Source organism: Conexibacter stalactiti (assembly GCF_033542075.1).
In the GTDB taxonomy this organism is placed as follows: domain Bacteria; phylum Actinomycetota; class Thermoleophilia; order Solirubrobacterales; family Solirubrobacteraceae; genus Conexibacter; species Conexibacter stalactiti.
The window spans coordinates 1-56,176 of record NZ_JAWSTH010000035.1 but is presented as its reverse complement, the minus strand read 5'-3'; the positions used below and the strand labels follow the sequence as shown (position 1 = coordinate 56,176).

General features: G+C 73.5%; 45 protein-coding genes, 1 pseudogene and 1 riboswitch. Of the genes and pseudogenes, 22 read left to right on the top strand and 24 right to left on the bottom strand.

Going from position 1 to position 56,176, the window contains the following annotated elements; translation table 11 throughout:
• Both R7226_RS14580 and R7226_RS14575 read left to right on the top strand, forming a co-directional pair.
• Positions 1-968: pseudogene (locus R7226_RS14580) on the top strand (hypothetical protein); the annotation flags it as partial.
• A gap of 16 nt (positions 969-984) precedes the next feature.
• Positions 985-2,037: a TlpA family protein disulfide reductase gene (locus R7226_RS14575; RefSeq protein WP_318597906.1), complete on the top strand. Its 1,053-nt coding sequence runs from the start codon at positions 985-987 to the stop codon at positions 2,035-2,037.
• Between the two features lie 15 nt (positions 2,038-2,052).
• Here the strand turns inward: R7226_RS14575 and narI are convergent, their stop codons facing one another.
• Genes narI through R7226_RS14555 form a run of 4 tightly spaced genes read right to left on the bottom strand, consistent with a single transcriptional unit; the run spans position 2,053 to position 9,719 of the window.
• Positions 2,053-3,795 carry a respiratory nitrate reductase subunit gamma gene (gene narI / locus R7226_RS14570; RefSeq protein WP_318597905.1) on the bottom strand — a complete coding sequence of 581 codons (1,743 nt, stop codon included), beginning with the start codon at positions 3,793-3,795 and terminating at the stop codon, positions 2,053-2,055.
• Positions 3,792-4,421 (bottom strand): nitrate reductase molybdenum cofactor assembly chaperone, encoded by a 630-nt coding sequence (narJ, locus tag R7226_RS14565; protein ID WP_318597904.1) that lies wholly within the window; start codon positions 4,419-4,421, stop codon positions 3,792-3,794. Before narJ ends, narI begins: the two co-directional genes overlap by 4 nt.
• On the bottom strand, positions 4,418-5,980 hold the full coding sequence (gene narH, locus R7226_RS14560) for a nitrate reductase subunit beta (RefSeq protein ID WP_318597903.1): 1,563 nt from the start codon (positions 5,978-5,980) through the stop codon (positions 4,418-4,420). Before narH ends, narJ begins: the two co-directional genes overlap by 4 nt.
• Before the next feature lie 4 nt (positions 5,981-5,984).
• Positions 5,985-9,719 (bottom strand): nitrate reductase subunit alpha, encoded by a 3,735-nt coding sequence (locus R7226_RS14555; RefSeq protein ID WP_318597902.1) that lies wholly within the window; start codon positions 9,717-9,719, stop codon positions 5,985-5,987.
• A 57-nt stretch (positions 9,720-9,776) separates the two neighbouring features.
• Here R7226_RS14555 and R7226_RS14550 point away from each other — a divergent pair, with 57 nt between their 5' ends.
• The gene (locus tag R7226_RS14550) at positions 9,777-12,203 is read left to right on the top strand and encodes a choice-of-anchor A family protein (RefSeq protein ID WP_318597901.1); all 2,427 of its coding nucleotides are present in this window, start codon (positions 9,777-9,779) and stop codon (positions 12,201-12,203) included.
• A 3-nt stretch (positions 12,204-12,206) separates the two neighbouring features.
• Here the strand turns inward: R7226_RS14550 and R7226_RS14545 are convergent, their stop codons facing one another.
• Positions 12,207-12,605: a PIN domain-containing protein gene (locus R7226_RS14545; RefSeq protein ID WP_318597900.1), complete on the bottom strand. Its 399-nt coding sequence runs from the start codon at positions 12,603-12,605 to the stop codon at positions 12,207-12,209.
• Positions 12,605-12,784 carry a hypothetical protein gene (locus R7226_RS14540; RefSeq protein WP_318597899.1) on the bottom strand — a complete coding sequence of 60 codons (180 nt, stop codon included), beginning with the start codon at positions 12,782-12,784 and terminating at the stop codon, positions 12,605-12,607. Before R7226_RS14540 ends, R7226_RS14545 begins: the two co-directional genes overlap by 1 nt.
• Before the next feature lie 81 nt (positions 12,785-12,865).
• On the opposite strand from R7226_RS14540, the gene R7226_RS14535 reads away from it, so the two are divergent.
• On the top strand, positions 12,866-14,044 hold the full coding sequence (locus R7226_RS14535) for an aminotransferase class I/II-fold pyridoxal phosphate-dependent enzyme (RefSeq protein WP_318597898.1): 1,179 nt from the start codon (positions 12,866-12,868) through the stop codon (positions 14,042-14,044).
• Here R7226_RS14535 and R7226_RS14530 read toward each other — a convergent pair.
• On the bottom strand, positions 14,041-15,492 hold the full coding sequence (locus R7226_RS14530) for a pyridoxal phosphate-dependent decarboxylase family protein (protein ID WP_318597897.1): 1,452 nt from the start codon (positions 15,490-15,492) through the stop codon (positions 14,041-14,043). The two genes, R7226_RS14535 and R7226_RS14530, sit on opposite strands and share 4 nt — an antisense overlap.
• 89 nt (positions 15,493-15,581) lie before the next feature.
• On the opposite strand from R7226_RS14530, the gene R7226_RS14525 reads away from it, so the two are divergent.
• Positions 15,582-16,040 (top strand): Lrp/AsnC family transcriptional regulator, encoded by a 459-nt coding sequence (locus tag R7226_RS14525; RefSeq protein WP_318597896.1) that lies wholly within the window; start codon positions 15,582-15,584, stop codon positions 16,038-16,040.
• Here the strand turns inward: R7226_RS14525 and R7226_RS14520 are convergent.
• Positions 16,037-16,519: an Lrp/AsnC family transcriptional regulator gene (locus R7226_RS14520; protein WP_318597895.1), complete on the bottom strand. Its 483-nt coding sequence runs from the start codon at positions 16,517-16,519 to the stop codon at positions 16,037-16,039. The genes R7226_RS14525 and R7226_RS14520 overlap by 4 nt on opposite strands.
• A 111-nt stretch (positions 16,520-16,630) precedes the next feature.
• On the opposite strand from R7226_RS14520, the gene R7226_RS14515 reads away from it, so the two are divergent.
• Positions 16,631-18,046, top strand: a complete 1,416-nt coding sequence (locus R7226_RS14515) for a cystathionine beta-synthase (RefSeq protein ID WP_318597894.1) — start codon at positions 16,631-16,633, stop codon at positions 18,044-18,046.
• The gene (locus R7226_RS14510; protein WP_318597893.1) at positions 18,043-19,125 is read left to right on the top strand and encodes an aminotransferase class I/II-fold pyridoxal phosphate-dependent enzyme; all 1,083 of its coding nucleotides are present in this window, start codon (positions 18,043-18,045) and stop codon (positions 19,123-19,125) included. The genes R7226_RS14515 and R7226_RS14510 overlap by 4 nt, the downstream gene beginning before the upstream one ends.
• Here the strand turns inward: R7226_RS14510 and R7226_RS14505 are convergent.
• Entirely contained in the window at positions 19,122-21,482 is a 2,361-nt protein-coding gene (locus tag R7226_RS14505) for a glycoside hydrolase family 65 protein (protein ID WP_318597892.1), read from the bottom strand. The genes R7226_RS14510 and R7226_RS14505 overlap by 4 nt on opposite strands.
• Positions 21,479-22,210 carry an HAD family hydrolase gene (locus R7226_RS14500; protein ID WP_318597891.1) on the bottom strand — a complete coding sequence of 244 codons (732 nt, stop codon included), beginning with the start codon at positions 22,208-22,210 and terminating at the stop codon, positions 21,479-21,481. The genes R7226_RS14505 and R7226_RS14500 overlap by 4 nt, the downstream gene beginning before the upstream one ends.
• 36 nt (positions 22,211-22,246) lie before the next feature.
• Between R7226_RS14500 and R7226_RS14495 the strand changes: the two genes are divergently transcribed.
• Entirely contained in the window at positions 22,247-23,863 is a 1,617-nt protein-coding gene (locus R7226_RS14495; RefSeq protein ID WP_318597890.1) for a Na+/H+ antiporter, read from the top strand.
• Positions 23,864-23,884: 21 nt separating this feature from the next.
• Positions 23,885-24,529: an NADPH-dependent F420 reductase gene (locus R7226_RS14490; protein ID WP_318597889.1), complete on the top strand. Its 645-nt coding sequence runs from the start codon at positions 23,885-23,887 to the stop codon at positions 24,527-24,529.
• Here the strand turns inward: R7226_RS14490 and R7226_RS14485 are convergent.
• From R7226_RS14485 to R7226_RS14430, 12 genes are all read right to left on the bottom strand, one after another.
• Entirely contained in the window at positions 24,526-26,103 is a 1,578-nt protein-coding gene (locus R7226_RS14485; protein ID WP_318597888.1) for a hypothetical protein, read from the bottom strand. The genes R7226_RS14490 and R7226_RS14485 overlap by 4 nt on opposite strands.
• A 120-nt stretch (positions 26,104-26,223) precedes the next feature.
• Positions 26,224-27,843 carry a peptide chain release factor 3 gene (locus R7226_RS14480; protein WP_318597887.1) on the bottom strand — a complete coding sequence of 540 codons (1,620 nt, stop codon included), beginning with the start codon at positions 27,841-27,843 and terminating at the stop codon, positions 26,224-26,226.
• 4 nt (positions 27,844-27,847) lie between these two features.
• Positions 27,848-29,065 carry a low temperature requirement protein A gene (locus R7226_RS14475; RefSeq protein WP_318597886.1) on the bottom strand — a complete coding sequence of 406 codons (1,218 nt, stop codon included), beginning with the start codon at positions 29,063-29,065 and terminating at the stop codon, positions 27,848-27,850.
• A gap of 29 nt (positions 29,066-29,094) precedes the next feature.
• The gene (locus R7226_RS14470; RefSeq protein ID WP_318597885.1) at positions 29,095-29,862 is read right to left on the bottom strand and encodes an ABC transporter ATP-binding protein; all 768 of its coding nucleotides are present in this window, start codon (positions 29,860-29,862) and stop codon (positions 29,095-29,097) included.
• 34 nt (positions 29,863-29,896) lie between these two features.
• Positions 29,897-30,904, bottom strand: a complete 1,008-nt coding sequence (locus tag R7226_RS14465; protein WP_318597884.1) for a FecCD family ABC transporter permease — start codon at positions 30,902-30,904, stop codon at positions 29,897-29,899.
• A 4-nt stretch (positions 30,905-30,908) separates the two neighbouring features.
• On the bottom strand, positions 30,909-31,769 hold the full coding sequence (locus tag R7226_RS14460) for a class I SAM-dependent methyltransferase (RefSeq protein WP_318597883.1): 861 nt from the start codon (positions 31,767-31,769) through the stop codon (positions 30,909-30,911).
• A complete protein-coding gene (locus R7226_RS14455; protein WP_318597882.1) occupies positions 31,766-32,827 on the bottom strand; it encodes an ABC transporter substrate-binding protein in 1,062 nt (353 codons plus the stop codon). Before R7226_RS14455 ends, R7226_RS14460 begins: the two co-directional genes overlap by 4 nt.
• 82 nt (positions 32,828-32,909) lie before the next feature.
• Positions 32,910-33,068, bottom strand: a riboswitch (cobalamin riboswitch).
• 10 nt (positions 33,069-33,078) lie between these two features.
• Positions 33,079-33,684 (bottom strand): hypothetical protein, encoded by a 606-nt coding sequence (locus R7226_RS14450; protein ID WP_318597881.1) that lies wholly within the window; start codon positions 33,682-33,684, stop codon positions 33,079-33,081.
• A 112-nt stretch (positions 33,685-33,796) separates the two neighbouring features.
• Positions 33,797-35,026 (bottom strand): N-acetylglucosamine-6-phosphate deacetylase, encoded by a 1,230-nt coding sequence (gene nagA, locus R7226_RS14445; protein ID WP_318597880.1) that lies wholly within the window; start codon positions 35,024-35,026, stop codon positions 33,797-33,799.
• Positions 35,027-35,096: 70 nt separating this feature from the next.
• Positions 35,097-36,029, bottom strand: coding sequence for an ROK family protein (locus R7226_RS14440; protein WP_318597879.1), 933 nt, complete (start codon positions 36,027-36,029; stop codon positions 35,097-35,099).
• Positions 36,029-37,051: an SIS domain-containing protein gene (locus tag R7226_RS14435; protein WP_318597878.1), complete on the bottom strand. Its 1,023-nt coding sequence runs from the start codon at positions 37,049-37,051 to the stop codon at positions 36,029-36,031. The genes R7226_RS14440 and R7226_RS14435 overlap by 1 nt, the downstream gene beginning before the upstream one ends.
• Positions 37,052-37,053: 2 nt before the next feature.
• Positions 37,054-38,172, bottom strand: a complete 1,119-nt coding sequence (locus R7226_RS14430; RefSeq protein ID WP_318597877.1) for a substrate-binding domain-containing protein — start codon at positions 38,170-38,172, stop codon at positions 37,054-37,056.
• 166 nt (positions 38,173-38,338) lie between these two features.
• On the opposite strand from R7226_RS14430, the gene R7226_RS14425 reads away from it, so the two are divergent.
• The 3 genes from R7226_RS14425 to R7226_RS14415 all read left to right on the top strand — a co-directional run bounded on the left by R7226_RS14425 (position 38,339) and on the right by R7226_RS14415 (position 41,322).
• Positions 38,339-39,103 (top strand): GntR family transcriptional regulator, encoded by a 765-nt coding sequence (locus R7226_RS14425; protein WP_318597876.1) that lies wholly within the window; start codon positions 38,339-38,341, stop codon positions 39,101-39,103.
• 273 nt (positions 39,104-39,376) lie between these two features.
• Complete coding sequence (locus R7226_RS14420) at positions 39,377-41,041, top strand: hypothetical protein (protein ID WP_318597875.1); 1,665 nt, start codon at positions 39,377-39,379, stop codon at positions 41,039-41,041.
• Positions 41,042-41,109: 68 nt separating this feature from the next.
• The gene (locus tag R7226_RS14415; RefSeq protein WP_318597874.1) at positions 41,110-41,322 is read left to right on the top strand and encodes a flagellar biosynthesis anti-sigma factor FlgM; all 213 of its coding nucleotides are present in this window, start codon (positions 41,110-41,112) and stop codon (positions 41,320-41,322) included.
• A 95-nt stretch (positions 41,323-41,417) separates the two neighbouring features.
• Here R7226_RS14415 and R7226_RS14410 read toward each other — a convergent pair whose 3' ends face one another.
• Positions 41,418-41,888: a pyridoxamine 5'-phosphate oxidase family protein gene (locus tag R7226_RS14410; RefSeq protein WP_318597873.1), complete on the bottom strand. Its 471-nt coding sequence runs from the start codon at positions 41,886-41,888 to the stop codon at positions 41,418-41,420.
• A 102-nt stretch (positions 41,889-41,990) separates the two neighbouring features.
• On the opposite strand from R7226_RS14410, the gene R7226_RS14405 reads away from it, so the two are divergent.
• From R7226_RS14405 to R7226_RS14395, 3 genes are all read left to right on the top strand, one after another.
• A complete protein-coding gene (locus R7226_RS14405; protein ID WP_318597872.1) occupies positions 41,991-42,923 on the top strand; it encodes an AraC family transcriptional regulator in 933 nt (310 codons plus the stop codon).
• A gap of 125 nt (positions 42,924-43,048) precedes the next feature.
• On the top strand, positions 43,049-44,209 hold the full coding sequence (locus R7226_RS14400; protein WP_318597871.1) for a sialidase family protein: 1,161 nt from the start codon (positions 43,049-43,051) through the stop codon (positions 44,207-44,209).
• Positions 44,210-44,254: 45 nt separating this feature from the next.
• A complete protein-coding gene (locus R7226_RS14395; protein WP_318597870.1) occupies positions 44,255-46,210 on the top strand; it encodes a sialidase family protein in 1,956 nt (651 codons plus the stop codon).
• An 8-nt stretch (positions 46,211-46,218) separates the two neighbouring features.
• Here the strand turns inward: R7226_RS14395 and R7226_RS14390 are convergent, their stop codons facing one another.
• Positions 46,219-47,916, bottom strand: a complete 1,698-nt coding sequence (locus tag R7226_RS14390) for a CocE/NonD family hydrolase (protein WP_318597869.1) — start codon at positions 47,914-47,916, stop codon at positions 46,219-46,221.
• A gap of 179 nt (positions 47,917-48,095) precedes the next feature.
• Here R7226_RS14390 and R7226_RS14385 point away from each other — a divergent pair, with 179 nt between their 5' ends.
• The 7 genes from R7226_RS14385 to R7226_RS14355 form a co-directional block, all read left to right on the top strand.
• Positions 48,096-49,709, top strand: a complete 1,614-nt coding sequence (locus R7226_RS14385; protein ID WP_318597868.1) for an ABC transporter substrate-binding protein — start codon at positions 48,096-48,098, stop codon at positions 49,707-49,709.
• A gap of 2 nt (positions 49,710-49,711) precedes the next feature.
• Positions 49,712-50,671, top strand: coding sequence for a dihydrodipicolinate synthase family protein (locus R7226_RS14380; protein ID WP_318597867.1), 960 nt, complete (start codon positions 49,712-49,714; stop codon positions 50,669-50,671).
• Positions 50,668-51,618, top strand: coding sequence for an ABC transporter permease (locus R7226_RS14375; protein ID WP_318597866.1), 951 nt, complete (start codon positions 50,668-50,670; stop codon positions 51,616-51,618). The genes R7226_RS14380 and R7226_RS14375 overlap by 4 nt, the downstream gene beginning before the upstream one ends.
• Positions 51,618-53,537 carry a dipeptide/oligopeptide/nickel ABC transporter permease/ATP-binding protein gene (locus tag R7226_RS14370; RefSeq protein WP_318597865.1) on the top strand — a complete coding sequence of 640 codons (1,920 nt, stop codon included), beginning with the start codon at positions 51,618-51,620 and terminating at the stop codon, positions 53,535-53,537. Before R7226_RS14375 ends, R7226_RS14370 begins: the two co-directional genes overlap by 1 nt.
• Positions 53,534-54,508 carry an ABC transporter ATP-binding protein gene (locus R7226_RS14365; protein WP_318597864.1) on the top strand — a complete coding sequence of 325 codons (975 nt, stop codon included), beginning with the start codon at positions 53,534-53,536 and terminating at the stop codon, positions 54,506-54,508. Before R7226_RS14370 ends, R7226_RS14365 begins: the two co-directional genes overlap by 4 nt.
• Positions 54,509-54,522: 14 nt before the next feature.
• Positions 54,523-55,326 carry an IclR family transcriptional regulator gene (locus R7226_RS14360; RefSeq protein ID WP_318597863.1) on the top strand — a complete coding sequence of 268 codons (804 nt, stop codon included), beginning with the start codon at positions 54,523-54,525 and terminating at the stop codon, positions 55,324-55,326.
• Positions 55,323-56,176: SDR family NAD(P)-dependent oxidoreductase (locus R7226_RS14355; protein ID WP_318597862.1), on the top strand; the 854-nt coding region annotated here is incomplete at its 3' end. The genes R7226_RS14360 and R7226_RS14355, both read left to right, overlap by 4 nt.

Genomic DNA, 56,176 nt, shown 5'->3' with positions numbered 1-56,176 from the left:
CCGCCGCGGCGGCGCTGCCGGCCGCCGCCTGGCCGGCCGCCGCACCCGCCGCGAAGACGCGCGGCATCTGCCCGACGCGGCCGCGCGGCACCTGCCCGCCCGGTCTCACGCCCGGCCGCTGGAGAAGAGGCGCCGCGCCCGCGATCGAGTCAGGGCTCCCGTCGACCTTCAACGGCTGCGGCCCGGAGTCGGGCATCAGACTGCCGGTCTTCGGCAGAACCGACCCGGTCCCCGACCGGCCGCTCTTCATCGCCGACTTCTTCAGCTCCTGCCAGGCGCACGACTGCTGCTACGGCGGCTGCGGCAGCGACCAGGTCGCCTGCGACGCCGCCTTCCTCGATGACGCGCTGAAGGCGTGCGCGAAGGCCCATCCCGGCAACGACGAGATCTCGCGCGGGCTGCGGATCGCCTGCAACAAGGTGGCAGCGCTCTACCACTTCGCGGTCGCCTCCGGCGGACGCGCGGCGTGGGAGGCGGCGCAGGAGACCGGCTGCTTCGCGTGCGAGAGATGCGACGCCGACCTGCTCACCGACCCGCGCAACTGCGGCACCTGCGGCCACGTCTGCCCGCCCGGTCAGGCCTGCTGCCTGGGCGAGTGCAAGGACACGAGAGTCGACATGCAGAACTGCGGCGCCTGCGGCAACGTCTGCGCGTCGCACCAGCGCTGCATCGGCGGCCAATGCATCGGGTGCAAGAGACCCGAGATCACGTGCGGCACGCAATGCTGCAACCCGAAGACGCACACCTGCCGCAACGGCGTCTGCGAGAAGAAGTGCCCGCGCGGCCAGCAGCCCTGCAACGGCGAATGCCTCGGCCCCGGCGAGCACTGCTGCGAGGGCCAGGCCTGCGGCGCCGAGCAGGAGTGCTGCTTCCGCACGCGTCAGTCGCCCGACAGAGCCGTCTGCTGCCCGCCTGGGACGACCTGTTACGGCCACCCGGACGGCTTCACCTCATGCAAGCCGATCTGACGACGGAGCTGACGAGATGACCACGATCCTGACCGTCGCGCGGGCGCTGCTCGTCGCCGTCTTCGCCGTCGCCGGCACGGCGAAGCTCGCCGATCGCGACGGCGCGCGCGAGGCCGCGCGCGGTTTCGGCCTCCCACCGCGGCTCGCCGGGCCGCTCGCGCTGGCGCTGCCGCTCGCCGAGCTGGCGATCGCCGGCGCGCTCGTGCCGCTGGCGAGCGCGCCGTGGGCGGCGCTGGCGGCACTGGCGCTGCTGCTCGCCTTCGTCGCGCTGATCGTGCGCGCGCTGCGCGCCGGCAGCGCGCCCGACTGTCACTGCTTCGGCCAGCTGCATTCGGCGCCGGCCGGCCGCGCGACGCTCGTGCGCAACGGCCTGCTGGCGGGGCTGGCAGCGCTCGTCGCGGTCGACGGTCTCGCCACCGGCAGCGGCGGCGCGCCGTCGCTGACCGGCTGGCTCGGCGAGCTGTCGGGCGCCGCGCTCGGCGGGCTTGCGGCGGGCGCCGCCCTGATCGCGCTGTTCGGCGCCGGCAGCTGGTTCGCGCTCGAGCTGCTGCGCCAGAACGGCCGCATGCTGGAGCGGATCGACCGGCTCGAAGAGCTGCGCGGCGGCGACGAGGTCGGCGCAGGGGAGCTGCTCGAAGGGCTGCTCGGCGGCAACGCCGCGCCCGCCCCGCTCGCGGTGGTCCGGCCCGCCCCGCGCGCCGTGCCCGACGTGCCGTTGACCGACCTCGCCGGCGAGCCGATGCCGCTCGGTGACCTGCTGCGCCGCGACCTGCCGCTGCTGCTCGTCTTCTCCGATCCGACGTGCGGGCCGTGCAGAGCGCTGGCGCCGGAGGTCGCGGCGTGGCAGCGCGAGCTGGACGAGGTGCTGACGGTCGCGGTCGTCGGCCGCGGCGACGATGGTGCCGCCGGCGACGCCTACGGCGTCGCCGGAACCCCGAGCGCCGTGCTGATCGCGCCTGACGGACTGATCGAAGGCGGGCCGGTCGGCGGCGCGGGCGCGATCCGCGCGCTGATGCGCAGAGCGGTCGACGTCACCGACTCGGCGGCGCGACCGGCGGCGTCCGCGTAGGGGAATGGCGCGGCGTTACGTCGCCGCGCCCGGCGGCGCGACGGCGACGGCGCTCCGCCGCGTCCCCGCGATCGCGACGCCGCGCACGATCGTGCCGGCGGCGACCACGGCCCAGACGGCGAGCGCGACCCACACCCACGCCTGCGCGAAGTCGGTCATCCAGCCGTGGTCGTCGGCGGCGCCGACGGTGAAGCTGGAGGCGGCGTACATGCCGACGGGGAAGACGGTCGCCCAGCGCAGCGCGCTGAACTGCAGCCGCGGTCGCAGCAGCTCGCCGCCGACCAGCAGCGGCAGCCAGATCAGCTCGACGACGATCAGCGCGACGGCGAGCCCGGCGAGCAGCTCGCGCAGGTCGCTCAGCGCGCCGGTCGCGTCGATCGCCTGCACGACTCTGCCGGCGGCGAGCGCGCTGATCGCGACGGCGCCGCCCGCGATCCAGTGGTCGCCCTTGCCCGTCAGCAGCTGGCGCATGTCGAAGTCGTGCAGCACCCACAGGTAGAAGGCGATCCCGACGATCAGCAGCACGAGCGCGAGCGCGGCGAGCCCCTTGCGCTGCTCGCTGACGGCGAGCGTCGCGCTCAGCACCGCGATCGACTGGGTCGAGACGGTCAGCAGGAAGCTGGCGCCGACGGTCGGCCGTCTCCAAGCGCCGAGCACGGTCGGCAGCAGCGCCAGCAGGAAGAGCGCGGCGATCACGAGCGCGACGATCCCCGCCCACGACCAGCCGTAGAGCGTCAGCCGCGCGCCGAGCACGCCGGTCCCGGCGACCCCGGTCAGCGACGCCGGCAGTGCGGCCTCGGCGAGGAAGCGCGCGCGGTGCACGAGGAAGCGCGCGAGCAGCAGCAGCGCCAGCACGGCCCAGATCCCCAGCCCGATCCACATCAGCGCCTCTGAGAGCCCGTCGCGGCCGTCGAGCGCGAGCGCGACGGAGACGATCGCCGTCCCCATCACCGCGCCGCCGGAGGCCGGCGGCAGCGCCTCCAGCACCCGCCGCAAAGGGCGCGCGAGCGGGCCGGCGCGATGCAGCGGCCGCGCCGCGATCGGCGCCGCGAGGCCGGCGCCCGGCAGCGTGCCGCCGAGCCGGCTGCGGTAGAGGATCGGCGGCCGCCCGAGGTACTGGACCGGCGCCGACCAGACGTGCACGAGGCGGCTGAACGGCCACAGCATGTAGAGCCCCCACGCCAGCACGGCGTGCACCTGATAGCTGGCGTCGACGCCGCGCATCAGCTCCGGGTCGGGGTTGAGCCGCAGCACGCCGCGGAACCACGGCGCGACGTCCTCGCGGTAGTTGTAGCCGCCGCCGATCAGGTTGATCCCGATCGTCTGGAAGGAGCCGAGCACGATCAGCGCGGTCAGCAGCCCGTACGTCAGCATGTCGACGCGCGTCGTCGTCACGCGCACGCGCTTGACGGTCGCGCGGCGGTAGAGCAGCAGCGCGAAGCCGATCACCGTCGCCAGCGCCGCGAGCGTGCCGGCACCGGTCGAGAAGTCCTTGTAGGTCGTCTCCGAGATCCCGAGCGACTCGGTGAACGACTCCGGGATCAGTATCCCGATCACGTGACCGGCGATCGCGGCGAGCGCGCCGTAGTGGAACAGCGGCGCGCCGATCCCCAGCAGTCTGCGCTCGAACAGCTGCGTCGAGCGCGCCGTCCAGCCGAACTGGTCGGCTCTGTAGCGCCAGACGTGGCCGACGACGAAGGTCGCGATCGCGAGGTAGGGCAGGATCACCCACCAGAAGATCCCGGCGCCGTCGCTCACGCCGCCCCCGGCAGCTCGACCCCCACGCGCTCCTGCGGCGGACCTTCTCGCAGCAGCTTCTCGACGCGTGCGACCGCACCCTCGTCGGGCGCGCCGAGCGCGATCGCGACGGCGTCGACGACGTCCGCATACGGGCTCTCGGCGTCGCGCAGCGCGATCCGCAGCAGCTCGAGCCCGGCGCGGTGCTCGCGCAGCAGCGCCTCCCCATAGCCGTCGGGCGCGCTGCCGGCGAACTCCAGCATCACGGGCAGGAAGTCGGGCAGCTCGCCGCTCTCCATCGGAAGCCCGGCAGCGCGGTAGAGCTTGCGCAGCCGCAGCAGCGCGACGCCCCGCTCGCGCGTGTCGCCGTGGCTGAAGTACGTCAGATAGAGGCCGGTGCGCCGTCTCACCTCGAACGTCTCGATCCAGCGCTCCTGCAACGCGCGGCCGTCGGGCGCGGCGGCGAAGGCGGCGGCGAAGCGCGCCAACGGCTCGCGCACGCGGCGGTGGCGCAGCCGCGCGGCGGCGTCGGCCAGCTCGTCGCGGCCGGCGAGCAGACGCGCGTCGGGATAGCGCAGCAGCCACGAGGCGACCGCGAAGGCGCGCGGCTCCGGACCGCGCCCGCGCAAGCGCGCGACGCGGCTCACGGCGCGGCCTCCCCACCGCTGCCCCGCACCTGCGTCACGTTCAACATGAAGCTGTCGATCGGCGTCTGCTCGGGGTCCTCACGCGGGCCGCCGCCGCTCGCCCCGCACGAGCCCGGACCGCCGGCGAAGTCGAGCCCGCACGAGCCCTGCTGCTCGGTCAGCCGCTCGGCCAGCTCGGTGTGCGCGAGCGGGATCACGTAGCGGTCGTGGTACTTGGCGATCGCGAGCAGGCGGTAGAGCGTCTCCAGGTCGCTCCCCTCCAGGCCGACTGCGCTCGCGATCGCAGGCTCCTCGACGCCGAGCACCTCGCGCTTGCGCATGTAGGCGCGCATCGCGGCGAGGCGGTGGAGCACGTCGCGCACGACGCCGGTGTCCCCCGCGCTCAGCAGTCCCGCGATGTACTCGACCGGGATCCGCATGTGGTCGATCGCGGGGAAGACGTCGTCGGGGTCGGCCTCGTAGCCGTCGTGCTCCAGCGTCGAGACGATCGGCGACAGCGGCGGCACGTACCAGACCATCGGCAGCGTGCGGTACTCGGGATGGAGCGGCAGCGCGACGCCGTAGCGGACCGCGAGGGTGTAGACCGGCGAGCGCGACGCCGCCTCCAGCCAGTCGTCGGGGATCCCGTCGCGGCGCGCCTGCTCCCGCACCGAAGGGTCGTCGGGGTCGAGCATGATCGAGCGCTGCGCGTGCAGCAGCTCGCGCTCGTCGGGCACCGACGCCGCCTCCTGCACGCGATCGGCGTCGTAGAGCACGAGGCCGAGGTAGCGGATCCGCCCGACGCAGGTCTCCGAGCAGACGGTCGGCTGGCCCTGCTCGATGCGCGGGTAACAGAGCGTGCACTTCTCGGCCTTGCCGGTGCCGTGGTTGAAGTAGACCTTCTTGTACGGGCAGCCGGAGACGCAGTAGCGCCAGCCGCGGCAGCGCTCCTGGTCGACGAGCACGATCCCGTCCTCCTCGCGCTTGTACATCGCGCCCGACGGGCACGAGGCGACGCACGACGGGTTCATGCAGTGCTCGCAGATGCGCGGCAGGAAGAAGTAGAACGCCTCCTCGTACTGCATCCGCACCTGCTCCTGCATCGTGGCGAGCTGCGGATCGGTGGCGGCGTCGGCGCCGGCGAGGCCGTCGTCCCAGTTCGGCCCCCATCTCGGCGCGAGTCTGTCGCCGGTCAGCTGCGAGCGGGGCGTCGCGACCGGGTCGGCGTCGCTCAGCGGCGCGTCGATCAACGTGCGGAAGTCGTAGCTCCACGGCTCGTAGTAGTCGTCGATCTGCGGCATGTCGGGGTTCGCGAAGATCCCCAGCAGCTTCTTCACCTGGCCGCCGGCCTTGAGCTTCAGGCGCCCGCGGCGGTCGAGCGTCCAGCCGCCGTTCCAGCGCTCCTGATCGGACCATTGGCGCGGGTAGCCGGCGCCCGGCTTCGTCTCGACGTTGTTGAACCAGACGTACTCCGTCCCCGGGCGGTTGGTCCAGACCTGCTTGCACGTGACCGAGCAGGTGTGGCAGCCGATGCACTTGTCGAGGTTCATCACCATCGCGACCTGTGCCTTGACGTGCATCGCCCTAGAACTCCACCGGCGCGCGCCGCTTGCGCACGACCGTCAATTCATCGCGGTTGGAGCCGGTCGGGCCGTAGTAGTTGAAGCCCCACGAGAGGTGGGCGTAACCGCCGATCAGGTGCGTCGGCTTCATCGTGATCCGCGTCAGCGAGTTCTCGGTCCCGCCGCGGTTGCCGCGCAGCTCGGTCCGCGGCGTGTTCACGTGGCGGTCCTTCGCGTGGTAGAGCATGCAGGTGCCCTGCGGCAGCCGGTGCGAGACGACGGCGCGGCAGGCGACGATCCCGTTGCGGTTGTACGCCTCGACCCAGTCGTCGTCGGAGATCTCCAGCGCCCCGGCGTCCTCGCGGGCGAGCCACAGCACCGGCCCGCCGCGGAAGAGCGTGAGCATGTGCAGGTTGTCCTGGAACTCGGAGTGGATCGACCACTTCGAGTGCGGCGTCAGGTACTTCAGCGTCAGCTCGCGCTCGCCGTTGGCGGCGAGCGGCTCGCCGGCGTCGATCTGCCCGCCGAAGTTGAGCGGCGGCCGGTAGGCCGGCAGCGCCTCGCCCAGCTCCAGCATCCACTCGTGGTCCTGGTAGAGGTGCATGCGGCCGCTGAACGTGTGCCACGGCTTCGCGCGCTCGGTGTTGATCGTGAAGGCGCTGTAGCGGCGGTTCTTCGCGTCGATCCCCGACCACTCCGGAGAGGTCGTGACCGCGCGCGGCTGCGTCTGCGTGTCGGCGAAGACGATCCGCGCCTCCGCGGTCGCCTCGGCGAGGTCCGCGAGTCTCAGCCCCGTGCGCGGTTCGAGCGATCTGAACCCCTCCAGCGCGAGCCGTCCGTTGGAGACGCCCGAGAGCGCGAGCATCGTCTCGGCGACCTCGACGTCGCGGTCCAGCCGTGGCCGGTTCGCGGCGACGCCGTCGCGGTGGGGCGGCCCGTTCTGGCGCCGCAGCCACTCGACCTCCTCGCCGGCTCTCCACGACGCGCCCTTGACCGCGCAGCCGGCCGTCTCCACCAGCGGCCCGAGCGCCGCCCACTTCGCCGCGAGCGCGCCGTAGTCACGTTCGACGACGGTGAACGCGGGCATCGTCACGCCCGGCAGCGGCTCGCACTCGCCGGCCGCCCAGTCGCGCACGCGCCCGTGCGGCTGCGCCAGCTCGCCCGGCGTGTCGTGCTGGATCGGCAGCGCGACGAGGTCGTGGCGGACGCCGAGGTGCCGCTGCGCGAGCGGCTCGAAGGCGCGCACGACGGCGCCCCACGCGTCCCAGTCGGTGCGCGCCTCCCACGGCGGCGCGATCGCCGGGTTGAACGAGTGCACGAACGGGTGCATGTCGGTCATCGACAGGTCGTGCTTCTCGTACCAGGTGGCGGCGGGCAGCACGACGTCGGCATGCAGCGCCGTCGAGGTCATGCGGAAGTCGACGTTGACGAGCAGGTCGAGCTTGCCGCGCGGCGCCTCGTCGTGCCAGACGACGGTTCTCGGCCGCTGCTCGGGGCCGTTCTCGTTCGCGGTGACGGTGTCGTCGGTGACGCCGAGCAGGTGGCGCAGGAAGTACTCGTGGCCCTTCGCCGAGGAGCCGAGGATGTTGGAGCGCCAGACGCTCATGACCCGCGGCCAGTTGCGCGGCGCGTCGGGGTCGTCGACGGCGAAGCCGAGTCGTCTCGCGCGCAGCTCCTGCACCACGTGCGCGGCGGGGTCGGCGGCCGTGCCGGCCGCGACCGCGGCGCGCGCCTCGTCGGCGAGGTCGAGCGGGTTGCGGTCGAGCGTCGGCGCGGCCGGCAGCCAGCCCATCCGCACCGCCTGCGCGTACGTGTCGAGCGTGTGCAGCCCGTCGAAGCGGCCCGTGCCGAGCGGCGAGGCGAAGTCGGCCGGGCGCAGCCGCTCGTAGCGCCACTGGTCGACGGCGGTGTAGAAGAACGAGGTGCCCTGCGCCAGCCGCGCCGGTCGCTGCCAGTCGAGCCCCATCGCGAGCTGTTGCCAGCCGACGAAGGTGCGGATCTTCTCCTGCCCGACGTAGTGAGCCCAGCCGCCGCCGTTGCGCCCGACGCAGCCGCAGGCGAGCAGCAGCGTCAGGAACGAGCGATAGGTCTGGTCGGAGTGAAACCAGTGGTTGGTGCCGGCGCCCATCGCGATCATCGAGCGGCCGTCGTTCAGCTCTGCGTTGCGCGCGAACTCGCGCGCGACCTTCGCGGCGGCGTGGCGGTCGACGGAGGTGATCGCCTCCTGCCAGGCCGGCGTGTACGGCGTCTCGGCGTCGTCGTAGTCGCGCGGCCAGTCGCCGGGCAGGCCCGCGCGCGCGACGCCGTAGTTGGCGAGCAGCAGGTCGAGCACGGTCGTCACGAGCTGGTCCCCGATCCGCTTGACCGGGACGCCGCGGCGCATCGCGCTGCCGCCGTCGGACGGTCCGCCCTGCTCGCCGACGTCGAAGCGCGCGAGCTGCACGAGCACCGCGTCGTCGCGCGTCGCGTGGACGCTCAGCAGCGGGTCGATCCCCTCCAGCTTCAGGTTCCAGCGGCCCTCGCCGCCGGCGCCGTAGCGGAAGCCGGCGGCGCCGTTGGGGATCGCGGCCGCGCCCGTGTTCGCGTCGATCAGCGCTGGCTTCCAGGCGGCGTGCGCGTCGTCGTCGCCGAGGTCGTCGGCGCAGAGGAAGCGGCTGGGGAGGTAGGTGCCGTCGTCGCGCGCATCGAGCGTGACGAGCAGCGGCAGGTCGGTGAAGCGCTTCGCGTAGTCGGCGAAGGCGGGCGTCTCGCGGTCGACCCAGAACTCTCTCAGCACGACGTGACCCATCGCCATCGCGAGCGCGCCGTCGGTGCCCGGCTGCGCCGGCAGCCAGTCGTCGGCGAAGGTCGTGTGGTCGCTGTAGTCGGGCGAGACGACGACGACCTTCTGGCCCTTGTAGCGCGCCTCGGTCATGAAGTGGGCGTCGGGCGTGCGCGTGATCGGGATGTTGGTCCCCCACACGATCAGGTAGCTGCTGTTCCACCAGTCGGCTGACTCGGGCACGTCGGTCTGGTCGCCGAAGGTCTGCGGCGAGGCCGGCGGCAGGTCGGCGTACCAGTCGTAGAAGCTCACCATCGAGCCGCCCAGCAGCGAGACGAAGCGGCTGCCGGAGGCGAACGAGACCGGCGACATCGCCGGCAGCGGCGTGAAGCCGACGATCCGGTCGGGGCCGTGCTCCGCGATCGTGTGGACGTGCGCGGCGGCGATCAGCTCGGCCGACTCCTCCCACGTGGCGCGCACGAAGCCGCCCTTGCCGCGCTGGCGCTGGTAGGTGGCGCGCAGCTCCGCGTCGGCCTGGATCGACGCCCACGCCTCGACGGGGTCGCGGCCGGCCTCCTTCGCGGCGCGGTACGCCTCCAGCAGGGAGCCGCGCACGAGCGGGTGCTTGAGCCGCAGCGGCGAGTACGTGTACCAGGAGAAGGAGGCGCCGCGGGGGCAGCCGCGCGGCTCGTGGTCGGGCATGTCGGGCCCGGTCGAGGGGTAGTCGGTCGCCTGGTTCTCCCACGTGATGATCCCCTCCTTCACGTAGACGTTCCAGGAGCAGGAGCCGGTGCAGTTGACGCCGTGGGTCGAGCGCACGACCTTGTCGTGCGCCCAGCGCTCGCGGTAGCTGTGCTCCCAGCGGCGGTCGCGGCCGATCAGCAGCGACCATGCGTCGGCGTCGAGCGTGCCTCTGCGGAGGAACTCGTGGGCGTCGAGCAGCAGCGAACGGCGGCTTTCGTCGCGCGCTCCGCCCCGCTCCCCCGTGTCGGCCATGAAAGCGGTTCTTCCCCTCGGTGACTGGCGCGGAACACGGTCGGGAAGAACCGCCGGATGAAGGCGTTCCGGATCGCCATCGCCGCCGCGGCGCTCGTCGCGCTGCTCGCCACCGCCGCCGTCGTGACCGCCCAGTCGGGCGGCCAGAGCGTCAGATTCGTCCGCGGCGCCTGCGCGCCGACGCTCGCCGACCGCAACGTCTCCGTCTTCACGATCGGCGACTACGTCGGCATCAACCACGAGGTCGCCGGCCGCGTCGTCGCTGCCGGCGACGTCTCGGTCGAGCAGATGCGCGTCGGGACCGCCCTGGAGCCCAACCCCGACCGCTTCGACCTGATCGCCGGCGGCTCGATCACCGCCAACGGCACGACGGTCGCCGGCGGCAGCGCCAGCTATGGCACGACGCTGACCGGTCAGCTGCTGGCGCCGAACGGGACGATCGAGAGAGCGGCGCCGGCGGCCGACCTGGCGGGGATCTACGCCAGCGAGGCGGAGGCGTCGCGGGCGTGGACGCAGCTGCCGGCCAACGGCACGATCAGCGGCCCGACCTACGGCCAGCTGCAGTTCGTCGGGAGCGATCCCGAGCGCAACGTCTTCCGCATCTCGGCGGCCGACCTCCACCAGGCCCAGCGGATCCAGGTCAGAGTCCCGGCCGGCTCGACGACGCTGATCGACGTGACCGGCGACGCCTACTCCTCGGCGACGCTGCCGAGCGTCAGCGTCGAGCTGTGGAACGGCTCCGACTACGTCCAGGTCGGCGGTGAGGACGGCACCGACCTCGACCAGATCCGGCGCAAGCTGCTGTGGAACTTCGCCGACGCGAGATCGCTCCAGATTGGCCCGGGGATCACCTGGCAGGGCTCGATCATCGCGCCGAACGCCGACGCGAGACTGTCTGGCAGCACCCAGATCTACGGCTCGGTCGTGGCGGCGAACGTCGACGACCAGGCGACCTTCTTCCTGCGTCCGTTCGACGGCTGCCTGCCGCCGCCCGAGCCCGACCCGGCCGACGACCTGACGCTGCTGGCCGAGTGCGTCGACCCGGTCACCGGTCAGGTGGAGATGCTGCTGCGCAACAGCGGCCTCGCCGACGTCGACGTGACGTGGGCGGACCGGCTGAGCGCGCAACAGGGCGCCTTCACCGCGCCGGCGCTGAAGGACACGTGGTTCGAGGTCGAGGACGGCGACCAGCCGCACGTGATCGACGTGCACGCCGGCCGCACGACGCTGACGGCGAGAACGTCGCCGTCGGACGGCTGCGTCGGCGAGATCTTCATCACCAAGCGCGTGACCGGCGACGGCACGCCGCCGGGCGGCCGCTGGAGCATCACGGTCAGCGGCGACAACGGCCACGAGAGGAGGATCGCGCTCGGCGACGGCCAGAGCCGGCTGCTCGTCGTGCCCGGCTCGATCGCGCCCGGCTCGGTGACGATCGGCGAGCTGCCGCAGGGGACCCGCTACGTGGTGACCGAGCCCGATCCGCGCGGCGCGGTCGTCTCGACCAGTCGCAACCCGGTCACGATCACCGAGGAGAACCGCGAGGAGGTCGTCGTCGGCAACGACTACAGCGCGGATCCGACGGTGCCGCCGCCCGTTGAGCCGCCGGTCGAGCCCGTCCTGCCGCCGGTCACCCCGCCGGTCCAGCCGACGCTGCCGCCCGACGTGAACGACAGCGGCCGCGGGCCGGGCCTGTCACTGGCCGTCGACACGCCGACCTCGGCCGACGTCGCGATCACCGAGACGATCGCGCCGCGACGGCTGCTCGTCGGCGGGACGACGACGCTGCGCGTACGCGTCGTCAACAACGGGCCGCAGGCGGCCGCCGGCGTCGTCGCGCGCGAGCTGCCGCAGGTCGACCCGCAGCGGCCGAACCGGATCGCGCGCGTGCTGTCGGTCAGAGCCTCGAACGGGACCGCGAGATGCAACGACGTGCGCCCGGTCCGCTGCCAGCTCGGCACGCTCGCGGCGGGCGAGTCGCGCACGATCGTCGTGCGCGCGCGGGTGCTGCGCGTCGGGACGCTCGAGAGCGTCGTCTACGTCTCTTCCACGACGCCCGATCGCAACACCTCCAACAACGCCGACGCCGCCGGCCTCGTCGTGCGCGCGCCGACCCCGGCGTTGCGCGCCGCGATCAGCTCGCCGCCGCGCGTGACCGTCGGCGACCACGTGCGCTATCGCGTCAGCGCGATCGGCGGCGCGCCGCGCGGCGCCCGCCACGTGCGCGTCTGCCACCGCCCGCCGGCCGGTCTGCTCGTGCGCTCGGCGCCCGGTGCGAGACGGATCGGCGGTCGGCTCTGCCGCGACGTCCCGCGCCTCGCGCGCGGCCAGCGCACGAGCTTCGTCGTCAACGCCGTCGCGCGCGCCAGCGCCGCCGGCCGCACGCTCCCGCTGCTCGCCCGCGCGACTGCCACCGACCTCGCGCGCGCCGCCCGAGCCGACACGACCGTCGACGTGATCGCGGTGCTGCCGACGGGGCGGGGGTAGGGGTCAGGCTGCCGCTGGCGCAAGCACAGAAAGCTCGTGATGAGAACAGCCGGCCTGGAGCTGACGGTCGTACGTCATCACGGCGGTGATCGAGCCTCGCTTCCTGAGCCGGACCGCGGCATCGAGATGAATCGCGTCGAGCGAGCGAACCGTCACCGGCTCGATCCGTGATGCACGCAGTAGGGAAGCAGAACCAACGGGAAGCAACTGCACGCCGCTGAGCAGGCGCTCGGCGGCCGTGAGGAGCCGCTCGCGCGCCGCCAGTCGCCGCAGCTCGACGACGATCAGCTCGCTCGACCAGCGCGGTACGTGCACCGCGATCTGCTCGCGGATGAGGGCGGCGTCAGGTTCGTCGAGCAGCACTCGCCCGAGGGCAGAGGTATCCAGGTAGATCCCGTTCATCAGACGCCACGGCTTCGATCCTGGGCGAGCAGGCGGTCGGTGGTCCCGGCCGGATGCGGTTGCGCGGTGGCGAGATGAGCGTCGATCAGTGCGAGGAGGTCCGGCGTCTCCGCCGCCACTTCGTTGGCGGTAGCGCGAAGCGCTGTGTTCGCCGTCGCTGTTCTCGGGCGCTCGCTCATCGTCGAATGAGCCTCGCAGGCGATCCACGAGATCTCAACAGTCTCGATATGGGACTTCCCGCTCCGCTACCGTCCCGCCGCATGAGCGTCCCCGTCGCGCGCCGGCTGCGTCCGTTCGGCACCACGATCTTCACCGAGATGTCGGCGCTGGCGCAGCGGACCGGCGCGATCAACCTCGGGCAGGGCTTCCCCGACGAGGATGGGCCGGCAGAGCTGGTCGAGGCCGCCGCGGAGGCGCTGCGGAGCGGGCACAACCAGTACGCGCCGCTGGGCGGCGTGCCGGAGCTGCGGGTCGCGATCGCTGGCCATCAGCGGCGGCGCTATGGACTGGAGGTCGACCCCGATGACGGGGTGCAGGTGACCTTCGGCGCGACGGAGGCGATTGCGGCGGCGTTGCTGGGACTGCTGGAGCCGGGCGAGGCGGTCGTCGCGCTGGATCCGACCTACGACTCCTACGGCGCCGCGGTCGCGCTCGCCGGCGGGGAGCTGCGACGCGTCACGCTGCGGGCGCCGGCGTTCGCGCTCGACCTCGGCGCGCTGGAGGCGGCGGTGCGCGGCGTCGGCGCGGCCGGTGCGCGTCAAGAGGCCCGCGTCCTCCTGCTCAACTCGCCGCACAACCCGACCGGCCGCGTGCTGAGCCGCACCGAGCTGGAGGGGGTCGCGCGCATCTGCGTCGAGCACGACCTGATCGCGATCACCGACGAGGTCTACGAGCACCTCGTCTTCGACGGCGCCGAGCACATCCCGCTCGCGACCCTGCCGGGGATGGCCGATCGCACGCTGACAATCTCCAGCGCCGGCAAGGCCTTCTCATTCACCGGCTGGAAGATCGGCTGGTGCAGCGGCCCGCCGGAGCTGGTCGCGGCGGCGCGCGCGGCGAAGCAGTTCCTCACCTTCGCCGGCGGCACGCCGCTGCAGCACGCGGTCGCGCGCGGGCTCGACGACGCCGAGCGCCACACCGCCCCGCTCGCCGCCCGCCTGCAGGCCAACCGCGACCGCCTCGCCGCCGGCCTCCGAGCGGCCGGCTTCGCCGTCGCGCACAGCGAGGGCACGTACTTCATCAATGCCGACGCCGCCCCGCTCGGCGTCGCCGACGCCGCCGCCTGGTGCCGCGAGCTGCCCGCCCGCGCCGGCATCGTCGCGATCCCCGCGAGCGCCTTCCACGCCGATCCCGCGACCGCGCCGACGCTCGTCCGCTTCGCCTTCTGCAAGCGGCCGCAGGTGATCGACGAGGCGGTCGCGCGGCTGGCGCGGATCTAACGCGCGGCGCCCGCGTCCGCGCCGCGTGCGTCCGCCGCGCCCGCGCTCGCACCGCCGACCAACCCACCCGCCACCTCGTCGACCACCTCCACCACAGCCTCCACGTCCTCGTCGGTCGTGCGGTGGTTGACGAAGCAGGCGCGCAGGCACGAGCGGCCGTCCAGCTCGGCGGCGGCGAGCAGGATCCGGCCGTCGCGCTCGATCGCGCGCACGAGCGCGGCCGTCGCGGCGGCGTCGGGGCAGCTCACGTGGCGGAAGCAGACGGCCGACAGCTGCGGCTCGTGCAGCAGCTCGAAACGCGGGTGCTCTGACAGCAGCCGCGCGAGCGTACGCGCCTGCGCGAGGTTGCGCTCGATCGCCACGCGGAAGGCGTCGGCGCCGTGGACGGTGAAGGCGAGCCACAGCTTCAGCGCGCGCAGCGGGCGCGAGTACTCGAGCGTGCGATCGACCGGGTGCAGCTCGGCCAGCTCGCCGTGCGGGATGTAGCTCTCGTGATGGGAGAAGGTGCGCTCCAGCGTCGCGCCGTCGCGCACGAGCAGCACGCTGCACGCCTTCGGCACCGCCAGCCACTTGTGCGCGTCGACGGTCGCCGAGTCGGCCCGCTCCAGACCCGCGAACAGCGCGCCGGCGCTCGCGGTCGCGGCGGCCGGCAGCCCGTAGGCGCCGTCGACGTGCAGCCAGACGCCGTGCTCGGCGCAGACGGCGGCGATCGGCTCCAGCGCGTCGACCGCGCCGGTCAGCGTCGTGCCGCCGGTCGCGACGACCGCGACCGGGACGATCCCCGCGCGCACGTCCGCGGCGATCGCCGCCGCCAGCGCGTCGGGCCGCAGGCGCCGCTCCTCGTCGACCGGCAGCGCCCGCACCTGGCGGCCGCCGATCGCCAGCACCTCGGCCGCGCGCCGCACCGAGTAGTGCGCGTCGGCGGAGCAGTAGAGCGCCATCCGGCGGCCGTCGCCGCCGCTGTGGCGGAAGCCGGGCAGCGCCCGCTCGCGCGCGGCGGCGAGCGCGGTCAGGTTCGAGATCGTGCCGCCGGCCGCGAGCATGCCGTCGGCCGGGGTGCCGAAGCCGGTGAACTCGGCGACCCAGCGGATCGCCTGGCGCTCGAACAGGTCGGCGCCGCCGGCCGCGACGGCGACGTTGATGTCGTGCGCGGCGGCGAGCGCGTCGCCGAGCACGCCGATCTCAAGCCCCGAGGAGCCGACGTAGGCGAGGTAGCGCGGGCGCGGCTGTGAGATCGACGCGTCGAGCACCTCGGCGGCGAGCGTCAGGGCGGCGCGCGCGTCGCTGCCGTCGGCCGGCAGCGGTCCCGTCAGCAGCGCGCGGTGGCGCGCGTCGAGCAGCGGCTGGCCGGGGCGAGCGTGGTCGAAGGTGCGCCAGCTGTCGAGGATCAGGGAGGCGGCATGCGCGAGCGCCTGCTCGCGGTCGGGGAGGCTGAGCGCAGAGGTCATGGGGCGAATCTCGCTCTGCGCGCCATCGCGGCGCAACGATCACGCACGATCGAGGCCGAAGTGCGCTCGATTCGAGCTAGATTGGCCGGATGGCCGGCACGGTTTCCGTCGATGACGTCGATCTCGCACTGCTCGAGCTGCTGCGCGCCGACGCGCGCCGTTCGGTCGCCGACCTGGCGCGCGAGGTCAACCTCTCGCCGGCGCCGGTCGGCCGCCGCATCGCGCGCCTGGAACGGCAGGGCGTGATCGCCGGCTACACCGCGCTCGTCAACGAGTCGAAGCTCGGCCGCGGCGTCGAGGCGTTCGCGGAGGTGCGCGTCAGAGGCGACGCCGACATCGCGGCGGTGCTCGAGCTGGCGGCGACGATGCCGGAGGCGCAGGAGGCGTTCACGGTCGCCGGCGACCCCGACGCGCTCGTGCGGCTGGTCGTCGCCGACGCCGAGGGGCTGCGGCGCGCGATCAACACGCTGCGCCACAGCGACGGCGTGGTCAGCACGCGCACACTGCTGGTGCTCGGCAGCTGGCGTCGCAGACCGGGCGCCGCCTAGAACACGCCGGTCCCGCGCACGACCTCGTAGATCAGGTTGGTCTCCGCGTGCGCGACCGACGGGTGGCTGGCGAGGTGCTCGACGACGAACTCGCGCAGGTCGTGCGGGTCGGCGGCGGCGACCCACAGCAGGTAGTCGTCGCCGCCGGTCATGTGGAACAGCGACAGCAACTGCGGCAGCGCGCGCACGTGCGCGGTGAAGCCCTCGATCTGCTCGCGCGAGTGGACCGACAGCCGCACCGCGATCAGCGCCTGCAGCGGCCGTCCGAGCGCGGCCGGGTCGATCTCGGCGTGGAAGCCGCGGATCACGCCGCGCTCGATCAGGCCGCGGACGCGCATCAGGCAGGTCGACGGCGCGATCCCGACGGCGTCGGCGAGGCGCGCGTTCGGCAGCCGCGCATCGGCGGCGAGCAGCTCGACGATGCGGCGGTCGATCGGGTCGAGCGCGTGGGGCGGGGTCGGCGAGGCGTTCGGCAGCACTGCCCAACCCTACCGTCTGAACCGCAGATCATTCGGCATAAGTGCGAATCCTGACAGGATTATTCGCCATTCCAAACAGATCGCCGAACAGTGGCTACAGTCGAACCTATGATGAGCGTTCCCAGCACAAGCACAGGACCCGTCATCGCCGACTCGATCCTCGACGCGATCGGCCACACCCCGCTCGTGCGTCTGTCGCGCTTCGGCGCCGGCCTGACGCCGCAGCTCGTGGCGAAGGTGGAGGCGCTCAACCCGGGCGGCTCGATCAAGGACCGCGTCGCCGTCAAGCTGATCGAGGCCGCCGAACGCGACGGGTCGCTCCAGCCCGGCGGCACGATCGTCGAGCCGACCTCCGGCAACACCGGCACCGGCCTCGCGATCGCCGCGCGCGTGAAGGGCTACCGCGTGATCGCGGTGATGCCGGACAAGATGTCGCGCGAGAAGATCGACCTGCTGCGGGCGTACGGCGCCGAGGTCGTGATCGCGCCGACCGACGTCGCGCCCGACGATCCGCGCTCCTACTACCGCGTCGCCGACCGCCTCGCCGAGGAGATCCCCGGCGCCTTCCAGCCCAACCAGTACTTCAACCAGGCCAACCCGGACGCGCACGAGGCGTCGACCGGGCCGGAGATCTGGGAGCAGAGCGGCGGCAGGATCACCCATCTCGTCGCCGGTGTCGGCACCGGCGGCACGATCACCGGCACGGCCCGCTACCTGCGCCGCATGAACCCCGCGATCGAGGTGATCGGCGCCGACCCGGAGGGCTCGATCTACTCGGCCGGACCGGGCGACGAGGTGCGGCCGTACCTGGTCGAGGGCGTCGGCGAGGACTTCTGGCCGGAGACCTTCGACCGCACCGTCGTCGACCGCTACGTCAAGGTCAGCGACAGAGACTCCTTCCTCGCCGCGCGCAAGCTCGCGCAGACGGAAGGGATCCTCGCGGGCGGCTCGGCCGGCACCGCGCTGCAGGCGGCCGTCGAGGTCGCGCAGGGGATCGACGACCCGCAGGCGCTCGTCGTCGTCGTGCTGCCCGACGGCGGCCGCAGCTACCTCAGCAAGGTCTTCAACGACACCTGGATGACCGAGCACGGCTTCCTCGACCGCGGCACCGACCTGCGCGTCGGCGACGTGCTGCGCGCCAAGCGCGACGACGCGCACGGCCACGGCCCCGCGCTGCCGCCGCTGGTCACCGTCCACACCCACCAGCCGGTCCGCGACGCCGTCTCACTGCTGCATGAGCACGGCGTCTCGCAGCTGCCGGTCGTCTCCGCGACCGATCCGAGCGCGATCGTCGGCTCGGTCGGCGAGCGCGGCCTGCTCGCGCATGCCGTCGGCGACCCGTCGCTGCTGACGGCGCAGATCGTGCACGTGATGGAGCCGCCGCTGCCGGCGGTCTCCGCCAACGACCCGGTGCGCGACGCCGTCACGCTCCTGACCGGCGAGCGGCAGGCGCTGCTCGTCACGCAGGATGGTGCGCCCGCGGGCATCGTGACGCGGACGGACCTGCTGGAATCGCTGGCCAGATGACCTCGTTCCGCACGCGCGCCGTCCACGCCGGCCTCAGACCGGACCCGACCTACGGCTCGGTCATCCCGGCGATCCACCAGACCTCGACGTACCGCCAGTCGGCGGTCGGCGAGTTCGTCGGCGACTACGACTACGCCCGCTCCGCCAACCCGACGCGCTTCGCGCTGGAGGAGGCGCTCGGCGAGCTGGAAGGCGGCAGAGCGGTCGCCTTCTCCAGCGGGCTCGCGGCCGCGCACGCGCTGCTCGTGCACGTCGCCAGAACCGGCGATCACGTCGTGCTGCCGGCCGACCTCTACGGCGGCACGTTCCGCCTGGTCGACAAGGTGATGGTGCAGTGGGGCCTGCGCTACACGCTGGTCGACCAGACCGACCTCGACGCGCTCGCGGCGGCGATCGAGCCGCGCACGCGCGTCGTCTGGGTCGAGACGCCGACCAACCCGCTGCTGAACGTCGTCGACATCCGCGGCGTGGTCGAGCGGGCGTCCGCGGTCGGCTCCGCGCGCCCGCTCGTCGTGGTCGACAACACCTTCGCGACGCCCGTCAACCAGCGGCCGCTGGAGCTGGGCGCCGACGCCGTCGTGCACTCCACGACGAAGTACCTCGGCGGCCACTCCGACGTCGTCGGCGGCGCCGTGATCGCGAAGGACGACGCGCTCTACGAGGGGATGCGCTTCGTCCAGAACGCGGTCGGCTCGGTGCCCGGCCCGTTCGACAGCTTCCTCGTCCATCGCGGTCTGCGCACGCTGCCGCTGCGGATGGCCGCGCACGCCGAGAGCGCCGCGGCCGTGGCCGACTTCCTGAAGACCGCGCCCGGCGTCAGCGACGTGCGCTGGCCGGGCTTCAGCGGGATGGTCTCCTTCCGCCACGCGGACGCGATCGGGATCGCGCAGCGCACGCGGCTGTTCACGCTGGCCGAGTCGCTCGGCGGCGTCGAGTCGCTGATCGAGGTGCCGCAGGCGATGACCCACCAGTCGGTCGAGGGCTCCGACGCGGCCGTGCCGGCCGACCTCGTCCGCCTCTCGTGCGGAATCGAGGAGCCGGCCGACCTCGTCGAAGACCTGCGCGCGGCGCTCGGCTAACCCCGCCGGCCCGGACGGCGTCTGTCGGGACCGCGTCCGGGCGGCTGCTCGGGGCGCGGGCCGACGTGCGGCGGCGACCACGGCCGCGTCGTGCTCGTGCCCGGTTCCAGCGTCAGCGTCTCGTCGTCGTGCCGGATGATCAGCGGCGCGCCGTCGATCAGCTGGTACGTCGCCGAGCCGTGGACGATCTCGACCCGCAGCCGGCGGCCGCGGAAGGTCAGCCGGAAGGCGAGCCGCTGCAGCGTGTGCGGTATCCGCGGCGCGAACGACAGCTCGCCGCCGTGGTCGCGCAGCCCGCCGAAGCCGGCGACCGCCGCCAGCCACGAGCCCGCCAGCGACGCGATGTGGAGGCCGTCCTTCGTGTTGCCGGCGAGGTCGTCGAGGTCGACGAGCGCCGCCTCGCCGAAGTAGTCGTAGGCGAGGTCGAGCTGCCCGACCTCGGCCGCGACGATCGCCTGCGCGCAGGCCGACAGCGACGAGTCGCGCACCGTCAGCCGCTCGTAGTAGGCGAAGTCGCGCGCCTTCTGCTCGTCGGTGAAGGCATCGCCGCGCTTGTAGAGCGCGAGCACGAGGTCGGGCTGCTTGACGACCTGCTTGCGGTAGAGGTCGAAGTAGGGGAAGTTGAGCAGCAGCGGGTACTGCTCCGGCGCGGTCCCCGCGAAGTCCCACTCGGCGTGGCGCGTGAAGCCCTGCGACTGCTGGTGGACGCCGAGCCGCTCGTCGAACGGCACGCACATCGCGTTGGCGGCGTCGCGCCAGGCGGCCAGCTCCTCGTCGTCGACGCCGAGATGGGCTGCCGTGCGCGGGTGGCGCGCGGCAGCCTCGACCGCCCCGCGCAGGTTCCGCTGCGCCATCAGGTTCGTGTAGACGTTGTCGTCGACGATCGCGGTGTACTCGTCGGGGCCGGTGACGCCGTCGATGTGGAAGTCGCCCTCGACGTCGTGGTGGCCGAGCGAGCGCCACAGCCGCGCCGTCTCGACCAGCAGTCTCAGCCCGATGTCGCGCTCGAAGACGAGGTCGCCGGTCACGTCGACGTGGCGGATGACGGCGTCGGCGACGTCGGCGGCGACGTGGAAGGCGGCCGTGCCGGCCGGCCAGTAGGCCGAGCACTCCTGGCCGCGGATCGTGCGCCACGGGAACGCCGCGCCCTCCAGCCCGAGCTGGAAGGCGCGCTCGTGCGCCAGCGGCAGCGTCGAGTGACGCCAGCGCAGCGCGTCGGCGGCCGCGTGCGGCGCGGTGTACGTCAGCACCGGCAGCACGAACGTCTCCGTGTCCCAGAAGGCGTGGCCGTCGTAGCCGGTGCCGGTCAGCCCCTTCGCCGCGATCGCGCGCCGCTCGGTGCGGGCGCCGGCCTGGAGCGTGTGGAAGAGCGCGAAGCGGATCGCCTGCTGCAGCTCGGCGTCGCCGTCGATCTCGACGTCGGCGCCGTCCCAGAACTCGTCGAGGTACCTGCGCTGCTCGGTCAGCAGGCCGTCCCAGCCGCTGCGCACCGCGGAGGAGAGCGCGGCGTCGACCTGGTCGCGCACGGCCGGCAGCGAGCGCCGGCTCGACCAGCCGTAGCCGATCAGCTTCGTCAGCACGAGCGACTGGCCGTCGCCGATCTCGGTCGCGACCGTCAGCCGCGCGAGGTCGTCGTGGCTCTCGATGTCGACGACGGTGCCCTCCGGCCCCTCGACGACGTGGTCCATCCCGGCCGCCATGCGGATCTTGCTCGCGCGCGTCTGGTGGACGAGCACGGCGCGGCGCTGGTGGTCCTCGTGCAGCTCGGGCACGAGCGGATGCGCGAGCGCGGCGGCCGCGCGCGGGTCCCTGCTGACGGCCGGGCCGGGCTCGTTGGCGACCAGCTCCGACTGCACGACGATGCGCGTCTCGCCGTCGAGCGGACGGACCTCGTAGCGGATCGCGGCGATCCCGCGCTGGACGAACGAGACGAGGCGCGTCGAGCGCACCTCCAGCTCGCGGCCGGCCGGCGAGCGCCAGCGCACGACGCGCTCCAGCGTGCCGGCTCTGAGGTCGAGCACGCGTCTGTGGCTCAGCAGCGTGCCGTAGCGCACGTCGAACGGCTCGTCGTCGACGAGCAGGCGGATGATCTTGCCGTTGGTGACGTTGACGGCCGTCTGGCCGTCCTCCGGGTAGCTGTAGCCGGCCTCGGCGTACGGCAGCGGGCGCGTCTCGTAGAAGCCGGCGAGGTAGGTGCCCGGCTGACCGAACGGCTCCCCCTCGTCGAGGTTCCCGCGCATCCCGATGTGGCCGTTGGAGAGCGCGAAGACCGACTCGGCGTGCGGCAGCAGTCCCAGCTGGAGCTGGTCCTCGGTGATCGACCACGGCTCGACGGTGAAGATCGGTTCGGGGATCACAGCAGCTCCGAGAGGTCGTCGACGACGATGTCGGCGCCGTGGTCGAGCAGCGCCTGACGCTGCCCGGCCCGGTCGACGCCGACCACGAATCCAAATCTGCCGGCGCGGCCGGCGGCGACGCCGGCGAGCGCGTCCTCGAAGACGGCCGCCTGCGCGGGCTCCACGCCGAGCGCCTTCGCGCCCGCGAGGAAGGTGTCGGGCGCCGGCTTGCCGGCGAGCCCCTCGGAACGCGCGGTCGTGCCGTCGACGCGCGCCTCCAGCATGTCGTCGATGCGGGCGGCCTCGACGACCGCCTTGCAGTTGTTGGAGGAGGAGACGACCGCGCGCCGCAGCCCGGCGTCGCGCGCGGCATGCAGGTAGTCGACGGAGCCCGCGAACGGCTCGACCGCGCCGCTGGCGATCAGGTCGAGCACGAGCGCGTTCTTGCGCGTGCCGAGGCCGTTGACGGTCTCGGCCTCCGGGCCGTCGTCCGGCGACCCCTCCGGCAGCTCGATCCCACGTGAGGCGAGGAAGTCGCGCACGCCGGCCTCACGCGGCTTGCCGTCGACCCATCTGGTGTAGTCGGCCCCCTCGAACGGGACGAACGGAGTCCCGTCGCGCTGCGCGCGCTCGCGCAGGTAGGCGTCGAACATCTTCTTCCATGCGGCGGCGTGGACGCTCGCGGTCTGGGTCAGCACGCCGTCGAGATCGAACAGGCAGGCGCTGATGCTGTCTGGGAGGCCGAGCATTCCCGGCAAGATACGGCGTACGCCATCCTTCCGCGCATGGAGCACATAGAGCTCACGCTGCTCGGGTTGCTGCTGGCGGTCGTCGGGCTGACCGCGCTCGCGCGTCTGTGGAACGTTCCGTACCCGATCCTGCTGGTGATCGGGGGCAGCCTGCTCGGCTTCGTGCCGGGCCTTCCGAGCGTCGAGCTCGACCCCGACCTGGTGCTGCTGGTGTTCCTGCCGCCGCTGCTGTTCAACGCCGCCTACTTCGCCTCGCCGCGCGACATGAAGCTGCTGTGGCGGCCGATCACGCTGAACGCGATCGGGCTCGTGCTGCTGACCGCGTGCGCGGTCGCGTGGGTCGCGCACACGCTCGTCGACGACCTCTCGTGGGCGGCGGCCTTCACGCTCGGCGCGATCTGCGCGCCGACCGACCCGCTCGCCGCGACGGCGATCGCGCGCAGACTCGGCGTGCCGGCGCGGCTGGTGAGCGTGATCGAGGGCGAGAGCCTCGTCAACGACGGCAGCGCGCTCGTGATCTACCGCGTCGCGGTCGCGGCGGCGGTCGGCGGCAGCTTCGACCTGCTCGACGCCGGCTGGGAGTTCGTCGCCAACGTCGCCGGCGGGATCGCGATCGGCGCGCTCGTCGGCTTCGCGCTGCTGCCGCTGTTCCGCCGCGCGCTCGCCGATCCGCTGATCAGCGTGACGCTGTCGCTCGCCGCCGGCTATCTCGGCTACATCCCGGCGGAGGAGCTGGGCGTCTCCGGCGTGCTCGGCGCCGTCACCGTCGGGCTGGTGCTCTGCTGGCACGCCCCGACGATCACCGACCCGCTCTCGCGCCTGACCGGCTACGCCTTCTGGGACGTGCTGGTCTTCCTGCTGAACGCGCTGCTGTTCGTGCTGGTCGGCTTCCAGCTGCACGAGGTCGTCACCCACCAGGAGCGCTCGCTGGCGCTGCTGCTGGGGCTCGGCGCCGCCGTCAGCGCGGCGGTGATCGCGACGCGGCTGCTGTGGGGCAACACGACGCCGTACATCATCCGCGCGCTCGACCGGCGCCCCAAGCAGCGGCTGCTGCGAGTCGGCTGGCGCGAGCGGATGGTGATCGGCTGGAGCGGCATGCGCGGCGCCGTCTCGCTCGCCGCCGCGCTCGCGCTGCCGCTCGACTTCCCCGAGCGCGACCTGCTGCTGTTCCTGACGCTGACGGTGATCTTCGCGACGCTCGTCGTGCAGGGGCTGACGCTGCCGTGGCTGATCCGCACGCTGGGGATCGAGGACGACGGCTCGCCGGCGCGCGAGGAGCTGCACGCCCGCCGCGCCGCGACCGAGGCCGCGATCTCACGACTGGAGGAGCTGCGCGAGGAGGAGTGGACGCGCGACTCGACCGTGCGGCTGATGCGCAAGAACTACGACGTGCGCCAGCGGCGGCTGGCGCAGGTCGCCGGCGAGCGCTCGTTCGAGCAGGACGGCGAGGACCTCGGCGAGCACACCGACGCGCGCGCGAGGCTGACGAAGGAGCTGATCGACGCCGAGCGCGCGATCGTCGTCGCGCTGCGCAACGAGGGCACGATCTCCGACGAGGTGATGCACAGACTGGAGCGCGAGCTGGACCTGCAGGAGCTGGGGATCGCGGCGTATCGCAGAGAGCCGTCGGTCGCGCCGGACGGCGCGGCGTGAGGCGGTGGCTATGTTCGGAGCATGAGCGATTCCACTCCAGTGCGCATCGGCATCGTCGGCGTCGGCAACATCGGAGGGGCGCTCGCGCGCCACTTCGTCGCCGCCGGCCACGAGGTCGCGGTCGCCAACTCGCGCGGCCCCGAGACCCTCGTCGACCTGGTCGCCGAGCTGGGCGAACGGGCGCACGCCGCGACGGTGGCGGAGGCGCTGCGCTTCGGCGAGGTCGACGTCGTCTCGATCCCGCTCGGCCGCATCGGCGAGCTGCCGGCCGACGGCGTCGCCGGCAAGGTCGTGATCGACACGAACAACTACTACCCCGGGCGCGACGGCCAGATCGCCGCGCTCGACGACGACAGCACGACCTCGAGCGAGCTGCTCGCGGTGCAGCTGCCCGGCGCGCGGATCGTCAAGGCGTTCAACGCGATCTACGCGAGCTGGCTGGCGGAGCGCGGGCTGCCGGCGGGCGATCCCGCGCGGCTCGCGATCCCGATCTCCGGCGACGACGCGGAGGCGAAGCGGATCGTCGCCGCGCTGATCGACGAGATCGGCTTCGACGCCGTCGACGCGGGCACGCTCGCGGTCGGCGGGCGCAAGCACCAGCCCGACACGCCGCCCTACGGCGCCGAGGCCGGCGCCGCAGAGCTGCGTGGGTTGCTCGGGCTCTAGCGCTCGGAGGCCAGCTTCGGCGCGCTGGCGGCGCGGGCGCCGCCGCGCGTCGCCTTGATCGCCGGCGTGACCGCCTGCGAGGCCGGCTTGCCGTAGAGCGTCGGGTCGAGATAGCGGCCCTTCGCCTTGCCGGTCTTCGACGTGACGGCCGCGATCCCGTCGCGTCTGGCCTGCGGGTCGCGCCGCTCGCCGGTCACCGACCACGAGACCTTCGTGCGCGGCTTCTCGCTGCGGATCTGGAAGCTGCCGTCGCCATCGACCTCGGCTGCGACGATCACCTGGCCGAACTGGCCGATCGGCGTCAGCTGATAGCGCCAGTCGCCGGCGATCGCGGTCGCGTACGACGGCAATCTCACCGTCGCGCGGCCGGAGCCGTCAGTCGTGACGTTGCCGCTGTAGGTGACGGTGAGCGAATCGGTCTCGACCGGGGTGTGGGTGAGCGTGCGCTGCGAAGGCGCGCGCGGGTCGTCGATCTTGAAGCCGCTCTTGGTGCCGGTGACGGTCAGATTGCCGTTGATCTGGACCGCGCCGTTGAAGGTCGCCGCGGTCGTTCTGCCCTGCGCGAACAGCGCCGAGCCGTTGCCGTTGGTGACCGCCTCCAGCGCGTTGTCGTTGTTGGCGGCGTTGACGTTCTCGGCGCGCACGCCGGTGCCGGTGCCGCCCGAGATGCCGGCCTGGCCGATCACGCCGATCGCGCCGTTGGGGTCGGTGACGAAGCCGCGCACGCCGTAGCCGCCCGTACCGTCATGACGGCCCACGATCGCTCCTATGCCGTTGCATCTGCCTATGTTTCTCTCGCAGATCGCGCCGTTCTGACGCGCGACGACCGCCTCGCCGCTGGAGGAGTCGCCGATCAGCGCGGCCGACGATATCGAGCCGGTGACGCCCCAGATCGAGTTGCCGCCGACGGTGTTGGCGAAGATGCCCGGGCCGACGCCCTGGTGGTCGACCGAGATCCCGCGGCTGCTGGAGCCGTTGTTGGTGATGTTGACCTCGAGGGCGTTGCCGATGCCCTGGTGTCTGACTCTGACCGCGGTCTGCGTCGAGGCGGGGTTGCTGACCGTGGCGCTGAGGACGCCGTCTCTCGTTCCTCTCTGGTCGAGGTCGAGCGGCGGGATCACCTGCAGCAGCTTCGCCAGCACCTCGGCGGGCGTGTCGGGCGAGCCGGCGGGGCCGGTCTCGCCCTGCGGCCCGGCGGGACCGGCCGGACCGGCGGGGCCCTGCGCGCCTGCGGGGCCGACTGGACCGGCAGGTCCGGCGGGGCCGGCCGGGCCCGCGGGACCGGTTCTGCCGGTGGCACCTCTCGGGCCGGCGGGCCCTCTGGGACCGCGCGGGCCGGGCTCGCCTCTGCTGCCCTCGACGTTCCACGAGATCTTCGTCTGCCCGGCCGGGCATCTGGCGTTCTCGGTCGTCAGGTTGAGCGTTCTGTAGTCCTGCGTGACACAGGCGTAGATCCGTCTCGGCGCGGCCGCCGACTGGGCGGCGGCCGGTTGGGCTGCGAGCGCGCCCCCCAGCGCGCCGGGCAGCAGGACGAGCGCGGCGATTCGTCGCGGCGTCAGTGAGGGTGCGGTCATGGTCGGCGGCTTCTCCGCTTCGGCGGAGAGACCGCTTGGACCAGGAACGTCTATGCGCCAGAAAGGTCAGATGTCTGACACTCAATACCCCAAAAAGGACGATGTTGGCGCGCTGACCTCCTAACGCGTCAGCAGGCGGTCGAGCGTCAGCTCGGGGTGGTCGCGCTCCAGGCGCTGCAGCACGAACTCGCTGCGGAAGACGGCGAGGTGGGTGCCGTCGGCGCGCACGAGCACCTCTGAGCCGGTCGCCTCGCGGATCGTCGGGACGTCGCCGGGCTCGGTGCGGCGGGCGACGTTCCACGGCGCCTCTTCCAGCCGCACTCTCGCGTTGAACTCGTTCTCCATGCGGTTGACGGCGACGTCGAACTGGAGCCGGCCGACGCCGGCCAGCACCGGCACGGGGTCGCCGGCCGCCTCGCGTCTGAGCACGTGCACGACGCCCTCCTCGTCGAGCTGCTCGAGCCCGCGGCGGAACTGCTTGTAGCGCGACACGTCGCCGTTGCGGACGAACATGAAGAACTCGGGCGCCAGCGAGGGGATCGCGGGGAAGCGGGCCGGCTCGTCGAGCCACAGCGTGTCGCCGACGCGCGTGTCGGCGGCGCCGACGATCCCGACGACATCGCCGGGGAATGCCTCCTCCATCAGCGAACGCTCGCGGCCGAAGACCTCGTGCGCGTGCGCCATCGCGAGCGAGCGGCCGGTGCGCTCGTTCATCACGCGCATGCCGCGCTCGAAGCGGCCGGAGCAGATCCGCACGAAGGCGATCCGGTCGCGGTGGCGCGGGTCCATGTTCGCCTGCACCTTGAAGACGAGCCCGGAGAAGGGGGCTTCCAGCGGCCGCTCCCCGGCCGGCTCGCCGTCGGCGTCGATCTCGCGTCGCGGCGACGGCGCCGGCGCCAGCTCGACGAGCGCCTTCAGCAGCGGCCCGACGCCGAAGTTGGAGACGGCCGAGCCGAAGAACAGCGCGGTCGCCTGGCCGTCGCGGAAGGCGACGTCGTCGAACTCCTCGTCGACCGCGTCGAGCAGCTCCAGCTCCTCGCGCGCGGTCGCCCAGGCGGGGTCGTCGGAGTCCTCCGCGGTCGCCGCGTCGAGGATCACCTCGGGCGCGATCGTGGCGCCGCCGGTCGTGCGCGTGAAGCGGTGGAAGAGATCCGTTCTGCGGTCGATCACGCCCTCGAACGAGCCGGGGATGCCGACCGGCCAGTTGAGCGGGATCGCCTGCAGGTCGAGCACCGTCGCGAGGTGGTCGAGGATCTCCAGCGGCTCCATGCCGGGGCGGTCGTACTTGTTGACGAAGGTCAGCAGCGGGATTCTGCGCGCCCGCGCGACCTCGAACAGCCGCAGCGTCTGCGGCTCGACGCCCTTCGCCGCGTCGATCAGCATCACGGCCGCGTCGACGGCCGAGAGCACGCGCAGCGTGTCCTCGGAGAAGTCCTTGTGGCCCGGCGTGTCGAGCAGGTTGAAGACGTTGCCCTCGTACTCGAAGCGCAGCACCGTCGAGGAGACCGAGATGCCGCGTCTGCGCTCCAGCTCCATCCAGTCGGAGGTGACCTCGCGCCGTCCCGCTCTCGCCTTCACCGCGCCGGCCTCGCCGTGCAGCGCGCCGGCGTACAGCAGCAGCTTCTCCGTGAGGGTGGTCTTGCCGGCGTCAGGGTGGGAGATGATCGCGAACGTCCGGCGCCGCGCCGCCTCGGCGGCGATCGTTCCGGCCGCCGCGGGGGCGAGGGGCGTGCTGCTCATGCCCTCAGGATGGCAGGCCGGGCTGGTCGAGCGCCTCCAACGGCGTCGGTTCGCCGCGCGCGGCGCTCGCGCGGCCGCCGAGGTACTCGCCGACGATCACCGCGATCAGGACCGCCAGCGTCAGCAGCGCGACGGCCAGCGCGGAGAGCGAGCCGCCGAGCAGTCCGATCACGATGCAGGCGAGCGCGCCGGCCGGGCGCTTCCAGCCGGGCGAGCCGGTCAGCCGCCAGCGGAACAGCGAATGGCCGAACAGGTAGAGCGCCGGGCCGCCGACGGCGATCGCCAGTCTCCAGCCGTGCAGGTGGTCGCCCGGGTGGGCGATCGTCAGCTCGTCGCCGACGGCGGAGACGATCACGCCGGCGATCAGCACGACGTGCAGGTAGGTGTAGGCGTCGCGCGCGAGCGTCGTGCGGCGGTCGCCGGCCAGCTCCAGCCGCCGCTCCGCGATCGCCGCGACGTAGTTGAAGTAGAGCCACCACATCGCGGCGGTGGTGAGAAAGGCGACGGCGAACGCGGCGACCCGCTCCCCTGTCAGCTCGAGGTCGGAGGTCGTCGCGCCGGTCAGCACGATCGACTCGCCCAGCGCGATGATCACGAACAGCTGGAAGCGCTCGGCGAAGTGGGAGGTCTGCACCTGCCAGGCGGCGCCCGTCGCGCGCTTCAGCCACGGCACCCAGTAGAGGTGCAGCGGCGCGCTGTAGTCGAGCGCGAGCGCGATCAGCCACAGCAGCGTGCGCGTCGACCCCTCCGCCAGCGCGCCCGCGATCCAGAAGGCGCCGGCGAACGCGAACCAGGCGAGGATCCGGCCGGCGCGCTCGCGCTCCGACGTGCCGCGGGCGGACGCCGCGAACGTGAGGAAGAGGTGGCGGCCGACCTGGATCGCGACGTAGGAGCCGGCGAACAGCAGCGCGCGGTCGCCGAAAGCGTGCGGGATCGCGACCGCCATCAGCAGCGAGGCGAGCATCACCGCGATCAGCAGCAGCCGCACCGCGATCGACTCCGGGTCCAGCTCGTTCGTGACCCACGTCGTGTAGTTCCACGCCCACCAGACGACGAGCAGCACGAGCGCCGACTGGCCGACGCCGGTCCAGTCGAGGTGCTCCAGCAGCAGGTGCGAGACCTGCGTGATCGCGAACACGAAGACGAGGTCGTAGAACAGTTCGAGCGAGGTCGCCCGCTGTCTCTCCGGATCCCCGGGGGCGCGTTGGAAGCGGCTGCTCATCGGCGCGAGTCTACGACGCGCCGCCGACCTCAGCGTGCGAGGAAGCGGATCGACGGGCGGCCGGGGCCGGCGCCGTCCGGGGTGACCTCGGCGTCGACCTCGTAGACGTCGGCGATCAGCCGCGGCGTGAGCACGTCGGCTGGGGCGCCGAGCGCGGCGACGCGGCCGTGCGCGAGCACGACGAGGCGGTCGCAGAAGATCGCCGCGAGGTTGAGGTCGTGGAGCGCGACGACGGAGGTGAGCGGCAGCCGCCGCACGAGCGCGAGCAGGTCGAGCTGGTGGCGCACGTCGAGGTGGTTGGTCGGCTCGTCCAGCAGCAGCTCGCGCGGCTCCTGCGCCAGCGCGCGTGCGATCTGCACGCGCTGCTGCTCGCCGCCGGAGAGCGCGTGCCAGCGGCGGTCGCGCAGCGTCGCGAGGTCGGTGTCGAGCAGCGCCCGCTCGACCGCGCGGTCGTCGGCGGCGGTGTCGCCCGACCAGCTGCCGCGGTGGGGGATCCGGCCCAGCCGGACGACCTGCTCGACGGTCAGGTCGACCTCGGTGCTCGCCTGCTGCGCGACGACGGCGACCCGCCGCGCGACCTCGCGCCGTCGCAGCCCGCCGAGCTCGGCGCCGTCGAGCAGGACGGCGCCGTCGCTCGGCCTGCGCAGCCCCGCCAGCAGCCGCAGCAGCGATGACTTGCCGGAGCCGTTCGGTCCCAGCAGGCCGAGCGTCGCGCCGGCCGGGACGTCCAGCGTGACGCCGTCGACGATCAGCGCGCCGCCGGCCGACCACGACACCTCACGCGCGTGGAGGCTCATCGCTGGCACCCCGCCCCGACCGCCGCACGCGCGCTCACGTCCGCCGCCCCCGCTGCGCGAGGATCGCCGCGAAGGCCGGCACGCCGATCAGCGCCGTCACGACGCCGACCGGCAGCTCCTGCGGCTCGAACAGCGTGCGCGCGGCGGTGTCGACCCAGACGAGGAAGATCGCGCCGGCGATCGCCGTCGCCGGCAGCAGCCGTCGGTGGCCGGGGCCGACCAGCAGCCGCGCCGCGTGCGGCAGCACCAGCCCGACGAAGCCGATCGCGCCGGCCGCGCTGACGAGCGTCGCCGTCAGCAGCGCGGTCACGACCAGCAGCAGCGCGCGCACGCGCGCGACCGAGATCCCGAGCGCGCCGGCGGCGTCCTCGCCGAAGGCGAAGGCGTCGAGCGCCGCCGACTGCGACAGGCAGAGCGCCAGCCCGAGCGCGCAGACGGCGCCGCACAGCGCGACGTCCTGCCAGTCGGCGCCGCCGAGCGAGCCGAGCAGCCAGAACAGCACGCCGCGCGTCTGCTCGGCGTCGGCGGAGGAGAAGACGAGGAAGGTCGTCACGGCCATGAACAGCTGCGTCCCGGCGACGCCGGCGAGCACGACGCGGTCGGTCCCGCCGCCGCTGACGGCCGCCAGCGCCAGCACCAGCCCGAAGGCGACGAGCGCGCCGGCGAAGGCGCCGGTCGAGAGCGCGATCGCGCCGCCGCCGACGCCGGCGACGATCACCAGCACCGCGCCGGTCGAGGCGCCGGAGGAGATCCCCAGCACGAACGGGTCGGCGAGCGGGTTGCGCAGCAGCGACTGCAGGATCGCGCCGCAGATCGCCAGCCCCGCCCCGCAGACGGCCGCCAGCAGCGTGCGCGGCAGCCGCAGATCCCAGACGATCCCCTCCTGGATCCGCGACAGGCCGGCGTCGCCGAGGCCGAGCTGCTGGCCGACGACGGCGTAGACGTCGCCGACGGCGATCTCGGCCGGCCCGATCGTGATCGCGACGGCGATCGAGAGGGCGAGCAGGAGCAGGCCGGCGAGCGAAAGAGCGACGCTGCGCATGGAGTCACTCCGACGCGCGCGAAGGAGCCTCTGGCGAGTTCGCGGAAGGCATCAAGGCCGCAGGCCGCAGACGCCCCATCACCACGTAGTCATCCAAGAGCTGCCACACCGTCCCGACCTCCGCGAAGCCGGCCTGCGCCAGCGCCGCGAGCTGGAAGTCGACGGCGGTCGTCGGCGGCGCGTCGCGGCCGGCGAAGCGGCGCTCGCGCTCGGCCACCAGCGCGGCTCCGCCGGGACCGGAGCGCGCTTCCTCCCACCACGCTTCCCACGTCGGCGCGCCGGCGGCGTGGCCGGCCCGCTGGGTCGCCTCGTCGTGTGCGGCGGCGACCCGCTTCAGCGTCGGCGAGCGATCGTCGAAGCGGAAGTGGTCGCCGTTGAGCAGCAGCCCGCCGGGCGCCAGCAGCTCCGCCGCCTGCGTGTACACGCGCACGAGCTGGTCGGGGTTCAGCCAGTGCAGCGCCGTCGTCGAGACGCAGGCGTCCGGGGCAGCGTCGCCGAGCGCGGCGCTGACCGCCGCCGGCCAGCCGGCGTCGAGCAGGTCGCCGTCGAGCAGCGTCAGGCGGTCGCCGTGGCGCTCTCCGAGCGCCCGCCGCGCGACGTCGAGCAGCAGCGGGTCGTGGTCGATCCCGACCACGCGCGCGCCCGGCAGCGCGTCGAGCAGGCGCGCGCCGAGCGAGCCCGGCCCGCAGGCGAGGTCGACGACCAGCGGCGCCGGCCCGAGCGTCAGCTCCAGCACCTCGGCGATGACGCGGAAGCGGCCCTCGCGATCGGCGATGTACGCCGCCTGCTGGTCGTCCCAGCGCGCGAGCAGGTCGGCGGCGGCGATCGCCTCGTCCGCGGCCGGCGACCCCGGCGCGGCGCTCATCTGCCGGCCAGCCCGAGTCTGCGCAGCCCGTCGGCGACCGTCTCGACCGCGTCGACGTTGCGCAGCGACGGGTCCATGTCGGAGCCGGAGAGCACGATGTAGCGTCTGTTCCGGACGGCGGTCAGCCGCTTGGCGACCGCGTCGGACTCGAGGAATCTGATCTTCGCCTCAGCGCTGTCGCCCTCGTCGCCGCGCGTCAGGTCGGCCAGCACGAGCACGTCGGGATCGCGGTCGAGGATCGCCTCCCAGCCGATCTCCGGCCACAGCTGTCTGTTGTCGGCGAAGGCGTTTCTGGCGCCGATCGCGCGCGTGACGATCCCGGGCGCGCCGCAGCAGCCGGCGATGTACGGCGTCTTCGACGACGAGTACCACCACATCAGCGAGAGGTCCTCGGCGCCGAGGTCGCTCGACGCTCTCGCCATCCGCGCTCTCAGCGACTCGACCAGCGCCGCGCCTCTCTCCGGCACGCCGAAGATCCGCGAGACCTCCGCGATCTCCGTGTAGAGGTCGTCGAGCGTCAGCTCGTCGGCCTGCTGCGCGGTCTGTCCACCGCACTCGCTGGAGGACTGGTAGGTCGGCACACCGAGTCTCTCGAAGCGGTCGCGCGGGGCGACGCCCTCGTCGGTGAACGACCAGTCGAAGGTCGCGTAGACGAAGTCGGGCTCGACCTTCAGGACGCGCTCGAAGGAGGCGAAGTCTCTGCTGATGACCGGGACCTTCGCGTTCGCCGCCGCGAGCGCGGGCGTGACCGGGTCGCTCCAGGAGACGCTGCCGGCCATGCGGTCCTCGAGCCCCAGCGTCAGCAGCAGCTCGGTCGCCGGCTGGTTGATCGAGACGGCGCGCTCGGGCGCCCGCTCGACCACGACCTCGCGCGCGCAGTTCCTGAGCGTCACCGGGTAGCTGGTCGAGGGCGCGGCGGCCGTGGTCGCGGCGGCCGTGGGGCTGCCGGCGGCGGTCGCGGCGGGGCTGTCGCCGTCGGAGCCGCAGCCGGCGAGCAGGCCGGCGGCGAGCACGGCGACGGCGGAGAGCGTGGGGAGGGTGAGGGCGCGCGGGGACACGCTGGCCTTTCGATCTGGGACCCGGTCGCGGGGCCCGTTGTGGACGATCCGGCCGCCCGCTGCGATGCATGCGGAGGGCCGCAAGCCAGCAGGTCTTCGGGCTCGGGATCGTCCGGGTGGAGCGCCTTCCCAGACCGTTGCCGGTCCAGTGGCCGATGCTCCGCCCGTCCCCCATACCGCTGCGCGTCAGCTCCGGCTTCTCACCGGATTCCCTGACCCACGGGGTGGGTGCGACTGGCTCGCCCGGGACCCTACCGTGCGGCGCGCTCGGCCGCCGTGCGCGCGACGATCCGCAGCTGGGTGCGCAGCACGACCCCGATGAACGGCGACAGCGCCCGCCAGTAGCGCAGGAAGGCGCGGCGCGACTGCGGATCGGTCGCCAGCGTGCGGCACTCGTAGCTGACGAGCACGCGCCCGGCGCCGTACGGGCGCAGCGAGAAGCCGGCGGCGATCTTCGCGAGACCCGGGCGCTCGAAGCCGGCGAAGTCGCGCGCGTCGATCGTCTCCCAGCTCGTCTCCCCGGCCCAGAAGCGCCCGACGACGCCGATCGCGATCTCGTGCGGCGGCCGCTCGCCGAGCACCACCCACTCGCCGTGGGCGCCGAGATCTGCGAGCCGCATCGTCGCCGTCGGCGCGGGTGCCGGCAACGGGCGCCGGCGAACGGTCGAGACGACCCGCTCGCCGAGCGCGCGCAGTTGGAAGAGCGCCCGCACCGGCTGCTGCTCGGCGGTGCGCATGAAGTCGGCCGCGCGGACGGCGTCGTAGACCTGCGCGAGGTCGCCGTCGATCAGCAGGTGCTCGGTGCGGACCGCGTCGGCGTGAGGGATCAGTTCGTCGAGCAGGAGCGGGGCGGTCATGCCGTGAACTCTCGCGTGGACGCACGCGCTCGTCATCGGCGCGGCCTACGCGGCGACGGCCGTAGTTCTCCGCGCGGCCGGCGCGTCCGCGCGCGACGGCGCGGCCGGCGCGCTAGGACGCGACGCGCGCGGCTGCGTCGACCCACGCCCCGCGCGCCAGCACGCGCGTGAGCGCGAGGTCGCGGTCGAGCACGACGAGGTCGGCGTCGCGGCCGGGCGCGATCGAGCCCTTGCGATCGCCGATCCCGAGCAGCTCCGCCGGCGTCGTCGCGGCCATCCGCGCCGCGTCGGCGAGCGTCACGCCGCCGAACGCGACCGCATTGCGGACGGCGGCGTCCATCGTCAGCGTCGCGCCGGCGATCGTCGCGCTGCCGGGCAGCGTCGCGCGGCCGGTGCGGACGCGGATCGCGCGGTCGCCGAGGCGGTAGTCGCCGTCGGGCAGCCCGGTCGCCTCGATCGCGTCGGTCACGAGCACCGTCCGTGCCGCGCCCTTGCACCGCATCAGCAGCCGCACCGCGGCGGGGTCGACGTGGACCCCGTCGCAGATCACCTCGCAGGTCAGCTCGTCGCGGTCGAGCGCGGCGCCGAGCAGTCCGGGGTCGCGGTGGTGCAGCGGCCGCATCGCGTTGAAGGCGTGCGTGACGGCGCGCGCGCCGGCCTCGATCGCCGCGACCGCCTGGCCGTAGTCGGCATCGCTGTGCGCGAGCGAGACGAGCAGCCCGCGCGCGACGGCGCGGCGCGTCAGCTCCAGCGCCCCCGGCAGCTCGGGCGCGAGCGAGATCGAGCGCGGCGCACTGTGGCCGAGCAAGCGCTCGGCCGCGTGGCTGAGCGGCGCGATCGCGCCGGCGCCGCCCACGTCGATTCGGCTCTCACCGACCGGCGCCATGAAGTGCGCGGCCTCCATCGCGCCGGGCCGGATCGCGCTCAGGAACGGTCCTTCCAGGTGCGCGCCGAGCACCTCGGCGGCGCCCGGCCGCGGCGCGGCGGAGGCGGCGCCGATCGCGTCGAGCGCGCTGAGCAGCTCGTTGACCGGCGCGGCGACGGTCGTCGCCAGCAGCGCGGTCGTTCCGTGCCCGGCGTGGAAGGCGGCGGCGCGCTGCACCTCGGCGGGATCGTCGGTGTTGAACTGGGCGCCGTCGCCGCCGTGCACGTGCAGGTCGACGAAGCCCGGCAGCAGCCACTGCCCGTCCAGCTCGATCCGCTCGCCATCGGGGGACACCGGGCGCGGGCCGGGCTCGCGCAGCTCAGCGATCCGCCCCGCGCGCACGACGACGTCGACCCAGCGGACCCCGTCTGGCGTCACGACGCGCCCCCCGGAGAGGGTCAGGCTGGCAGCGCTCACGGCCAGACCTCGGCTGGGAAGGCGAGCGTTCCCGACGGAATCCGAGGCCGCAGGCCGAGTGGTTCCGCGTTCAGGCCGGCCATGTCGCCAGCTCCTCGGCCGCGCCGCCGACCGCCTGCCAACCAGCCAGGCCGGCGCCGATCCAGCCGGCGCGCTCGCCGAGCGCGGCGGTGCGCAGCCGCGGCGGCGGCCCGAAGCGGACCTCTTGCGCCAGCCGCGCGGCGAGCGGATCGAGCAGCGCCGCGCCGGCGGAGGAGACGCCGCCGCCGAGCACGACCAGCTCGGGATCGAGCAGCGCCGCGCAGCCGGCCAGCGCCCGTGCGAGCGCGTCGATCGCCTGCTCCCAGACCGCGGCCGCGTCGGCGTCACTCGCGCACGCGCGCGCGAGCACCTCCTCGGCCCGCATCCCGTAGACGCCGCTGCGCTCGGCGTAGCGCTCGCTGACGTTGCGGCCGGAGGCGAGCGCCTCCAGGCAGCCGCGCTTGCCGCAGGCGCACAGCGGCCCGTCCGGCATGACGCCGACGTGGCCCAGCTCGCCGGCGGCGCCGCGGGCGCCCAGCAGCACCCGCCCGTCGCTGACGAACGCCCCGCCGATGCCGGTCCCGATCGTCACCAGCAGCCAGTCGCGCGACCCGCGCGCCGCGCCGAGCGTGCCCTCGGCGAGCGCGGCGGCGCGGGCGTCGTGCCAGACGAGCGCGGGCAGCCCCAGCCGCTCTTCGGCGATCGCGCGCAGCGGCAGCTCGCGCCAGCCGAGGTTGGGCGCGAGCGCGACGACGCCGTTGTCGTCGTCGACGAGGCCGGGGACCGCCAGCGCGACGTGCGCCGGCTCGTCAGCGATCCCGATCAGCTCGGTCGCGAGCGCCAGCACCGCCTCGACGACGGCGACTCCGCCGGCGCCCCGCGGCGTCGAGTGCCGCCGCTGCACGCGCAGCGTTCCGTCGCGCTCGATCACCGCGCCCTTCAGGCCGGTGCCGCCGACGTCGATCGCGACGACGGTGCTCACTACGTCGCCGTCACCTTGCGCAGGTTGGCCGGCGCGTCGGGGTCGCGGCCGCGCAGCAGCGCCAGCTCGCACGCGAGCTGCTGGCCGCGCACGACGGCGACGATCGGGGCCAGCGCCTCGGTCACGTCGGGCAGCGGCAGGTCGGCGCCGGCGCCGGTCGCGATCGTCAGCACGCGCGCGCCGCGCTCGCGCAGCACCCCGACCAGCGCCGCGACGTCGGCGGCGGCCGGCCCGTCGCCGGCCGACAGCGCGATCACCGGGAAGCCCTCCCCGACGATCGTGATGGGGCCGTGGCGGAGGTCGGCGGAGGAGAAGCCGTCGGCCGCGATCGCCGCCGTCTCCTGCAGCTTCAGCGCCGACTCCAGCGCCGCGCCGTAGAGCAGCCCGCGCGCGGTCACGACGAGCCGGAGATCACCAACCAAGCGCTCGGCCGCGTGCCGGGCCGGTGCTGGATCGTCCAGCACCGCGCTGACGGCGGCCGGCAGCTCATGCAGCTGTGCGTCGCTGAACGGGACCGGCCCGAGCGCCCGCGCCAGCAGCGCGAACGCGAGCAGCTGGGCGGTCACGGTCTTGGTCGCCGGCACCGCCAGCTCCGCGCCGGCCTCGAGCGCGACGACCGCCTCGGCGGCCAGCACCAGCTCGCTCGTCGCGTCGTTGGTGATCGCCAGCGCCCGCGCCCCGGCGTCCCGCAGCCGCGCCAGCGTCTGGACGATCTCCGGCGTCTGTCCCGACTGGCTGACGGCGATCGCGAGCTGGCCGCCGTAGTCGACGCGCGCGTCGTAGAGCAGGTGCAGCGACGGCGCCGCGAGCGAGACCGGCCGGCCGCTGGCCAGCTCGATCAGGTAGCGGCCGTAGACCGACGCGTGGTCGGAGGAGCCGCGCGCGACGATCGCCGTGCCGGTCAGCGGACGCGGCGCCACCGTGCGCACCGCCTCCGCGACCGCGTCCGCTCGCGCGACCAGCCGTGCCAGCACCGCCGGCTGCTCCGCCATCTCGGCGGTCATGCGAGCGCCCGCGCTCATCGCTATCTGATGCCCGCCGCGTCGCAGGCGGCCTTGTACGCGTCAGTGCAGATCTGGTCCGCCGTGGCGAAGCCGTCTCTGATGATCACGTCCTGGATGTTGTCTCTCGTGATCACGATCGTGTCGAGCAGCACCGACGGGACTCTTCTGGAGCTGTTGTTGTCGACCTCGGTCGTCGTGATCGACGGGACGCCTTCGCCTCTGGCGAGCGGCACCGCCAGCTCGGCCGCGGTCGAGGCGATCTCGTTGATCGGCTGGTAGATCGTCATCAGCTGCTCGCCCGCGAGGATCCGCTGCAGCGCCGCGACCTCGGCGTCCTGGCCGGTGATCGGCTTCGATCTGGGGTCGATCCCGTTCGCCTTCAGCGCCGCGATCGCGCCGCCGGCCATGCCGTCGTTGGCGGAGTAGACGCCGTCGAAGCCATCCTTGCCGGCGCTCGTGATCGCCTGCTCCATCTCCGTCTGGGCTCTGTCGGGGCTCCAGTCGGGCGTGTCGTACTCCTTCACGACGTCGACGCCGGCTCTGTCGAGCACGTCGTGGGCGCCCTCCTTGTACGGCGCCGAGTTGGAGTCGGTCGGCGAGCCGTTGATCATCACGATTCTGGCGCCGGAGCCGCCGCCGGGCAGCGCTCTCAGCAGCGCCTCGCCCTGCTGCTGACCGACTCTGAAGGGATCGATCGAGACGTACGCGTCGAGGTCGGCGCCGTCGATCAGGCGCGCGTAGCTGACGACCGGCACGTCGCGCGCTCTCGCGTTGGTCGCGATCGCGGCCGCCGATCTGACGTCGACGGCATCGACGACGAGCACCTTCGCCCCGTTGGTGATCGCCTGCTCGGCCTGCTGCTGCTGTTGCGCGGCGTCCTGCTCGGCGTTGGCGTAGATCACCTCGCAGTCCGGGCACAGCTCTCTGACCTTCGCGATGAAGCTCGGGCGGTCCTGGTTCTCGTAGCGCGCCGTCTTCGACTCGGGCAGCAGCAGCGCGATCTTCGGCGCGTCGCCGCCTCCGCCGCTGCTGGCGGTCGTGCCGCCGCCTCCATCGTCGTCGGAGCTGCCGCAGGCGCTTGCGCCGAACGCGAGCGCGCCGGCGAGCACGACGGCGGTGCCCGTGCGAATGAACGACATACCCACTTCTCCCCGTCTGGTTGGACAGACACGCGGCCACCGGTGCGGCCACGTTGCGGACCGTAGCGCCCTGGTCTATACCAGTCAAGCGGCTGGCTCTCGGCACGTACGAATGGAGCCCATATTTGCTGGAGTTCGAGACCTTCGGCTGGTATACACCACGGCCATGGAAGGTTCCCGTCGCCGCGCGCAAGCGGATGCGAGCACGCTCGGGCCGCTGGTCGGCTCGCGGCCGAAGGGGGAGCAGCTGCGCAGGGCGCTGGAGCAGCTGATGGCGGGGCTCGGACCGGGGGCGCTGCTGCCGTCGGAGCGGATCCTCGCCGAGCGCTTCGAGGTCGCGCGCATGACGGTGCGGCGCGAGCTGGACCGCCTCTGCGCCGACGGCCTCGCGTACCGCGTCGAGCGCCAGGGGACGTTCGTCGCCGATCCGCGGATCGTGCAGACCGACTCGCTCTCCTCCTTCAGCGAGGACATCGTCGCGCGCGGGATGACGCCCGGCGGCTACGTGCTCGCGCAGGAGCTGCTCGACGCCGACGACGCGATCGCCGCGGCGCTGGAGCGGCCGCCGGGGATCCCCGTCGTGCTGATCCACCGCGTCCGCACCGCCGACGGGGTGCCGCTCGCCGTCGAGTGGGTCTACCTGCCGGCCGAGGACTTCCCGCGGCTGGAGTCGGCCGCGCTCGACGATCGCTCGCTCTACGGGCTGCTGCGCCAGAGATACGGCGTCACCTTCGGCGAGGCGAGCCAGCGCGCGAGCGCCGTCGCGCTGACCGGCGACGAGGCGGCGCTGCTGCAGACCGAGCCCGGCGCGCCCGCCTTCCTCTTCCGCCGCGTCACCCGCCGCCACAGCGGCCGCGTGATCGAGTCGGCGCGCTCGCTCTATCGCGGCGACCGCTACGAGATCGACATGCATCAGCGCCCGCGCGACTAGTACCAAGCATTCGCTTGGGATCGCGCTTGGTTGAACGACGAGGCGGATCTCTGGACCAAGCGCGTGCTTGATGGCGGTGGGCGGCGCGCCAACCTCACGGCGTGCGGGGGACCTGCGGCCAGTTCGAGCGGGAATCGCTAAAGGTTTCTCGCGGGATGCCGAGGATCGACTAAAGCCTCCTCTCGGCTCTTCATGGACGAACGCCTCCCAACTCCCGTGCCACCCGCTCGCTCCGCCTCCCGGCGGCGCCGGCTGCGTGCTGGCCTGGTGGGCTTGGCCGCGTTCGCCGCCTTCGGCACCGCGCCGGCCGGCGCCCTCGCCGCCGGCGCCGGTCAGCCCGAGAGCAAGCCGGCCGCCGCGGCCGCTCCGGCTCAGCCGGCCCCCGCTGCTGCTGCTCCGGCTCCCGAGCCGGCCCCGGCCGCCGCTGCCCCGGCGCCTGAGCCTGCTGCCGCCGCTCCGGCTCAGCCGGCCCCCGCCGCTGCTCCGGCTCCCGAGCCCGCTGCTGCTGCTCCGGCCCAGCCGGCCCCCGCTGCTGCTCCGGCTCCCGAGCCTGCTGCTGCCGCTCCGGCTCAGCCGGCCCCGGCGCCCGCCGCTGCCGCTCCGGCTCAGCCGAGCCCGGAGCCCGCCGCCCCGGCGCCCGCTCAGCCGAGACCTGAACCTGCCGCTGCCGCGCCCGCCGCGCCGGCGCCGGCCGCATCCGCTCCTGACGCGCCCACGCCCGCGGACGCGGGCGCGAGCGCGCCCCAGCCGAGCCACTCGGCCCCCGAGGATCCGGCGCCCGCCGATCCACAGCCGAGCGAGCCCGCGCCGACCGACCCCGAGCCGAGCGAGCCGACGCCGAGCGAGCCGACCCCCGAGCAGCCGGGCGGCGAGCAGCCGAACCCGGAGCAGCCCGGCGAGGAGCAGCCGAACCCGGAGCAGCCGGGCAGAGAGCAGCCGAACCCGGAGCAGCCCGGCAGAGAGCAGCCGAACCCGGAGCAGCCCGGCGAGGAGCAGCCGACCCCGGAGCAGCCCGGCGGGCAGCCCGCTCCTGAGCAGCCGGGCGCCGAGCAGCCGCCGGTCGAGCAGCCGCCTGTGGAGCTGCCGGCCGCCGAGCAGCCCGTGCCCGAGGTGCCGGCCGTCGAGCAGCCCGTCGGCGAGCAGCCGGCGCCTGTGCTCCCGGCCGCTGAGCAGCCGACGACCGAGCGCCCCACGCCGACCGAGACGAACGCGCCCGCAGCCCTGCCGAAGCCGGCCACCGGCTCTGGCGTCCTGCGGCCGATCGTCGCCGCGGGCGGCGACCAGCCGCAGGAGCAGGCGGCCGCCACGGCGACCCAGCAGCCGGTTGCCGCCGCGCAGCCGCTCGCCGCGACCCAGCGCGTGACGCTGCCGACGACCGTGCTGACACCGGTCGTCGACGCGCCCCCGCCGCTGGACGATCTCGTCGGCCCGCCAAGCGACGCCGAGCGTCTCCAGCAGGCCGCCGAGCGCGACGCCGCCGTGCGGCGGATCGTGCGCAAGACGCTCGTCAACCTCGGCATCGTGCCGGCCGACCCGGCCGCCGCGCGCGCGACCTCGAACTCTCCTTCCGCCGTCGCGAACTCCCCGATCTGCGCGCCGCTCGTCACCGCGACCGCGACGCCGGTCCCGCCGAACGGCACGATCCCCGCGCCGGTCGCGGCTCAGGCCGAGCGCGACCAGCGCCTCGCCGACGAGCCGGCCAGCGTCCGCGGCCCGCCCGTCGCGCCGATCGACTCACCCTCTTCGCCGCTCAACACGAGCGCCGCCGCCGCTGCCGCCAACGGCGCCGCGGCCGGCATCAGCTTCACCGCGATCCTCGTCGGATCGGTCAGCGCGCAGCTCGCGCAGGCCGAGACGGTCGCGCCGCCGTGCTCCTTCGCGAGCAACTCGGCGACGCCGACCTCCGATGTCTTCGCGCGCGGTCCCCCTGTCGCCTGAGTCACCCCCACGAGAGCCGGATCGTCCGGCTCCTCCACGTGAACTCAGGAATGAAAGGGAGCGACATGATGGTCGCTACACAGGACCGACTCCACCGCATCACCGTTGCCCGTCGCGATCGCATCACGCGCGCGTCGCGGCTGCGGCTGCTGGCCAGACAGATCGCCAACGGCGAGTACCAGGTCGACGCTGACAAGCTCGCCGAGGTGCTGGTCGAGCGCGCGCAGTTCCACCGCCAGGTGCGGGGCGACCTGCTCGTCCGCACCACCGCTGGACTCTGATCCACGGCGCATGAGACGACGGCGCTGAGCGCGCCCGCCACCGGGGCGGGCGCGGCGCCGTCATCGACGGACCGGGCCGCGCGGCGCCGCGCGGCCTACGCCCGCTCGATCGTGCGGACGCCCCCGGCGGGCGTCCAGCTGACGATCACGATCGCTCTGCCGTCCTCGCGCAGGCTCGTGTGCGCGACCTCGCGCAGGTCGAGCCGGAAGAGATGGGTCGGGCCGAGCGCGGCCGCCTCGCCGTTGATCTCGCTGACGCGCTCCGGGTCGGTGATCTCCTCGACCACTCCGGACAGCTTCGCGTCGCCTCTCCACGCGGGCGGGTCGAACGACCCGCTGTGCAGCGCGAAGCGCGGGTCGCGCTGGAGGTCGCGCGCCTTCAGCGCCTGCCACATCGAGCCGATCCACAGCTCGCCGTGGCCATAGCGCGTCTCCGTGCCGGAGATGCGCGGGGCGCCGTCGCGCCGGATCGTCGCCAGCGTCTTGTGCACGTGCTCGTCGAGCCGCGCGCGGACCTGCTCGGCCAGCTGCGGCGCGGCCGTCTCGAAGTCGGACAATGAGGGCATCGGGCGAGCTTCGCGCGGCCCCGCGCCGCCGTCGAGCGGGAGGTCGAAATCGATCAAGCGCCAGCCGTGGCGCGCCGGCGTGACGTGCGCGAGGATGTCGCGATGGCCGACCGTCTGCGCGAGCTGATCGACCTCGTCCTCGCCTCGCTGGACGAGCCGGGCGCCGACGGCCGCGTGCTCGCCGAGCGCGCCCACTTCTCGCGCGACCACCTCGACCGCCTGCTCGCCGCCGCGACCGGCGAGTCGCCGATCGCGCTGCGGCGGCGCCTGCTGCTGGAGCGCGCGGCGTGGCAGCTGCGCGTCACGGGCGCCGCGCCGTCGGCGGTCGCCGGGGCCGCCGGCTATGGCTCGCTGGCCGCCTTCTCGCGCGCCTTCTCACGTGCCTACGGCGTCGCGCCGAGCGCCTTCGCCGGCGCCGATCTGCCGCTCGCGCTGCCGGCGCCGAACGAGATCCGCTTCCACCCGCCGGCCGGCCTGCTGATCCCGGGGGCGGGCGAGGTCGGGGCGCCGCCCCGGCGCGACCTGACCGACCGCTTGCTCGCCCACCACCACGACCGCACGCGCGAGCTGCTGACGGCGGTCGTGACGTTGACGCCGCAGGAGCGGGTGCGGCGGCTGCGGCCGGGCTTCGTCGTCGCCGCGTTCGAGGGCGAGGAGTCGTGCGCGCAGCTGATGGCGCAGCGGCTCGTGCGCATGCCCGAGGTGTGGGTCGCGGCGATGACGGGATTGGAGGCGCCGCCCTCGGCGACCGCCAGCGACGCGGTCGCGCTGGCAGACGATCCGGCCGACCTGCTGCAGCGCTTCGAGCGCTCCGGGCGGGCCTTCTCGCGCGCCGTCCGCGTGGTGCGCGAGCGCGGCGCGTGGGACGACGCCTTCGTCGACGCGCTCTGCGAGCCGCCGCATTCGTTCACCTACGGCGGCGTCGTCTCGCACGTGCTGACCTACGGCGCGATCCGCCGTGAGGCGCTCGCCGGCGTGCTCGCCGAGCTGGGCGTGCGCGATCTCGCCAGCGGCGATCCGATCGACTGGGAGTGAACCGATCGCGAGCGCGCGGCGCGCGCTCGCACCGGACGCCTTGCAATGAAACAGCGCGATCCCTACGCTGAGCGGGCAATAGCGGAACAGGCATTTCATTCACTGAGATAGGTAGGGGTCGCAACATGAAGTGGGATCTGCGTCCGATCGTCGTGCTCGACAGCACGCCCGCGATGTTCCCGGGCGTGACGCCGACCTCCGACGGGCTGCTCGTCAGCTTCTCGACGGTGCCCGACGGGATGCCCGGAGGCCAGATCGGCGTCGTCCGGTCGCGCGACGGCGGGCGCACCTGGGGCGAGCCGACGATCGTCGTCGAGCCCGACGACGAGGAGGAGTCGGCGATCACGCAGGTCGCGATCCGGCGGCTGCACGACGGCACGCTGCTGATGCCGTTCTGCCGCGTCCGCATCCGCGGCGGCTACGCCAACCGGCAGGCGACGCTGCACATGGCGCGCTCCGACGACGACGGCGAGACGTGGGCGCTGAGCGCGCCGCTCGAGCTCGACTTCCTCGAACCGCTCACATACGGCGCGGTCGTCGAGACCCACCCCGGCCGCGTGATCGTGCCGATCTGGGGCCGTCGCCACGCCGGCGAGCGCTGGCGCGCGGCGGTCGCCGTCTCCGACGACGGCGGCCGCACGTGGGAGCGCGAGCCGACGACGATCGCCTACGACCCCGACGCGCGTCTGCGGACCGCCTACGCGCAGCCGCGCGCGAACTCGCTCGACGAGCACGGCGAGCCGCGCTTCGACCTGATCTCCGACCCCGACTTCCGCCCCCACGCCGACGTTGATGGCTACAGCGAGACCTCGATCGCGCGCCTCTCCGACGGCACGCTCGTCGCGATCCTGCGCCAGCAGGGCGTCGGCGGCGACGAGCACCTTTGGCTCTACCGCAGCGAGTCGCGCGACGACGGCGCGAGCTGGAGCGCGCCGGAGCGGCTCGTGCTGACCGGCACCTCGCCGGCGCTGCACGTGCTCGCCGACGACACGCTGCTGCTCGGCCACCGCGTCTACGCCCCCGACGACGGCGACGCGCGACCGGGCACGAGCGTCGCGCACTCGCACGACGGCGGCCGCACGTGGGTCGACCACGTCGAGCTGATCGATCCCAAGGGCTACCGCTGGACGAGCGAGTACCAGACCGGCTACCCCGACTTCGCGGAGCTGGAGGACGGCACCGTGGTCGCCGTCTTCTACAGCCTCGATCCGGCGCTGGGCAACCGGCGCTACCTCGCCGCCAACCTGCTCCGTCGCGACCGCGACGGCGGCAACGGCGGTGGCTGACGCAGCACCCGCAGCACCCCAACAACCAGAGGAGTGATGTCCGTGGTGTCGAGATGGCGCAGCGCGGCAGCGATCGCTGCCGGGCTGATCACCCTTGCGCTGGGAGCGGCGAACGCCGCCGCGGCGCCCAACCTGTCGTTCGTCAGAACCGGCTGGATCACCGACGGCTCGTCGCCGTCGCTGCTGTCCGGCGCGACGCTCACCAGAGGCGGCGACCTGCTGCTCGTCTACAACAACAGCGGTGACGGCGAGCCGAGAGCCGGCGCGTACACGATCCGCTCCAGCGACGAGGGCGCGACCTGGAGCAGACCGGTCGAGATCCGCACCCCTTCGGGCATCTACTACGACCCGATCGCGAGAGTCGACAGAGGCTCGGTCAACGCGGCGCTCGGCCTCGTGACGCTGAGAGACGGCACGCTGCTGCTGCCGTTCAGCGAGAGCGTCAACTACAGAAACTACTTCCACCGCACCTCGCAGACGTACGTCGCCCGCTCGACCGACGACGGCGTCACGTGGAGCAACATGACCACGCCGATCACGCTTCCGACGGCGATGTACTACAACGCGACGTACGGCCAGGTCGTCGAGCTCTCCAGCGGCACGCTGCTGATGCCCGTGTGGGGCGCGGTCAACGGGCCGGCCGCGGGGACGACGGAGGGCAAGGAGAACCCCGAGCCGTGGCAGGCCGGCGTGCTGCGCTCCTTCGACGGCGGCAGAACGTGGGGCGACTACAGACGGATCGGCGTCGACCCCGTCTCGCACACGCCGATCTCCAACCCCTGGGGCGTCTTCCCCTCCAACGTCACCGAGACGGTGATCCGTCCGCTGCGCGACGGCCGCCTGCTGGCGATGATGCGCAGCGACACCAGCCTCGGCTCCGCCACCGGCTTCTGGGCCGCCTGGTCGGGCGACGGCGGGACGACCTGGACCGACGTCGTCTGGACCGGCATGAACGGCATCAGCCACGACGTGATCGCGACCGGCTGCAGCGCCTCGCTGAGCGGCGGCACGACGAAGCTGCTGATGGCCCACACCGATCCCGCCAACCTGAGAATGATCACGCGCATCTCCTACGACGGCGGCTGGAGCTGGATCGACGACCAGTACCTGACCGACCCGACGGGGATGCTGGCCGGCCGCCGCACCTACCCCAACTTCGTGCCGCTCTCCGGCAACCGCCTCTTCGTCGTCTACGGCTCGATCCCGACGACCGGCGGCTATCCGCGGCTGGCGTACAACGTCCTGCAGGACGCGACCGGCAGCGCCTGCCAGGCGGAGGCTGACGCGGCCGCGACCGCCGCGGCAAGCACGCGCACGTTCTTCTTCCAGCGCGCGGACGCAACCGAGTGGCCGTGGCCGTATGCGCGCAACCTCGTCAGAAACGCGTCGGCGAGCGCGACGCTCGGCAGCCTCGCGGCGACGCTGGCGTCGCGCACGACCTGCACCGCCCCGGCCGGGATCGTGATCAGAAAGGCCGGCGTGACGCTCGACCAGAGCAGAACGCTCGCCGCCCTCGGGATCGTCACCGGCGACCGGCTCGTGATCAGCAGCGCGACCGCCGGACGGGCGCTGCGCGTCGGCTGGGCCGACAACGACACGGACCCGGCGTTCAGACGAATCCAGAGCTGGGACACCGCCTGCGACACGCGGCTCGGGCTCGACGTCAACCGCCGCAGCCTCGCGCTTGACGTGCCGCTCACCAGCGGCCAGGCGATCACGTCGGTCAGCCTGCGCGACAGCAACGCCTCGACGCGCGTCAGACAGAGCGACTACCAGCTGTGGACGAGCGCCGACGGTCACAGCTGGACGGAGGTGACCGGCTGGACCTTCGCCGCGACGACGGCGACGGTCGGCGGCGTCTCGCGGCTGACGCACACCTTCGGCGGCCTGTCGCTGAGACAGCGCTACGTGAAGGTCTCCGTCAGCCCGATCACGACCGGCAGCTGGGACTTCCTGATCGACAGCACGCGCAACGACGTCAGGGTGACGATGTCACCGTGACGTAGACGCTAGGCCAGCGGCAGCACGACGTGGGAGGGATGGCCCGCGTCGTGCAGCAGCTCGATCCGCGTCGGCGCGCGCAGCGCGGGGTGCGGGGCGAAGCGCGGCGCGCAGGCGCCGGCGACCTCGAGCCGCAGCCGTGTGCCGGGCGCCAGCACGATCGAGGTCGCGTCGAGCGCCAGCTCCAGCCGCACCGGCTCGCCGGCCCGCAACGGCGGCGCGCCGCCGGCCGGGCCGTCGCGGAAGGAGGCGCGCACGATCCCGTCGCTCAGGTGCAGCGCGCGGCCGTCGGGCTCGACCCACGAGAGCGTCGCGACGACGTCGAAGTCGGGCGCCTCCGAGGCGACCCAGAGGCGCGCGCGCAGCGGGCCGGTCAGCTCGGTCGCGCGCTCCAGCGGCGCGCTCGTGAAGGTCAGCACGTCGGCGCGCGCCTGCACCGCGCGGCGGTCGCGCGGGCCGGAGACGAGGCACAGCTCGTCGCCCGGCTGCATCGTCGCGCCGGCGATCGTCGGGACGGGGTCGGCGGGGTCGTGCACGAAGGCGGAGCGGCCGGCGCCGTCGGGCGGCGGCACGGGCCCGAGCGCGCCGCCGTCGAGGAACCAGCGCTGCTCCCGCATCCGCGCCGGCGGCCACGCCTGCTCCTCGCGCCAGCGGTCGACGCCGAGCGTGAACAGCCGCACCGGCGGCCCGGGCGGCTGCTCGCCGCGCAGCACCGCGCTCGCGAAGTCGAGCTGCAGCGTCGTCGTGTCGAGCGCCGCGCGCGCCGCGTTGCGGCCGAGCAGCAGCTCGCCGACCGCCTCGCCGCGCGCGGCGTGGGTCCACGGCCCGACGATCAGCCGCTGGCCGGCGCGCGCCTGCGCCGTCGCGGCCTGCTCGCGCAGGCGCGTGTAGTTGGCGAGCGTGCCGGTCAGGAAGATGTCGAACCAGCCGCCGAGGTGGAGCATCGGCACGTCGATCGCGGCGCTGCGGTCGCGGATCGAGGTCGCCTTCCACCAGTCGTCGCGGGCGGGGTGGGCGAGCCAGTCGCGCAGGTACGGGGCGAGCGGAGCGACGCGCTCGGCGAACGCCTCCGGCGTCAGTCGCAGCGCCGTCTCCTGGTCGTCGGCGAGCGGGTCGAGGGCCTCGGCGAGCGCCTCGGCGAGCTGCGGGTCGGAGCTGCGCAGGCGCGTCAGCTCGTTGTTGGCGAGCGCGTTCAGCAGCCAGCGCACGACGAAGCCGTGCGCGAGCGCGCCGCCGCGGTAGGTCCAGCCGTCCCAGTAGTCGTCGGTCGTCATCCACGGCATCGCGGCGCGCAGCGCCGGCGGTCTGCGGACGGCGGCGAGCAGCTGGGTCGCGCCGACGTAGGAGGCGCCCCAGGTGACGACGGTCCCGTCGCACCACGGCTGCGCGGCGATCCACGCGATCGTGTCCTCGCCGTCGTCGCCCTCCTGCTCGAACGGTCTGAACTGTCCGGCCGAGGCGAAGCAGCCGCGCACGTCCTGCACGACGACGGCGAAGCCGCGGTCGATCGCGCGCGCCGGCTCGAGGCCGGGGGCGGCGAGCGCGTTGTTGGTGCTCGTGCGGTCGTACGGCGTGCGCTGCAGCAGCACCGGGCGGGGACGGTCGTCGCCGGCCGGCAGGAACAGGTCGGCGAGCAGCGTGACGCCGTCGCGCATCGGGACGCCGACGCCGCGTCGCGTCAGCACGTCGGTCTCGGTCTGGAGCACTGCCTTCTCACTCTCCGTTTCAGCTACCGGCACAGAAGGGCAAGAAACTTCGGAAAGATCTTGACACCCATCGCAACGATGGGCAACCTATCGCACTGAGCGGACCACCGTTTGCATCTAGCGAAACGCCCCCCGCGTGAAGTGCTTGGTGCCGCACGTCCCCGATGGAGAGGATTTTCATGGTGAGGGTGAGCGGGTCGGAGGACCCCAACTCGATCGGTCGCCGCAGCTTCCTGCAGCGCGGAGCCGCTGTCGGAACGCTGGCCGTGCTGCCGACGTCGCTGCTGGCGGCCTGCGGCAGCGGCGGCGAGACGGTCGGCGGCACGACCGCCGGCGGCTCCGGCGGCGCGGCCGTCGCCGACGCGATCGGCGGCTTCTCGCACAACTTCCGCGAGATGGATCCGCACGTCGGCGTCGACGTCACGACCTACACGGTCGGCTGGCACGTGCACGAGGGGCTGATGGACCTCAACCCCGTCACGCGCGAGGTCGAGCTGGGGCTGGCGGCGGCCGACCCGGAGGAGGTCAGAGAGAACGTCTGGCAGGTGAGACTGCGCGACGGCGCGACCTTCCACGACGGCACGCCGGTCAGAGCCTCCGACGTCGTCTTCAGCTTCGAGCGGATCCGCAACCCCGAGACGGCCTCGTTCTTCATCTCGTACCTCGACTTCATCAGAAGCGCGAGAGCGGTCGACGACACGACCGTCGAGTTCACGCTCAGACAGCCGTTCGCGCTGTTCAGAAACCGCCTCATCTTCATCAGAGTCGTGCCCGAGGCGATCGTCGCCAGAGACGCGAGAGCGATGTCGACGAGACCGGTCGGCACCGGCCCCTACGCCTTCGTCGAGCTGGCCGCCAACGACCACATCACGCTCAGAAGAGCCGCCAGATACAGCGGTCCCAAGAGAGCGCCGTACGGCACGATCACGCTGCGCGCGATGGAGGACATCAGCGCCCGCCTCGCCGCGCTGCGCGCCAGCGAGATCGGCGTGATGGAGGACCCGGCCGACCGCGACCTCGACTCGCTGGCGAGACAGAGCGGGATCAGAACGACATCCGAGCCGGGTTTCAACCAGACGATCCTGATGTTCAACCACGCCAGAAGACCGTTCGACGACAAGCGCGTGCGGCAGGCGATCATGTACGGGCTCGACCGCGAGGCGCTCGTCAGAAGCGTCTACGCCGGCAACGGCAGCGTCGCCGAGTCGCTGATCCCGTCGACCTACCCCGGCTTCGCGAGACCGTCGACGGTCTACACCTACGACCCCGAGCGCGCCAGAGCGCTGCTGGCCGAGGCCGGCCACGACGGCGGCCTCGACTTCGAGCTGATGGTCAACTCGCTCAGCTACATCGGCGAGCAGGGGCCGTTCATCAAGGAGCAGCTGGCCGCCGCCGGCCTCAACGCCAACCTGCGGATGGGCGACTCCAGCGCGCTGTTCGAGCGCGTCTCGGCCGGCGAGTACGGCGCCTTCATCACCGTCAGCGACACGAGCGTCTTCGGCCAGGACCCTGACCTGTGGCTGCGCTACATCTACTCGGGCGCGTTCGCGAGACAGTTCCTCTACTGGGACACGCCGCAGACGAGAGAGGTGCTGAGACTGCTCGACGGCGCGCTCTACGAGACCGACGAGGCCAAGCAGCAGGCGGCGTGGGCGAGAATCCAGGGGATCGTCGCCGAGGAGGCCGTCTGCCCCTCGCTGATCCACCGCTCGCAGCCGACCGCCTGGCGCGACTCGCTCGCCGGCTTCCAGCCGATCAACACGACCGGCCTCTACTTCCTGCAGGCGGCGTGAGCATGACCGACGTGCAGGCGCTTGAGGCGGCGCTGCCGGCCGGCATGCTCGCCGCGATGGTGACGCCGTTGGACGCGGAGGGCGGGCTCGACCTCGACTCGCTCGACGCGCTCGTCGACGCGCTGGTCGCGGCCGGGCTCGACGGGCTCGTGCCGCTCGGCTCGACGGCCGAGAACTTCGACCTCGGCGAGGGGCAGCGGGCGACGGTGCTTGCGCGCGTGCTGGAGCGGACGGCGGGGCGCGTGCCGGTGATCGCCGGCGTGCCGCCGCTCGGCACGCCGGCGGCCGCCGCGGAGGCGCGCGCGTACGCCGCCGCGGGCGCCGACGCCGTGCTCGTCTCGGCGCCGGGCTGGTCGGCCTGGTCGCCGGACGAGCTGCGGCGCCACTTCGAGCTCGTCGCCGAGGCGGCCGGCGTGCCGCTGGTCGCCTACGAGGTGCCGAGCCGCACCGGCGGCAACCTGCTCGGCGTCGAGCTGCTGTCGCGGCTCGCCGCCGACGGCGTCGTGCGCGGCGTGAAGGACTCGTCCGGCAACCTGCCGGCGGCGCGGCTGCTCGTCGACGCGACCGCCTCGGCGCCGTTCTTCCGCAAGTGGACGGGCGTCGAGGAGTCGATCGACGGCGCGCTGCTGGGCGGCTTCGACGGCGCCGTCGGCGGCCTCGCCAACTTCGCGCCGCGTGACTACGCGGCGCTGTGGGCGGCCGCCCGCGCGGGCGACTGGAAGGCCGCCTCCGCCGCGCAGGCGCGGCTGGTGGCGGCACGCGCGATCTACATGGTCCCGCGCCGCGACGCCAGCTTCACCGGCCAGGCGGTCGGTGCGCTGAAGGCGGCGCTGGTCGCGCAGGGTGTGCTCGCGCACGCGACGATGGCGCCGCCGATGCTGGCGAACGACCCCGAGCAGGAGGCGGCCGTCGCACGGCTGGTCGCCGAGCTGGGGCGCGACCGGGAGGTCGTCGCGACATGACGGCGCTGCGGCTGATCCTGCGGCGCGCCGCGATCGTCGTGCCGCTGCTGCTGGCGGTCACGGTGGTCGTGTTCCTGATCGTCCAGCTGCTGCCGGGCGATCCGGCGACCGCCGTCCTCGGCGAGTTCGCCAGCAAGGAGCAGCGCGCCGAGTTCGCCGCGGCCAACGGACTCAACGACCCCCTCTGGCAGCGCTACTTCGACTTCCTCGGCGACCTGCTGCGGGGCGACCTCGGCGTCTCGATGACGAGCGGCCAGGACGTCGTCTCGCTGCTCGACAAGGCGCTGCCGGTGACGATCCAGCTGACGCTGCTGGCGATGCTGATCGCGACCGCCTACGCGCTCCTGTTCGGCATCCTCTCGGCGGTCTACCGCGGCAGCTGGTTCGACAAGCTCGGGCGCGCGCTGTCGATCGGCGGCCTCGCCGCGCCCTCCTTCTGGGTCGGGCTCGTGCTCGTGCAGATCTTCGCGCTGGAGCTGGGCGTGCTGCCCTCCGGCGGCTACATGCCGATGAGCGCCGGCCTCGGCCCGTGGCTGGAGGCGATGATCCTGCCGGCCTGCGCGCTGGCGCTCTCGACCGGCTCGACGCTCGTGCGCGTCGTGCGCGCGTCCGTGCTGCAGGAGCTGGAGAAGGACTACGTGCGGACGGCGCGCGGGCTCGGCCTGCCGCCGCACGTCGTGGTCGGCCGCAACGTGCTGCGCAACGCGCTGATCACGCCGATGACGGTGCTCGGCCTGCGGATCGGCTACATGCTCTCCGGCGCGGTCGTGATCGAGTCGATCTACTCGCTGCCCGGGATCGGGCGGCTGCTGCTCTCCGCCGTCGACTCCGGCGACCTCGCGATCATCCAGGGCGTCGTCCTCTTCGGCACGCTCGCCTTCATCGTCGTGAACCTGCTCGTCGACGTGCTGTCGATCCTGCTCAACCCCCGACTTCGGACGGCCTGATGCTGATCTGGCGACAGGACCTGACGCGCCGCCTCGTCCGCGACGGCGGCCGCAAGCTCGACCTCAGCCGGCTCGGCTGGGGCTCGCGGATCGCGCTCGGCTGGATCGTGCTGCTCGTGCTGGTGGCGATCTTCGCGCCGCTGATCGAGCCGTACTCGCCGACGCAGACCAACGCCGGCCCGCTCGCGGCCGCGCCCAGCTTCGACCACCCGTTCGGGACCGACCAGTTCGGCCGCGACGTGCTGTCGCGGCTGATCGACGGCACGCGCGTCTCGATCGCGGTCGGCGTCGGCGCGACGGTCGTCGCGCTGCTGCTGGGCGCGCTGCTGGGCGCCTTCGCGGCGACTTCGCACCGCGTCATCGACGAGGGGGTGATGCGCCTGCTCGACGTGCTGATGGCCTTCCCGGCCGTCATCATCGCCGTCTGCGTCGCCGCCGCCACGCGCGCCGGCGTCGTCACGACGCTGTTCGTCGTCGCGATCATCTACACGCCGCAGCTTGCGCGCGTCGTCTACGCCAACGTGCGCGAGCAGACCGGCGAGGACTACGTCTCCGCCGCGCGTGTGATGGGGACCAAGCGGGCGCGGATCGTCGTGCGCCACGTCGCCGTCAACTGCGCCGTGCCGGTGCTCGTCTTCACCGCGACGATCGTCGCCGACGCGATCGTGCTGGAGTCGACGCTCTCCTTCATCGGCGTCGGCATCCAGCCGCCGACGGCGTCGTGGGGCAACGTCGTCGCGGAGGGCAAGGACCTGATGTACAGCGGTGGCTGGTGGGTGACGACCTTCGGCGGTCTCGCGATCTTCACCGCCGTGCTCGCGCTCAACGTGCTCGCCGAGGGGCTGACCGACGCGCTCTCGCGCCCGCGCCAGCAGGCCGACGACGTCGTCGACGCGACGCGGCTGGAGAGCTGGGAGCGGCCGCGCGACGAGCTGCTGGCGGCCGCCGACCGCGGCGCGCTGCTGCAGGTCGACGACCTGACCGTCCGCTTCCCCGACGTCTACGGCCCCGTCCCGCTGCTGTCGTCGATCTCCTTCGACGTGCGCGAGGGCGAGGTCGTCGGCCTCGTCGGCGAGTCCGGCTGCGGCAAGTCGCTGACCGGCCTCGCGCTGCTCGGGCTGCTGCCCGACAACGCCGAGGTCACCGGCTCGATCCGCTTCCGCGGCCAGGACCTCCTGAGCATCCCGCCGCGCGAGCGCCGCCGGCTGCTCGGCGGCGAGATCGCGATGATCTACCAGGACGCGCTCTCCTCGCTCAACCCCGGAATGACCGTCGGCCAGCAGCTGCGGCAGGTCTGCCGCCGCGGCGCGCGCAGAACGCCGGAGGAGCTGCTGGAGCTGGTCGGGCTGTCGGCCGCGCTGCTCGGCTCCTACCCGCACCAGCTCTCCGGCGGCCAGCGCCAGCGCGTGCTGATCGCACTCGCGCTCGCGCGCGACCCGGCGCTGCTGGTCGCCGACGAGCCGACGACGGCGCTCGACGAGACGATCCAGGCGCAGGTCGTCGACCTGCTGCGCGAGCTGCAGGCCGAGCTCGGCTTCTCGGTCGTGCTCGTCTCGCACGACCTCGCGCTCGTCGCCGAGCTGGCCGACCGCGTGCTCGTGATGTACGCCGGCCAGCTCGTCGAGGCCGGCGCCGCGCGGCGCGTCGTCGACGCGCCCGGGCACCCGTACACCGACGGCCTGCTGGGCGCGATCCGTTCGCTCGAGGAGGGGCGCGAGCGGCTGGCGCAGATCGACGGCGTCGTGCCGCCGCCGGGCGCCTTCCCATCCGGCTGCCGCTTCGCCGGCCGCTGCGCGCGCGAGACGGCCGAGTGCCGCGTCGCCGCGCCGCCGATGCTCGACACCGGCGACGAGCGCTTCCTCGCCTGTTACCACCCGGTCGTGCCGGTCGCGGCCGGACGAGAGGCGGTGACGCGATGAGCGCCGCGGTCACGACGGGCGGGCTCGCCTGCGAGCAGCTCAGCGTCCACTTCCCGGTCAAGGCCGGTCTCTTCGGCAAGCAGGTCGTGCACGCCGTCGAGCAGGTCGACTTCCGCGTCGCGCCGGGCGAGGTCGTCGGCCTCGTCGGCGAGTCCGGCTGCGGCAAGTCGACGCTCGCGAAGGTGATGGTCGGGCTGCAGAAGCCGACGGCGGGCACGCTCCGCTACGGCGAGCGCGACGTCTGGGCGATGAGCGCGCCGGAGCGCCGCCGCGTCTTCGCGCGCGAGGTCGCGATGGTCTTCCAGGACCCCGCCTCCTCGCTCAACCCGCGCTGGCGCGTGCGCGACCTCGTGCGCGACCCGCTCGACGTCCACGAGGTCGGCACGCCGGCGCAGCGGCGCGAGCGCGTCGCCGAGCTGATCGAGCTGGTCGGCCTGAGCGAGTCGGTCGCCGACCGGCTGCCGCGGCAGCTCTCCGGCGGTCAGCGCCAGCGCGTCGCGATCGCGCGGGCGCTCGCGCTCGACCCGGCGGTCGTCGTCGCGGACGAGCCGACCTCGGCGCTCGACGTCTCGGTCAAGGCGCAGATCCTCAACCTGCTCGACGACCTGCGCGCGCGGCTGAACCTCAGCATGGTGTTCATCTCGCACGACATCCACGCCGTGCGCCACGTCGCCGACCGGATCGCCGTGATGTACCTCGGCCGCGTCGTCGAGGAGGGGCCGGCCGATGCGCTCGCGCTCGCCCCGCGCCACCCGTACACGAAGGCGCTCTTCTCGGCCGTGCCGACGCTGGCCGGTCGCGCGGAGGAGCGGATCGTGCTCGAAGGACCGGTCCCGTCGGCGCGCAAGCCGCCGCCGGGCTGCCCCTTCGCGACCCGCTGTTGGAAGGTTCAAGACGACTGCCGGCAGGGCTTTCCCGCGCCGTCTGTCGATGGAGATCGGAGGCACTGGTGCTCTCATCCGCTCGCGTAGGCGACGATTCAGGTGTGAACGAGTCCGCGAACGCGTCGTCGGGAGAGGCCGGGGGCCGCTACTCCGTCCGCGCCGTCGAGCGCGTCGCCGACATCCTCGACACGCTCCAGCGCGCCGAGACCGGCGTCTCGCTGGTGACGCTCGCGGAGGTGACCGGGCTGCCGAAGTCGTCGGTCTTTCGCTACGTCGCGACGCTGGAGGCGCGCGGCTACGTCGAGAAGGACCCCGACAGCGGCGACTACACCCTCGGCGTCGCGCTGCCCTCGCAGCAGCGCCACTTCGAGCTGCTGTCGGCGCGCGCGCGGCCGGTGCTGGAGCGCTTCCGCGACCGCTTCGGCGAGACCGTCAACTTCGGCGTGCTCGACGGCGACCGCGTGCTCTACCTGGAGATCGTCGAGAGCCACAAGGCGATGCGGCTGGCCGCCAGGCGCGGCGACCGCGACTACATCCACTCGACTGCGCTCGGCCGCGCGATCGCCGCCGGCCTGCCCGAGGAGCGCGTGCGGCGGATCGTCGCCAGCGCCGGGATGCCGGCGATGACGACGCGCACCGTGACGAGCGCCGACGAGCTGATCGCGTCGCTCGCCGACGTGCGCGCCAACGGCTTCGCGATCGACGACGAGGAGAACGAGGAGGGCGCCCGCTGCGTCGCGATCGCGCTCCCCGGCATGCGCGTCCCCGCCGGCATAAGCGTCAGCGCGCCGGCCGTGCGACTCTCGCGCGACGACGCCGCGCGCGTCGCCGGCGTGCTGGCCGAGGAGGCGACCTACCTGGGCAGGCGGTTGGGCACGAGAGGAGCCGACCAGGCCGAGGCGTGAGCGGCGCTCGCACCGCCCTCGTCGTGGGGGCGGCGAGCGGCATGGGGCGCGCGACCGCGCTGCGGCTGGCGCGCGACGGCTGGGCGGTCGCCGCGGCCGATCGCGACGCGGCGCGGCTGGACGGGCTCGACGAGGAGCTGCGCGGCGCCGGCGCGCATGCCGCGCTGACGGTGACGCTCGACCTCGCCGGCGGCGAGACGGTCGTCGAGGCGGCGGTCGCCGAGGTCGTCGCGGCGCTCGGGCCGCCGTGGCTGCTGGCGGTCGCGGCCGGCGTGCTGGAGGGCGGGCTGGCGCTCGACGCCGGCCACGACCACTACGCGCGCGTGCTCGCCGTCAACTTCCACGGCGTCGTGCAGGCGAACGTCGCCGCCGCGCGCGCGATGGCCGCCGCCGGCACGGGCGGGCGGATCGTCAACTGGTCGTCGAACAACGCCGCCGGCGGCACCGCCGGCTTCTCCGCCTACGCCGCCTCGAAGGCGGCGATGGAGGCCTTCTCGCGCTCGCTCGCGCTGGAGCTGGGACCGGACGGGATCACCGTCAACACGATCCGCCCCGGCAGCGTGCGGACGCCGATGCTCGGTGCGCTGACGCAGCGGGAGGTCGACGAGGAGAACGCGCGCATCCCGCTCGGCCGCTTCGGCGCGCCGGAGGATGCGGCGGGGCTCGTCGCCTTCCTCGCCTCCGACGACGCCGCCTGGATCACCGGCGCCGACATCGCGCTCGACGGCGGCACGCTCGCCGCGCGCGGGCGGGCCGGCGTCGGCGCGGTACGGGCGCGGCTGGAACGCGAGGCGGAGCGGGTGGCGGAGGCCGGCGGCGACGCGGGCGGCGGCGGCGCGGCGGGTGGCGG

What these genes read in the sequence shown, in the direction of transcription:
- R7226_RS14535 (WP_318597898.1), top strand. Translation starts at nt 12,866, where the DNA reads ATGAGCGTCCCCGTCGCGCGCCGGCTGCGTCCGTTCGGCACCACGATC.
- R7226_RS14380 (WP_318597867.1), top strand. Translation starts at nt 49,712, where the DNA reads ATGACCGACGTGCAGGCGCTTGAGGCGGCGCTGCCGGCCGGCATGCTC.
- R7226_RS14375 (WP_318597866.1), top strand. Translation starts at nt 50,668, where the DNA reads ATGACGGCGCTGCGGCTGATCCTGCGGCGCGCCGCGATCGTCGTGCCG.
- R7226_RS14525 (WP_318597896.1), top strand. Translation starts at nt 15,582, where the DNA reads ATGGCCGGCACGGTTTCCGTCGATGACGTCGATCTCGCACTGCTCGAG.
- R7226_RS14435 (WP_318597878.1), bottom strand. Translation starts at nt 37,051, where the DNA reads ATGAGCGCGGGCGCTCGCATGACCGCCGAGATGGCGGAGCAGCCGGCG.
- R7226_RS14540 (WP_318597899.1), bottom strand. Translation starts at nt 12,784, where the DNA reads ATGAGCGAGCGCCCGAGAACAGCGACGGCGAACACAGCGCTTCGCGCT.
- R7226_RS14550 (WP_318597901.1), top strand. Translation starts at nt 9,777, where the DNA reads ATGAAGGCGTTCCGGATCGCCATCGCCGCCGCGGCGCTCGTCGCGCTG.
- R7226_RS14480 (WP_318597887.1), bottom strand. Translation starts at nt 27,843, where the DNA reads ATGAGCAGCACGCCCCTCGCCCCCGCGGCGGCCGGAACGATCGCCGCC.
- R7226_RS14385 (WP_318597868.1), top strand. Translation starts at nt 48,096, where the DNA reads ATGGTGAGGGTGAGCGGGTCGGAGGACCCCAACTCGATCGGTCGCCGC.
- R7226_RS14510 (WP_318597893.1), top strand. Translation starts at nt 18,043, where the DNA reads ATGACCTCGTTCCGCACGCGCGCCGTCCACGCCGGCCTCAGACCGGAC.
- R7226_RS14490 (WP_318597889.1), top strand. Translation starts at nt 23,885, where the DNA reads ATGAGCGATTCCACTCCAGTGCGCATCGGCATCGTCGGCGTCGGCAAC.
- R7226_RS14575 (WP_318597906.1), top strand. Translation starts at nt 985, where the DNA reads ATGACCACGATCCTGACCGTCGCGCGGGCGCTGCTCGTCGCCGTCTTC.
- R7226_RS14460 (WP_318597883.1), bottom strand. Translation starts at nt 31,769, where the DNA reads ATGAGCGCCGCGCCGGGGTCGCCGGCCGCGGACGAGGCGATCGCCGCC.
- R7226_RS14545 (WP_318597900.1), bottom strand. Translation starts at nt 12,605, where the DNA reads ATGAACGGGATCTACCTGGATACCTCTGCCCTCGGGCGAGTGCTGCTC.
- R7226_RS14470 (WP_318597885.1), bottom strand. Translation starts at nt 29,862, where the DNA reads ATGAGCCTCCACGCGCGTGAGGTGTCGTGGTCGGCCGGCGGCGCGCTG.
- R7226_RS14370 (WP_318597865.1), top strand. Translation starts at nt 51,618, where the DNA reads ATGCTGATCTGGCGACAGGACCTGACGCGCCGCCTCGTCCGCGACGGC.
- R7226_RS14515 (WP_318597894.1), top strand. Translation starts at nt 16,631, where the DNA reads ATGAGCGTTCCCAGCACAAGCACAGGACCCGTCATCGCCGACTCGATC.
- R7226_RS14475 (WP_318597886.1), bottom strand. Translation starts at nt 29,065, where the DNA reads ATGAGCAGCCGCTTCCAACGCGCCCCCGGGGATCCGGAGAGACAGCGG.
- narH (WP_318597903.1), bottom strand. Translation starts at nt 5,980, where the DNA reads ATGCACGTCAAGGCACAGGTCGCGATGGTGATGAACCTCGACAAGTGC.
- R7226_RS14485 (WP_318597888.1), bottom strand. Translation starts at nt 26,103, where the DNA reads ATGACCGCACCCTCACTGACGCCGCGACGAATCGCCGCGCTCGTCCTG.
- R7226_RS14425 (WP_318597876.1), top strand. Translation starts at nt 38,339, where the DNA reads ATGGAAGGTTCCCGTCGCCGCGCGCAAGCGGATGCGAGCACGCTCGGG.
- R7226_RS14500 (WP_318597891.1), bottom strand. Translation starts at nt 22,210, where the DNA reads ATGCTCGGCCTCCCAGACAGCATCAGCGCCTGCCTGTTCGATCTCGAC.
- R7226_RS14465 (WP_318597884.1), bottom strand. Translation starts at nt 30,904, where the DNA reads ATGCGCAGCGTCGCTCTTTCGCTCGCCGGCCTGCTCCTGCTCGCCCTC.
- R7226_RS14415 (WP_318597874.1), top strand. Translation starts at nt 41,110, where the DNA reads ATGGTCGCTACACAGGACCGACTCCACCGCATCACCGTTGCCCGTCGC.
- R7226_RS14365 (WP_318597864.1), top strand. Translation starts at nt 53,534, where the DNA reads ATGAGCGCCGCGGTCACGACGGGCGGGCTCGCCTGCGAGCAGCTCAGC.
- R7226_RS14495 (WP_318597890.1), top strand. Translation starts at nt 22,247, where the DNA reads ATGGAGCACATAGAGCTCACGCTGCTCGGGTTGCTGCTGGCGGTCGTC.
- R7226_RS14410 (WP_318597873.1), bottom strand. Translation starts at nt 41,888, where the DNA reads ATGCCCTCATTGTCCGACTTCGAGACGGCCGCGCCGCAGCTGGCCGAG.
- R7226_RS14400 (WP_318597871.1), top strand. Translation starts at nt 43,049, where the DNA reads ATGAAGTGGGATCTGCGTCCGATCGTCGTGCTCGACAGCACGCCCGCG.
- R7226_RS14430 (WP_318597877.1), bottom strand. Translation starts at nt 38,172, where the DNA reads ATGTCGTTCATTCGCACGGGCACCGCCGTCGTGCTCGCCGGCGCGCTC.
- R7226_RS14405 (WP_318597872.1), top strand. Translation starts at nt 41,991, where the DNA reads ATGGCCGACCGTCTGCGCGAGCTGATCGACCTCGTCCTCGCCTCGCTG.
- R7226_RS14555 (WP_318597902.1), bottom strand. Translation starts at nt 9,719, where the DNA reads ATGGCCGACACGGGGGAGCGGGGCGGAGCGCGCGACGAAAGCCGCCGT.
- R7226_RS14450 (WP_318597881.1), bottom strand. Translation starts at nt 33,684, where the DNA reads ATGACCGCCCCGCTCCTGCTCGACGAACTGATCCCTCACGCCGACGCG.
- R7226_RS14530 (WP_318597897.1), bottom strand. Translation starts at nt 15,492, where the DNA reads ATGACCTCTGCGCTCAGCCTCCCCGACCGCGAGCAGGCGCTCGCGCAT.